Origin of the sequence: Liquorilactobacillus uvarum DSM 19971 (assembly GCF_001434935.1) — a bacterium.
GTDB classification, from domain to species: domain Bacteria; phylum Bacillota; class Bacilli; order Lactobacillales; family Lactobacillaceae; genus Liquorilactobacillus; species Liquorilactobacillus uvarum.
Genome location: NZ_AZEG01000006.1, coordinates 1 through 57,671 on the forward strand (window position 1 = coordinate 1; position 57,671 = coordinate 57,671).

Sequence of the window (57,671 nt, forward strand, 5' to 3'; positions counted from 1 at the left end):
ATTAATTATGGCACAACTGTTCAGAAATTTATGTACCAAATACTAGGATAGGAGCAACATGTCCGCTATCGGCAAAATGTGCCGAACATTCCGATCTAACTTTTTGGATTATTTCTTCAGCGTGTGGATGAAGAGGTACCAAAAGAATGTAGAAAGAAGACCAATGGCCGCAAATAATGGGAGCTGATGGATTGTTTAAAAAATGGACAGTTTTAGTGAATTTATTTTTTTGTGCGGGTGTAAGGTCATCAGTAATTAGAACGCGGTAAGTAAGATTGGATTCAAGCGACAGTTTCTTGATTAACTGAGACTGATCGATCGGTCTAGTTGGCACAAGCAGTGATTGAAGCAAACCTGATTCAGTTAGGTCTGTATTTTGGCTTTGGAGTTGATAAAAGTGAGACATAATTTCGCGGTATTGGATTTCACTTTTGATGTTTATCAGAGGCAATTCCAACTTTTTGCATTTGTTTACGAGGGACGGTGGACCTTTTGCAGATAATCATTATTTTTGAGAACGATGCCAGCCAGCTTTATTTTGTCTAGCTGCTGTATGAAAGATGATAATGATTGTGATTCTTGGAGACCAAATAAACTTGTTAGAAGTAAATCACCGCCAACTGCCCACTTATCAAGATCTGGTGTTGCTATTATCATGATTTCTTTGATAGATGGATCATGGATGGGTTTATTGAGCCAGGTAATCTCATTTTCAGGTAATGTGTGGATAAGCTGGTGAACTGTGACCATTTCGAAACAGCTCCTTTCCAATTTGTGTTATGTTTTATAACATAGATTTTACCCTTTTGGGAAAAAAGTGCAATAACATTTGCCTTTTAAGTCAATGAATTTTATTTTAATACGTTTAGAATAAAGTTAATGTCATATGTTATAACATTGACTAATTATAGGAGGACCTGAAATGGAAAAGAAAATAGCCGAGGTACCCACAAAAAGCAGTTTTGCAAAAAGAATAGCGAAACCAGTCGAAGTTAGCGATCGTTATTGGTGGAAAGTTGTTATTCTAAGTTTCTTTGGTTGGATATTTATTTATGCGGATAGAACAGTTTTGAATCCGACAATGCCGAATATCGCTTCAGCATTTCATATTAATAATACAAGTTTAGGTTTGATTAATAGTGTATTTTTTATGGCTTACGCATTAGCTCAGGTACCATTAGGAATTATTGCTGAAAAAGTAGGTCGTAAATATATGATAGCATTTGGCTTTTTCTTATTTGGAGCAATGACATTTCTTTCAGGTATTGTAACAGCCTTTGGAGCATTTTTGATAATTAGGGCCATTGCAGGGTTAGGTGAAGGTGCATACTATGGTCCTCAATATGCTCTTTCGACAGAAGCAATTCCGCCAAAGCGTTTGACACTAGGTACAGCAATCATTAATAGTGGAATGGCATTCGGAACTTCAGGTGGTTATCTTTTATCAAGTATTCTGGTTTTGCAAAATGGCGGTAAATGGCAGCAGCCTTTCTTGATTATTGCAATTCCCACGATCTTAATGGGGGTATTGTTTACATGGATTTTAAAAGAAAAGATAATTAGCCCGCACCATCAAAAGCAGACTGCAAATTTTGATTCGCAACAGGTCGTAAAGTCTAAAATTGATTTTAAACAGATATTAACAAATCGAAATTTATTATTGTCGTTTTTTATATGTTTTTGTTCTATCTATGCTTTCTTCGTCATCATTACGTGGTTACCACAGTATTTGCAAGTTGAACGTGGTTTTACAGGATCCTCTGTCGGTTTTATTTCATCATTAGTACCTTGGGCATCAATTCCGGGAGCATTGATTGTTGCAAAATTAAATGATTATCTGGGAACCTATACAAAATCATTGGTAAGCGGATTGATGATACTCTCAATTATTTCTGTTTTGGGAATTGTTGTAGCGCACAGTAGGATTGGTCTGTTGTTCTTCCTTGTTATGTATGGATTGACTGGAAAATTAGCGTTGGATCCGATTCTTGTGGCTTTTGTAGCCAAAAATGCTAAAAATAGCCAATTAGCGACTACATTATCAATGTATAATTTTGTTGGTATGTCAGGCTCAGTTTTGGCTCCGTATGTCACAGGATATCTTGCCGACAAAACGGGAACAATGACAGTTGGTTTTTATCTGGCAGCAATATTATTAGTCCTTGGAGGCGTTGCTTTCTTGTTTACCTCAAAAGGCAAGGCAGTTACTAGAAAACTGTAGGACTTAATTTAGCGATATTAAAAAAATGCTTTTGTTGCAAACAAAATTTTTCGGAACAAGTATGTTAAAGAATAGAAACCTATTATTAATTAAAAGAGGAAAGCAGGCAGGGCTATGATTAAAAATCAACAAGCAAAAACAACACCGTATATTGATCCAGAATATGAACAACCAGCTTTGGAAAAAGGGGAACTTTCTAACAAAACATTTGCAATCAAAGATGTTTTTAACTTGAAAGGACATACAAGCGGGTTGGGGAATCCTGATTGGAAGAAGATACATGGGCCTGCAAAAGAGAATGCAACGGTTGTTGACATGCTATTGAAACAAGGGGCATCTTTGAGAGGTGTAACTATTTCAGATGAATTCATGTATTCTATCAAGGGTGTCAATATACATTATGGCACTCCTGCTAATCCTAAATATCCATGGGCTTTTACAGGAGGATCAAGTTCCGGTTCGGCTTCAGCAGTGGCTGCCCACGATGTTGATTTTGCGCTTGGAACGGATACGGGAGGTTCTGTTCGAGTTCCTGCAAGTTACTGCGGATTGTACGGTTTCCGTCCTACTCATGATATTCATATGTTAGAAGGCGTTGCACCTTTAGCCCCCAGTTTTGATACAGTAGGTTTGTTAACCAGATCAAGCGAAATGCTGAGTCAACTTGGGGATGTCCTCTATGCACCGGTGGAAAAACAGTTTGACGATTTAGTTTTGTTAAGAGATGCCTTTGATCTTGCATCCGAAGATTATAAGGAAGAAGTACTGCCGTTTATTGATGAGCTATCCATATCTAAAAAAATAAAGAAATTACCGGCGCAATTTGAATTGATGTCTCTATTAGATACGTTTAAAGCTATCCAGGGTTACGAGGCATGGCAAAACTATGGAGATTGGGTAAGCAAAAACAAAGATAAAATTGGGAAGGACATTAAAGCCCATTTTGATTTTGCTGAGCAGATTAGCAAAGAGACAAACGTAGTGGAAAAAGCACGTGTAAACCAACAGGAGTGGAAAGACTATCTTGCAAAAGAGCTTAAGCCTGGACAGCTGTTGCTTGTACCAACAACACCAGATGCAGCGCCTGCGAAGACAATTGGAATCAAAGAAATGGAAGAAGTTAGGAAAAATACACAATTACTGACTACAATAGCAGGTCTATCGGGGTTGCCTCAAATTACAGTTCCAGTTGAAAAAAATGGATATAGTTTTGGATTATCATTTATTGCGAGTCAGGGAATGGATTTGCCGCTCATCAAGTTTGTACAGAATCTAGTTAACGAAAGCAAATAATTTGATATATTTGTGAACATAATTTCAGTGTAATTATCAATAACGATAAAAAATTTCATGTGAAATGTTGCTGAAAGTATAAAAATGAAAGTTTTTTAAGCAAACAGAATTAGCTGCTGACCGACAATGGTTTGCAGCTTTTTTGGTGATAGTAAAAAAAGGTTTCATTGGTGTGTCATGAATTAATGTTTCTTGAAATGAGATCTTCACCGCTGACAATTACAAGTGTTTGAAATAAAATAGCGGCTTGTAAAATTATGAGTAGTGACCCCAAAATACTTTTTACAGGTTAAAATTGTCAGGCAAGTTAAGATGTTCAGACAATATATATAGTTTATCAGTTTAAAAATATGAAGAAAAGATTTTGAATGAAACACAGAATATAAGTAAAAAGGTTATTCTTGTTACATACTAAAATTGTTAATAAAAGCTGCTACACCATGATGTAAAGAAATTTTGACAGACTAAAAATTAAAAATGTGCTACTAATAAAGTAGTGGAGGTGGCAATCAAATGGATCTTAGTAAACGACTTGTTGAGTTGAGGAAACAATGGAATTATTCTCAGGCAGAATTAGCCCAAAAATTATATGTTTCGCGTCAAACAATTTCTAGTTGGGAAAATGCGAAGACTTACCCAGATCTTCAAAGCTTGATTATATTAGCGAATATATATCATAAATCTGTAGATGACCTAATTAAGGGGATATTGATGAACGGAAGTATAAAGCAATGCGTCAGAACATTCGGTGGCGTTATCTTGCCACTATAATATATTTAATTCTTGTGTATTTGGCTTTCACCAGTATAAGGTGGATTCCATTAACTTTTAGTTTAGTAATAATTGTTGTGCTGACAGTTCTGGGTATCGAGAACATTTTATATTTAATCAAGTTCAGCAAAAAATATAATTTGTACAATATACGTCAAATCTTAAACTATCTTGGCAATATTCCCACACACTTCTCAAAATATAGCAGGCAAAGGCTACTATTTCAATATATTATAGGTGGGATATTAGGCATAGCTATTGGATTGATATTGACCGCTTTGATTGGAATTTATATTTTACAATGGCGCTTTTAAGGGTGCTGGTAATTCTACAAAATATCTAGATACAGCTGGAGACTTTTTTATAGAAAGAATTACGCGAGACTTCTGGGTACCTTTCATCCCAAATGTGTAAACGCTTTTTCATATTTTTCACATTTGTGATATTATCAACTTAAGAAAGAGGGGTGCTTATGACTTATTCGAATTCAAAACAAATAGAGAGATTAATTCAAGTGTCAGAATTGTACTACAAACGAAACTACTCTCAGAAACAAATTTCAGAAAAACTTCATATCCATAGAACTGAAATTAGCAGATTACTGAAAAGGGCGAGGAAAGTGGGTATTGTAAAAATTAATGTTTCTCCACCCACAAGTCGTGCAAATGAAAATTTAGAAAACTTTATGCGTCAAAATTTCAATTTGAAACAAGCAATAGTTGTCCCTACAGAAACTAATAGTGATTACCATGACGATCTTGAAAGTATCTCGGTCTATACGAACACCTTACTTAATGATTTAATGAAAAATGACTGCGTAATAGGTTTGTCATGGGGTGAAACAATAAAAAAAGTAGTTGATAATTTTTTCCTGTCCAAAAAAGTGAAAAATGTTTCAATTTTACCATTGATAGGCAGTCCAATGGGAAAACTTGATATTTCATGTCAAGCCAATCACCTGGTTCATCGAATGTGCGATAAAATTCCAAGTTCCAAGCTTTTCTACCTTGATTCTCCAGTATTTATCAATTCAGTGAGGGTAATGCGAGAGATTCTTTCAACGGAAACTAATAGAAGTACTGTTCAATCATGGGATAAAGTCAATATTGCGCTTGTTGGAATTGGGAGTGCAAAAATGGTAGACAATTATAATTGGCGAGCTTTTTATAAAAAAGAGGAAGCAAGGGAGATATACAAGAATTCTATGGTAGGAGATGTGTTATCACAATCCTTTTCATTAGATGGAGAAGAGTACCGTGAAAAGTACCCCAATCTTGTTGGTGCAAGTTTGGCTCAGTTGAGAAATATGGACACAGTCGTGGGAGTAGCTACTGGAGAACGAAAAGTTGAAGCTATTGTAGGGGGACTCAAAGCTAATCTTTTTGATATTTTAATTACTACCGATAAAGTTGTTCGGGAGATTAAGCATCTTTATTTTTAGTGATTTCATAGTCACAAATGTGAAAGAGTTTTAAATCATTAAAAACACAGAATTTATGGACAAATCAAATTTTCAGAAATAAGAGAATAGATTATGATAATGAAGCAGGTATTGAAGAACGAGGTAGGCAGAGGTAGAGCATTAACCGTGAATTAAGAAGAGAGGCTGGGTTATGATTTATGACCAATTCGTTATTAAGCGGCAGAGTCTAAATATAGAAATATGTTAATTTTCATAATACAGATTGGGTAAAAAGGCTTTGATCAAAGCCTTTTTTTATATGCAAAATGGTTTGTATTTCTGTTTTTTTACAGCAACAATGTTGATTTGATGCTGAATGGTTTAGGCAATCAGGTTTGCTGTGATTTAAAAATAAATTATCAAATGGATATATCTATATCTAAAAAAATATTTTACAACTTGCTTACCTGACCTATACTTAACGATTACAATATCGAAACAGAATAGATACAATCTACGGTTATTATTAAACAACGAGGGGGAGATTTAATTGAAGATAAGTAATTATTTTAAAAAAGCAATTGGGATAGTTTCACTGTTAATGTTGACAATCCTATTTGCAGGATGTTCAAGTACCAAGGCATCATCAAAAAAAGTTGTTCATATTTCTTACTGGCATGTCAATGCTCAAACACAGGGAGGAACTGCTGTTGATAAGCTTGTAAAAGACTTTAATAAAACACATAAATATATTAAAGTTACAGCCAAATATAATCCGAATATGTATCAAGGACTGATGCAGAATTTACAATCTGCACAAGCATCAGGCAAAGTTCCAGATATAGTTCAGGTGGGATGGGCATACACAAATTATTTTGCAAGTAATTTTAAATATTTAACACCAACAGATGCACAAAGCAAATTTGATAACAGTAAAACATTTATTAATAAAAACTTTAGTAAACAGACATTGTCATTTGCTAAAGATAGTAAGAATAATTTAGTAGGCCTCCCGTACTCGTTAAGCACACCTGTCTTATACTACAACAAAACGATGCTAGATAAGTATGGAATAAATGCTGATAATCTTTCTACTTGGGAAGGTGTGCGCACAGCTGCTAAGAAGATTAAAGAAGCCAGTGGGATTATGGCCTTTACATTCAAGAACCGGGTGACACATGGGCACAACAGGCAGTGTTATTAAGTAATGGCGCACAAATTAAAAAAGATGGCAAAGCGGCATTTGCAAGTGAAAGTGGGACTAAAGCGTATCAATTTTATCAAGACATGGTAGTTAAAGAAAAAACAGCATTACATACCCCATGGGCTCAAGGAATTGATGATTTTCTGAATGGCAAGGTTGCAATTGCATATACGACTGTGGCTCAAGCTTCACACATTAAGAAAAGTGCTAATTTTGATGCTGAAGCACTTACCTCACCTCATTTCAAAGGGCATAAAGCGACTGTACCGGTTGGCGGCTCAATGTTGGCAATAACTGCTCAAAAAAGTGAACAGCAAAAAGCAGCTTGGACCTTTGAAAAATATATGTATAAAAACAGCTCACTAGTGACTTGGAGTAAGGGAACCGGCTATTTGCCACCAACAGAAAGTGCACTCACATCACAGGATTTCAAAACCTACTTAAATGAAAATCCGATGCTGAAAGCTGCTACCAGCCAAATTAAGACGGCTGTTCCATGGACTTCATTTCCTAAAAATGGGTTGCAAGCTGAACAAACAATGATTGATGCACGTGACAAAATTTTGTCTGGTAGCAATGTACAAGAAACATTGAAGTCTGCCCAGGAGAAAATCAATGAATAGTAGTGGAAGTAAAAACAAGTTTTTGACAATTGCTTATCTTTCGCCAACAGCGGTAATCCTGTTGGTTTTTATGGTGATCCCGATACTTTACACACTTTATTTAAGTTTTTTTGATTGGAATTTGATTTCGCCAACAAAAAATTTTGTTGGGTTAGAAAACTACACAAGTATTTTCACGGACTCAGTTAATCGGAAAGTATTGCTAAACACTATTGTATATATATTACTATTATTGATCTTAAATTTTATAATTCCATATTTCATTTCATTAATAGTAAAATTTTTTATCAATAAAATGAAAAATTCATATAAAATAATATTTTTCATTCCCAGTTTATTTTCACTTGTCGTTGGAGCAATGCTATTTTCGTGGATAATGAATCCTATTTCTGGACCGGTTGCGTTCCTAATGAGACATTTTGGAGTTGCATTGCCCAACTGGACCAATTCCAGCGCCATGGCGATAGTAATGTTGTGTTTAATAACGAATTGGAAGGTTTTTGGATATAATTTTGTACTGCTACTGACTGGTTTAGGCAGTATTCCACAAAATATTATTGATGCGACAAAGATCGACAGTATTCCAAGATGGAAAATGGTCCGAGATATTGTGCTTCCATTAAATAAAAGTATTGCTTTTTATGTGCTTATTCTGACAATCGTTCAAGGTTTACAATATGTTTTCACTCCAATTAGCGTTATTACACAAGGCGGTCCTTATTATGGATCTTCTAATATTTTCTATCATACGTATTTAAACGCTTTTGTACTTTACAAGACAGGTAATGCTTCTGCACTGGCTGTGATAACCTTTCTAGTTTTTCTGATATTACTTTATTTGGAGATGAAATTTGTTGAAGGGAGGATGGGCAACTGTGAATAAGTTTAGAGAAGGTGGATGGCATATTTTGTTGCTGCTCATTTGCCTAGTTTTGTTACTGCCAGTTGTTTTTATGATTTCAAATTCTTTTAAGACATTGCAGGATTCTTATCATTCAATGCTGCAAATAATCCCATTACATCCAACATTTAGTAATTACACAACGTTGGGAAGACAAATCGATTTGTTACGCTTGATTTGGAATACATTTTTTATGGCAGCGATCGTGACATTAGGGAAGCTCATTACTGGTCTGTTTGCTGCATATGCATTCAAATACTTTTCATTTAAAGGCAAAAAATGGATATATTTAATTTTTGTTTCGACGATTTTTGTGCCATTTACTGTGATTATGATTCCAAATTATTTAGTAATCTCTAAGATTAACCTATTAAATACAGCACCTGGAGTTGCATTACCGCAAATGTGTGATGCTACAGGAATCATGCTTTTTCTAAAAGCAATGGACAAGATTCCTAAAAGCCTGATAGAGTCTTTGAAAATTGATGGCATTTCTTCACACATGATTCTGAAGGATATTATTATACCGATCTTGCGCCCCAGCATTATCAGTATTGGAGCAATTTTCTTTATTAATTCTTGGAATGAGTATGTTTGGCCAACATTAATCTTGAAAGATAAAAGCAGTTTTACTTTGCCATTAGCTTTACAAAATTATATTTCGAGTGAGGGTGGAACAAACTTTCCATTGGCGATGGCTTTGTCAACAATCATGATTATTGTGCCATTGTTCATTTATTTAATATTTCAACGATACATTTTAAATAGCATCAGCAATTCAGGATTAAAATAAGGTGGTTAATTATGGGTAGTGAGATCGCGTTAGAATTAAAAAAAGTAACAAAAAAATTTAAGGGAACAAATGTTATTTCAGAAATGGACTTAAAAATCAAAAACGGAGAGTTCCTAGTATTGTTAGGCCCCTCAGGCTGTGGAAAATCGACTACTCTGCGCATGATGGCGGGATTAGAGAAACCTAGTGATGGGCAAATAATGATAGCTGGCAAAGACTCGCAAAAAATATCAAGTGTAGAACGTAATATTGCGATGGTTTTTCAAGATTATGCGTTGTATCCGAATATGACTGTTTATCAAAATTTAGAATATGCATTGAAAATTCATAAAGTAGAGAAGGAAGAGCGTAAACGTAGGCTAGAAAAAATTCTTGAGACACTTAATTTAGCCGCATATCGTGATCGCCTGCCAGGACAATTGTCTGGCGGGCAAAAGCAGCGTGTGGCTCTGGGAAGAGGAATGGCTAAAAAAAGCAGTATTTTTCTGCTGGATGAACCTCTTTCGAATATTGATGTTCAGTTGCGTGAAAAAGCTCGAGATGAAATACAAAATCTGCACGAGAAAAATCAACAGACGATCGTATATGTAACACATGATCAACTAGAAGCAATGGCATTAGGGGACCGGATTGCAATTATCAATGAAGGAAAGATTCAAATGATTGATACACCAGACAATATCTATAATCATCCAGCTAATCTTTTCGTAGCTCAATTTGTCGGGACTCCGCAAATGAATATTTTAGAAGTTAATTATCAAAAAGAAATGCTCACCTTAAATGAACGACCGTTGTTTTTCAATACAGAACATTTGAAAAACATGGAATTATCGGAGGGAAATCTATATCTCGGAATTAGACCAGAGCATATTATTGTCAAACGTAAGCAAGAGATATCGCTGGAATTACCTGCCAGGGTTGACCAAGTAATTGATTATGGGCGTTATCAGCAGTTGACGCTGAACATTGGGAAGAGGCAGACAATTAAAGCGATTATCACTAATAACGAATTTAAAAATGATGACCTTGTTTATGTTTTGCTTTCAGAAAAAAGAGCCTTGTTTTTTGACCATGCAAGTAAAAAGAATGTTGATGCTTAAAGAAAGGATCGCATAATGAAAATGAAAGATACAACAATTATTCAGATCTCTGATATACATTTAACTCCGGCAGGGAAAAAACCATCATTTAATCAGCAGTTAGACCCATATGATAAACTTGATCTTGTGTTTGCTGATGTGAAAAAATTTAAGAAAAAGCCGGAGCTTATTGCTTTAACAGGCGACTTGATTCATGAGGGAAAGACAGATGATTATGTTTACCTGCGGAAATTCCTGCGTGAAAAAGAACAAGAATTAGGCGCACCAATTTTTGTACTGCTAGGGAATCACGATAGAACAAAAGCTTTTTATGAAGGCTTTATGGAACAGAAGCCTAAAAGTAAATACTATTACAAGGTCTCTATCAATGGAAAAGATAATTATTTTTTAGACACTACCTTTGGAGATATTGAACAAGGTTACCTCGACAAAGAGCAGTTAGACTGGCTCAGTGAAAATTTGAAGAAAGAACCTGAACGGCCAGCGCTAATCTTCATGCATCATCCTATTGCAGGTACATCTCTAAAACATATGCGTTTTAGTGTTTTACAAAATGGATCAAAGTTACTGCAAATTTGTAAAAAGGGAAATGTAAAAGGCTTTTTCTCGGGACACATACATTTTCCCACGACCTATTTAACAGAAGGTATACTAAATGGAGTTGCCGACTCAACTGCATATCATATTGATTGCCGGGAGAAACATCAACATTATGTGAGAGATGCATCCAGTTACAATGTAATTACACTTTCAGATAAAAACGAGATTGGAATTGAAAATAGGTATCTGTATTGGGGACAAAAAATTATAAAGAAAATTGATATTGAGCAAACGGATTTTATTGATCTCAAACCTTTACTGTGATATTCGTATAAAAGTTGTAGTTTTTTGTTTTTTTTAACTGTTGTGTTTACTTATAAGATAAGGAAAACTTCACAGGAAATAAAAGTCTAGTAAATACGAGACAAAATAGTGCCCTGAGGATTTTAGCACATTGCTGGCATTTGGACGGAGTCTATGTAAAACTATGGTTCTGTATTTGAGCACGTGCAATTTGTAAATTATTTTTCCATATATTTATTGAGAATTAGCTTGTAATTAGATAACGAAAAAACCAGTCATGAAGAAAACTTCTGGCTGGTTTTTTAACCTTATATTATTTAATTGTTAACGCAGGATATCAATTAAGTTCTTATTAGCCGCCTGCTTGGCAGGCAATAAGCCAAACACGATACCTACTAACGATGAAACTCCAAAAGCCAACAAGAAGGAACCAAACGTTACAATTGCTTTAAATGGCAATGCTAGTGAGATCAAAGCGGCTGTTCCCCAACCGATTAGAAAGCCAAGTAGTCCTCCAAAAACCGTTAACATAATTGCCTCAAGTAGAAACTGCAACATAATTGAACGTCCAGAGGCACCAACTGCTAGGCGAATTCCAATCTCCTGTGTTCTTTCGGAAACTGAAATATACATCATATTCATAACTCCAATTCCAGCAATGAAAAGAGAAATACCAGCAATTGCGCTAATGAAATATGTCAATGAACTAATGACTTTGGAAATACCGCTAAGTAAAGAACCCATATCGGTATATTCATAACTGCCTGCTTTTCTGCTGGAGCCATTTTTCTTGAGAAAAGAAACAATTTTCTTAGATGCATTCGATACTTTAACCCCTTTGTTGAAAGTTAATTTAATCGTACTTCCGTTTTGCGCGGCTGTGGAGTATAAGTATGTTTTTTGCGGTAATAAAAAGTCTACATTATAATCGTCAGAAGCCTTGGTAAAGATGCCCACAATTTTATACGTGTTGTCACCAACCGATAATGCTGATCCCAGTGCATTTTCTTCCGTTCCATATTCCTTAATTGCCAGTTTTTTATTTAACAAAGCAACCTGATTGTTAACTTCATTGTCACTTTTTGTTATGTTATGACCCGTACTGATATCATAATGTTGATTTGCTCCCTTTACCAGCGAAAGCGTCGCTGTACGGTTATCATTTCCCATGGTCACTGTGTTGCTGATATTTTTAGTATCACGTTTGAATTTAACAGCTGAGAGCGTTGCACTGAAGTTGCTCCTGATTTGTTCTAGGTCATTTTCACTGAATCCTTGGGTTGCTGCTGTACTATCATTAGGGTAGTAGTTAATCTCAGTTGTTTGTTTACCTGTATTAGTTGCTTGTAGTTCTTTTAAAATCTTTGCTTTGACTCCATTTCCTAAGGCTATAATAGTAATTACTGCTGCAATTCCAATGACGATCCCAATCATTGTTAAAAAACTTCTCTTAGGGTTTACTCTCAATGATTGCCACGAAGTTTTTAATAGTTCGATAAAAAGCATTAAGCATTCACCTTCTTATCTGATAAAATCCGGCCATCTAAAATCTGAATGATTCTTTCACTTTGGAGGGCAACTTTCTCATCATGCGTTACCATAATAATCGTAGTCTTATTTTTTTGATTCAATTCTTTGAACAGCGTCATTATTTCTCGTGATGTTTTACTGTCAAGTGCGCCGGTTGGCTCATCCGCAATTAAAAATTGAGGATTGGTGACAATTGCACGAGCAATAGAAACCCTTTGTTGCTGGCCGCCGGATAGGTTTGTTGGTTTTTTTTCACTGGCATCTGGCAATCCAACAGCTTCAAGGACATCTTTTACTTGTTCTTTTATGGCTTTTCTCTTTTCGCCAGCATACAAAAGTGGCAATCCGACATTGTCTGCAACAGTGAGTGTATTGATCAGTTTAAAATTTTGAAAAACAAAACCAACATTTTGATTACGCAATTTGGAAAATTGTGTACGTGTGTATTCATGGATAGGGTGATTATAGTAAAAATATTCGCCTTTAAATTCATCATCTAAAAAGCCGATGATATTGATCAGGGTTGATTTTCCAGAACCGGACTGCCCCATAATTGAAACAAATTCTCCCTCTGAAATTGAGAGATTGATATCGTGAAGGACATGAAAAGAAGAGTCACCTTGCCCATAGAATTTATTAACATTTTTGATATCAATCATCTGTATCTATCCTTTCGCCCTGTTTCAATGCACTATTTGGATTAGCGACAATTTTTTGACCTGCTTCTACACCCGAATCTACTAAGAAATATCCATTTTGTACATGCCCGTTGACCTTCTGTTTAGTCACATGGTTTTTCTTCACTAAATAGACTTGTCCATTCTTGACACTTCCTTCAGGAAGACGCAACTGTGAAGTCGGAACTGCAATTTTGACTGTCTGTCCATCCAGAAAATCTGCATCTAAAGATGCTTCGAATTGATATTTAGCATTGTTGGCTTTGCTATCAGTTGCGGGAACTTTTGAAAGGTATGAGATTGTTACATTGGCTTTTTGACCGGTTGCTGCTGCAGTCACATTGATACTCTGACCGACCTTTATTTTATTATAGTCGTATTCGGATACTTCGCCGCTAATATTTAAATCATTGCTGACTAAAGTAATCTCTGCCTCGCCGGTTTTACTGTAATCCAATTGTACTATTCCGGAATATGGTGCTGTTAAAGTGTTGTCAACTTTAGTATTGGCCTGTTGCAATTTATTTTGTGCCTCTGTTTGATCTGCCTGTGCATCAGTTAAGTCGTTCTGTGCCTCTGTTTGCTGTTTTTGCAGATCGGAATATCCTTCGTCGTCAGAAGTTAACTTCTGTAACTGAATTTTACTGGAATTAACTTCTTGTTGTGCTTCCGAAACTGTTCTTTTGGCTTTGTCAACCTGTGATTGCAGTGAAGTCACCGTTTCTTGTTCATCGGTATCATGTGTTGTCAATAATTGCTGTCCCTCTGTTACCGAGTCACCATTTTTGACGAAAACAGTTTGAACTTTTCCTTGAGGATTTGTTAGCAACTGTGATTTTTGCGCCTGAACGCTTCCGCTCAATGTTAAATCAGATGCCTTTGTCACACGGTAGATTGAATATTTTTGTGTTTCTGAATTGGTGGCGCTCTGTTGATGCTTTTTTGCTATGTAAACTGCTCCCAACAGTATTAACAAACAAAGAATTACACTTGAACCAATAAGTATATTTTTCTTTTTCATGAAATCGCAATCTCCCTTTTTTCAGCCTAGTTAAAATAGTTTTATTACCCAATGAATCCAAAAGCATACTTAATTAATAGCCAGATAACAATAAATACTGGAAAAAGTTTCTTTTTGGCCGTAAAACGGGTTACCAAATAACTAATGAAGAAAACTTCAGAAATAGTAAAGGGATCAAGAATATAAAAAAAAGCCGCTAATGGCTTAGATTCTGCTCCCGCGAAAGCTTGAATACTGGTATAGCCTTTTTCATTAAAACCAAAGAGTAGTGTACAAATTGTTGTAAATATAGTGGATAAAACATTAGGAACATTTCCGATTAAACCTATTTTGTAAAGCTCACTCTTGCTAAGTTCTAAATTAAAAATAAGTTTAAGAATGAAAAACAAGACAAAAAAACCTAACAGCGAAAATAAAAAACCTACAACTGTGCCTGCCGAGACAAGTGCTCCCATAATTAAATGGTTGATTTGAAGCCCATGCATATTAGTTTTTAAACCTAATAAGAACCCTGAAACTGCAAACAAAATGGCCAGTTCAAAAAATGCTGGCCACTGTTTTTTATCAGAACGTAAAAAAGTAAATAAGTCATCAATTTTTCCAAAAACAACATCAGCAATTAACAAAACTTTTCCCCCTAAATAATAAAGCCGCAATCAAAATCATATAATTAACATTCAAATTAAGCCTTCACTCAATATGGACTGCTAACATGTCTATGTTCGCAATGTAACATAAAAAGTGGATGTATGTCTATAATTGTTTGTAATAATCTAAATGTTTAAATTTGATATTTGTTCCTTTATAATTGAAATATAGTTTATTTTACTGAATTTTAAGTGTCGAAAATGACGAATTAATCAAAGCTTTTGCTTATAGTTTCAAATACTTTTATCACAAAAAGATATTCTGTGATAATGTTTCTTTCTTTTTGTCAATGCCTTAAAGAAGGTCTGACTTATTGTATGTAATTGACAATTGATTCGAAAACACATCGAAATGTATATTATTTTTAGGAGAGGGCGTATTAAGTTGGAGATAGCCTAAAATATAAAGCCGAGCTACATAGAAAAAACCAGGTACAACAAAAACTTGTAAAAGGCGATGCTGCTTGATGGGAATATGGTATAAGTCGGTAAAATTCGAATACTAATCCCAAAATATGAACATAGTGACTACGTTGCTGTGAGTCGTTCGAAAGTAGGCAGAAAACTTTGACTCGTGGAGTGCGTTTGCACAAAATAGATAAGTAGATTAGATCAAGAAAACATTAAGTTATGTGAGGTAAGAAAATTGGAAAATGAATTTTGGCGGAATTTGTATGACGAAGCAGTTGCTAACTGCAATGAGAGAAAGATTTCAGATTCTATTTTTGTTGGAAGTGTGTCTGCGGTGATTTTTACTGAAAAAGGAAATATTTACGGGGGTGTTTCTATTGATACAGCTTGTTCTATGGGATATTGTGCAGAACGGAATGCGATTGGAAGCATGTTGACGGCGGGGGAATCTGCTATTAACAAACTAGTTGCGGTACGAAATAAAGAAATTCTAATGCCTTGCGGTGTTTGTAGAGAGTTTCTTATGCAGTTAGGGAAGAAAAACAGAGAAACAGAAATTCTTGTAAGTTTGAGTCCTTTAAGAGTGGTGAAGTTGGGAGAGTTGTTGCCTTATTATTGGAATAAATAGAGAATTTTGATTATTTTTCACGAGCTTCATTTCTAGTTGATAGTTATTATTAAATATTTGAATAGATAGCTTTTCACGATGCTTTTTTAGTTGTATTGAAGTTAGTAAATAAAAGAGGCTTACAGCACAGATAATTAATTGTGCTGTAAGTCTCTTTTATTTTAACTATGGTTAAATATCAATAAATTAATATTTTATTAGGACTTTTAGTTGTGTAAAATCATTTTAAAGAACGTTTAATAAAGTTTTTAGCTCGTTGAGTTGTCGGATTAGTGAAAAAAGTTTCCGGATCATTATCCTCAATGATTTCGCCATCCAGCATAAACAAAATTCTATCTGAAACTTCTCGAGCAAAACCCATTTCATGTGTAACGATAACCATTGTTTTTCCTTCTTCGGCTAGTTCCTGCATAACCTCTAGGACGTCACCTACCAATTCGGGATCCAACGCAGATGTTGGTTCATCGAATAACATAATTTTAGGATTCAAGGCCAAACTACGGGCTATAGCAACTCTTTGCTTTTGCCCACCGGACAAATTGTCTGGGTAAGCATTAGCTTTAGCACTCAACCCAACTTTTTCCAGCATAGCCATTGCAACCTCTCTAGCCTCTGATAAGGACATCTTTTTAACTAAACGTAGGGGTAAAACGATGTTATTTAAGACATTTTTTAATGGGAAGAGATTAAAAGATTGAAAAACCATTCCGATTTCTTCGCGCAAATTACGTAAATTATAGTTTGGTGCTAGTGTGTTTTCGCCTTTATAGATTATTTCACCGCTGGATGGCACCTCTAGTTGATTGATACATCTCAAAAGTGTACTTTTTCCCGCACCAGATGGTCCTAGGATGCAAGTTACCGTTTCAGCTTCAATTGCAACGGAAATATTTTTTAAAATAGGCTGTTCAGGTACATAGGATTTATCGCAATGTTTTATTTCGAGTAGAGCCATAGCAGAGTTCCCCCTATTTTTTTAAGTTAAATTTATTTTCAATGTATTTTTGCAAAAGCATCAGAATACTTAGTAAAGCCAAGTAGAATAGTGCCAGAACACTGTAAGTATTGACATAGTCAAAATTTATTGAAGCATAATTCATAGCTTGCTGAGTCATTTCTTTGACAACAATTACAGTAAGCAAGGAAGTATCTTTGACAGACATAATAAATTGATTACCTAGTGCAGGCAGAGCACTCCGAAAAGCAGGGGGAATTACTAAATGGACTAGTATATGGACATTTGACATTCCTAAAGAAAGTCCGGCTTCTCGTTGCCCAGGATCAACTCCCATCAGTGCTCCTCGAACAATTTCTGAAATGAATGCTCCAGAATTAATGGCGATGACAATGATGCCAGCTATATTACTGGGTAAATCAAAGTTGAATATTTTTGGAAGAACAAAGTAAACGTATAACGCTTGTACGATTACGGGAGTACCACGAATGACCCAAACGTAAACTCCACTGATGGTTTTGGCAAATTTATTATTTGATTGCAAGGCAAATCCAGACAAACATCCAATAATAAAACCGATAGCAATACCGGTTATTGCTACGAGTAAAGTGATTTTTAGGCCCTCAAAAAGTAGAGGTACCAGTGTGTGCATGACTTGAGATGAAAACATTATAATAACAGCTCCTTCATTGGGTATCAGAATATAAAGACTTGGTATTTTCACTCCTGGTCAATAAGTTCTACTCCGTCCATTTCTTATCCAATTTGTTAAGAGTTCCATTGTTTTTCAAAATTTTTAAGGCTGCATTGAAGTTCTTTTTATACTTGCTGTTTTTTGTCAACCCTATGGCATAAGGGGATTGGCTCTTATCAAACTCTTTCCCGACAGCTTTTAAATTACTCTTTTTGTGGACTCTGAAATAGTAGGAACAATTGGGTCCATCTTGGATAACGGCATCAACTTTACCTTGTTTGAGAGCTTCAAGAGCTCCGCTTATTTTGTCATATGGTTGAATAGTTGAACTAGTTAGATGTTTAGATGCATATGTGTGTGAGGCAGTTCCCTTTTCAACTGCAACTACCTTGCCTTTCAACGTATGGACGCTAGTAATACCTGTTTTCTTGGTTTTGTTTATCATTACCATTAAGCCAGATTTAAAATAGGTGGTACTGAATGACATGACCTTCTTACGTTCACTAGTAGCACACAATGCTGCAGCGACAACATCAAGCTTTTTTTCAGAAATTGAAGTAATTAATGGTGCGTAATCTTCAACTTGGATGTTGTTTTTGATTTTATAGCCTAAAATATTTTGCAGTTTGTTCAATAAGTCAATATCATAACCGATTAATTTTTTCCCGCTAGCATCATAATAAGAAAATGGTGCAAATACTCCAGAAGTTCCAACCCTCAGAGTCACATCCTTCATCGAGCCTCTCACATTTTTAGTCGTAATTTCTTTTTTTGCTGAACTTGCTTTGGCTGAATTGCTATTAATATCTAATGCAAAAACCCCTGTTGAAATAAGAGTAATAATCAAAATGAACTTTAAAAACGAACTAGTTTTTCCTTTATGCATATTATTCCATCTCCTGTTCTTTCCTTATACTTTTGTGACGTGCGACTAACGATGTCACATATTGTAACATTAAAAATAGATGAGATAAAATGGAATAATTTTATATTTTAAGGTTTAAAAAAAGATGAACAACTTTGATATATGCACTATTATGCTTTTAAATGCCGGTTTAACAGCTTTTTATGCAAATAACCAATTTTAAAGTGCAAATTGACTAGTATAAATAGATAGTTTTTTAGTGGATTATATTAAGATACTATGAAATTCAATAGCAAAAAAAGTAAATTCTTGTGTGAAACTTTGATATGCAGGGAAAAATGAATGATATTCTCTCGTGAAAAACAGTTGTTTTTAACTGATAACAGTTTATAAAAAAGTTGCTTATTATAATAAATAAGCACCAAAAACAGCACTATAGCAGCATCGATGTAGTTGTTTTCAATAAAAGGGTCCCCTATAATTACCACATGTTAAAAAATATGACATAGACAAAAGGGGATGAGTCAATGAGCGGTAAACTATTTGTTTTCTCGCTAAAGCAGCATGTTGGAACAAGTGCGCTGCCGCAGGTTTCGACCGGTGATGAAGTCCAAAGGGGGCAATTGCTTGCTGCCACGCCAAAAGAACATTTGGGTAGTTCTATCTACAGCAGTATAGCGGGGACCGTGACATCAGTTACAGATAAGCAAGTCGTGATTCGAGCAGAAGGGCCCCAGAAACAGGAATATCAGAAAATTCCGGAAAATGATCCTTTACAAATGATTAAAACAGCTGGAATTGTTGGGTTAGGTGGCGCAGGTTTTCCCACATACATGAAACTTAAAGGTTTGCAGCCAGAAGGAACATTACTGATTAATGCCGCAGAATGTGAACCGATACTTTTTCATAATATGGAGAGAATTAAAAACAACGCGGCAGAAATTATAAAGGGTATTGAACATGTGATGGACATAATAAAAGCCGAGAACGCGATAATTGCTATTAAGGCTAAACATAAGGAGGAGATAGAATCTCTTAAACAAGCTGGTCTTGGGAAAAAAATTAGAATTCAGACATTGCGCGATTTGTATCCAATGGGAGAAGAACGAGCAATTATCCGAGACTCTCTTGGAGTCCTGCTAGATGTTCATGATTTACCTAGTAAGATTAATGCCCTGGTTTTAAATGTTGAAACTGTTTTCCGCATATATGAAGCGATTGAATTACGCAGGCCCATGATTTCTAAAGATCTTACCTTAGCTGGACGTTTAAGCAGGAATGATAATGTAAAAGTATTATTAGACATTCCTTTAGGTGAAGTGATTTCAGATATTCTTGAAACATATGCTCCTGACTATCTGCCATATGGCGAGTTAATTGAAGGGGGGCCGTTTACAGGAAAGTCTGTAAAAAGAAATGCCCCAATCATAAAAACGACCAATGGTATTCTGGCAACCATTCCTTTTCCTCAGGAGAAACGAAAACTTGGGTTATTGGTTTGCGCATGCGGTGCTGATGAAGAACGAATGAAAGAAATAACTAAAAAGATGGGAACGACATTTACTGGTGTAGAGTACTGCAAAAATGCAATTAAACTAGAAAACGGACGATATAAATGCGTTAATCCGGGTGAATGCCCAGGACAGGTTGAAAAAGTTTTGAAGTTAAAAAAATCAGGTGCAGATGCGTTGCTAATTGGTAATTGTTCAGATTGTAGTAATACTGTTATGACGATTGCTCCAAAGTTAAAAATTCCGGTTTATCACACCACAGATTTTGCGTTACGCAGTGCTGATTTTCCTGTTGTTCGAAAACTAAAAAAAGATCAAGGAGTGTATTAAATATGTCAATCACGCAAGAAACATTAAAAAAACATATGAAAGATCCTGCTATATTATGCTGCTTAACCCAAAAAGGAACCGTTATAGGGGCTGAAGAATTAGAGGATCCTACTATTTTTCCTGATATGATAGAATCCGGCTTAATGGAAGTGACAGAAGATGGATTACTGATTGAAGATGTAGTTGGTAAAACATTAGCAGATGATGCTGACGCATTAAAGAGTATAACTGCAGATATGTTAGTAGAACCTGTGCTACCTGAAATTGAAAATAAACCAGTTAAGCCGGTAACGCAAAAAAATAAAACGGCAATTACAGATTCAACAATAAAAGACAATATTCACTTAGAAATTAATGAGTTGAAAGGACTTTCGCTCGATCTACCTGCAGGTTTTTCATTAGGGCAGATTGTAGATTCGGGCTCGTCAAATGAAACCGATGAAACGATTGAAGATATCGATAAGGGAGAACTGACACATTTTGAATATAAGGTAAACGAGGTAAAAATAGGCCATGAATCTTCTTTTGAAAATGGAGTTCTAACAGTTAATGAAAATAAAATCGCTGACAGTCTTAAAATTCCTCTAGTTAAAAAGGTTTCAATTGATGTAATTAAACCTGAGGAACGCCATGTATATACTGAAACAATTATGGATGTTGTACCAATTGCCACAAAAGTAGAAGGTGTATTGGGAGAAGGAACTTCCAATATTTTAAAGGGTGCAGTTTTTATGCTGACTGGAATTGATGAAGCAGGGATCCAAATTCACGAATTCGGTTCTTCGGAAGGATTTTTAGATGAAAAAATGGCTTTTGACCGCCCTGGAGCTGCGGATGAAAAAGATATCATTATTCGGGTACATGTTGTCATTGAAGAAAACACTGGAATGGAGCGCCGCGGACCATTTGCGGCTCACTCAGCTTTAGATGTAATAATGCAAGATGTGCGTGATAGTTTGAAAAAAGTACGCGAAACACCGAACGCAACCTATCATTATCAAGACATTTATCGCAAAGGTCGCCCTAAGGTGGTATTAGTCAAAGAAATCATGGGACAAGGGGCCATGCATGACAATGTTTTAATGCCAACTGAACCAGCTGGTGTCTTAGGAGGTCAAAAAAATGTTGATCTAGGAAATGTCCCGGTAGTTTTAACACCTAATGAAGTTCGAGATGGAGGGATTCATGCACTGACTTGTATTGGACCAGCTACCAAGGAGATGACGCGGCATTATTTCAGGGAACCACTTGTACACGCGCTAGCTGACGATGAAGAGCTCAATTTAATGGGTGTTGTATTCATCGGTAGCCCTCAAGTGAACGATGAAAAAATGTATGTATCACGGCGCTTGGGTCGTACTATCGGAGCAATGGATGTTGCTGGTGCAATTGTTACAACTGAAGGTTTTGGGAATAACCATATTGATTTTGCTGCCAATATTGAAGCGATCGGAAAACAAGGAGTTCCGGTGGTTGGGGTTTCATTTTGTGCCTATCAAGGGCAACTGGTAGTTGGAAACCAGTATATGGACGCTATGGTTGAAATTAACAAAGATGCAGAAGGTTTTGAAAATGAAATTGCTGCCTACAGTTCGATTGCTGAAGAGGATGCAAATCGGGCAATTTTAATGTTGAAAACAAAAATGGCAGGTATCCCAATTGAAGCTCCTGAACGTAAATGGGATGCATCGATTATCAATGCAAATCAAACCATTACGAATGAAAGTGTAGAGTGATTTGAATGGAATTAGAAGAGCTAGTAATTAAACCAGTAGTTACAAATGGGAAAATAGTTGCTGTATCAGAAATAGGAGTCAAAGTTGATATCAAGGGGCGGATGGGTTCAATTACAATTCCGCTGCGTTCAGTGATCACTAATAAAAAGTTAGAAGTTGGCCAACTAGTTAAATTTTATTTTAGCTATATGCAAGTTCAATAGGAGGCAGAATTATGATGAAATTAACAACAGCTGTAGGATTAAAATCAGAAATTTTTGTACCCAACACACCACCTGCTGTATGGAGCCCTTTAACCAAACCTTTAGCAGAATGCCGCGTTGCCTTTGCAACTGCTGGCGGAATTCACAAAAAAACACAAAAACCTTTTAATTTATCCGGAGACTCCACATATAGAATCATAGAATCCGATACTCCATCAGACGAGTTAATGGTAAGTCATGGTGGTTTTGATAACTCAGATATTAATAAAGATGTTAATGCTATGTTCCCAATTGACCGCCTGCATGAGCTTGAAGCAGATGGCTTTATAGGTAGTGTTGCTCCGCAATTATTTGGTTTTATGGGTGGTGGTGGCAACGTTAAAAACTTTAAAGAAAAAGTTGGGCCAGAAATTGCTGATTTGCTAAAAAAGGAACACGTCGACGTTTGCATAATTACTGGTGGGTGCGGAACTTGTCATCGTTCAGCTACAATTGTTGAACGAGCTATTGAAGCGAAAGGAATTTCCACTTGTATCATTGCAGCTTTACCACCGATTGCCCGTCAGCAAGGGGCGCCCAGAATTACTGCTCCGCATGTGCCAATCGGATCTAATGCTGGCGAACCTAATAATATTAAAATGCAAACCTCGATCTTAAAAGATACACTGCATTTTGTTGAAGATGCTGAATCTTTTGGTTCATTGAAAGTATTACCATATGAATATCGTCACAATGTTTAATTGTGTTCCAATTTATGTGCATATTTTCGATACTTCGAAGGCGACGTTTGATAGACTTCTTTAAAACTTCGGTAGAAATAAGTTTTATCAGAATAACCTAATTCATGACTAATATCTTCAATCTTTAGATTAGTATTTAACAGGAAATCAATAGCGCGTGTCATTCGGATATTGGTAATGTGTTCGGAAAAAGTCATTCCAGTTTCTTTTCTGATTAAAGCTGATAAATAGTTAGGGTGAATATAATAAATTTTCGAAAGCTTTTCCAATGATATATTTTGAAAATTAGCACGAGTATAACGAATGATATCACCAACTAAGATGTGATTTTCCATCGATGTATTTCTGATGTTTAAAAACTCGTCAATGACACCATGCAGGCGGGCTATCAGTAAGATAAAACTTGACTCGCATAATGCTTGATTATAGTCATCGTTCGTTACTGCCATTAAAATTTGTAAAACCAGAAATAAACGATATTCGCAAATTGGTGTTTCGAAAAATAAGTAATTGCTTTTGTCAAATTTAGAATGCAGTGCAGCCTGGAAAAAGTTATAAAACAGAGGATAGTTTCTCATGCTATCAATAACGTTTTTAGAAAAAAAGGAGTTTTTAAAACATAAGGTCAGAACCTCAGTGTTTTCGGTTTGTTCCTGATAAAGAATATAAGTATAGGGGTTTGCAATGATGAAACTTCCTTCATTACAAGGGATGCGCTTGCGATCTAGTGTAAGTTTTATGGCTCCTTTCATAACATAAAGAATTCTAAAAAAAGGTACTTTATAACTTAACTTTTTTGGGATTTTTGTACCTACAAAAGCAAAATTATAAGAGAAAGAATTAGTTTGAAAATCTATCAATTTTTTTTCGATAGTGTTTTCATCATAAAAGTAAGAAAAATTAACCCAATCAGCTGCATTAGTTTCGATTTTTTGGAAGAAAAATTTCTTCATATAAAATCACCCACCGTAATTTTAGGATGATTATAGGCTTATTACTTCAAAAATGCAATTTGGGGAAAGAGGGGGATATATTGTACTTTGAACGTACAATTTCGGCCATTGATTCACACACGGCTGGAGAGTCAGCCCGCTTGGTTATTAGTGGAATGCCACCCATGAAAGGGTCGACGATTGCTGAAAAAAGAGAGTACATGCAAAAAAAATATGATACTTTGCGATGTGCGATTATGCATGAACCGCGCGGGCACAAAAACATGTTTGGGGCCATTTTGTTAGAATCAACAGAAGATGCAGCTGACTTTGGCATCATCTTCATGGATAGTCAAGGTTATCTAAACATGTGCGGGCACAACACGATTGCTGCGGTGACGATTATTATTGAGACGGGAATGGTCGATCTCTTACCCCAAAAAAATTATCAAATGAAGAGGATTACTTTGAGTACCCCTGCCGGTCTAGTCAAGGCCGATGCCGAAATTGTTTCAAATAGGGTAAAATCCGTTACTTTTAAGAATGTAATATCTTTTTTATATAAACGAGATCAAGTTCTGATATTACCTGGAATAGGTGAAATTTACTATGATATTTCGTTTGGAGGGAGTTTCTTCATTTTGGTTGATGTAGCACAGATGCCGTTTGAAATACAGGCAGCAGAAGCAGCAACGATTATTAAGTGGGGATTGAAAATTCGAAATTTAGTTAACAATAGTGTTAGTATTCAACATCCTGTTTTAAAGCATATTAAAACCGCCGATCTTGTAGAATTTTATCAAGAAAATTTATCAGGTGAAGTAATCAAAGTTAAAAATGTGGTTGTTTTTGGGAATGGACAAATTGATCGTTCACCTTGTGGTACAGGCACTAGTGCTAAAATTGCAATTCTAGCAGCACAAAATAAATTGAAATTGGGACAGACACTGATTAATGAAAGTATTTTGGGAACGAAGTTTCAAGGCAAGTTTGTGCAGCGAGCTGAAATAGCTCCTGGTGTAGCAGGGGTTATTCCAGAAATCAAGGGGAGCTCGTTTATTACAGGGTTTAATCGGTTTGTTATTGATCCAGAAGACCCCTTAAAAAATGGATTTGAACTTTAAATAGACTGAATGCATGTTAACACCGCTGTAAATCGCTGTAATTACGATACACCAATTTAATATAGTAAGTTTAGGAGCTGAGAGAATGAGGTTAACAGAAACAGGGTATAGTGCAGCAGAAATTAAAAAACTTGTATCAACTTACATGATGGAAACCTATGAACGTTTTGATTTTGTTGCGGAAACTGCTAAGGGAATGTATCTTTATGATGAAAACGGGGATAAATACTTGGATTTTTATGGAGGAGTGGCTGTTAACAGTGTTGGGAATTCGAATGAAAAGGTTGTAGCGGCTGTTCAAAATCAAGTGAAAGATATTTCGCATACATTTAATTACCCATATACAATTCCACAAGCAATTTTGGCCCAAAAGATATGTACTACAATCGGCATGGATAAGATTTTTTATCAAAACTCTGGAACAGAAGCGAATGAAGCAATGATTAAGCTTGCGCGTAAATATGGTACTGATAATTTTGGTCCGAATAAATTCCATATAATTTCCGCGAAACAGAGTTTTCATGGACGAACATTCGGTTCACTTTCCGCTACTGGCCAGCCGGGGACCGCTAATCAAATTGGTTATGGTCCCATTGTACCCGGTTTTTCATATGTGGATTTCAATAATTTAGATGCCCTTATAAATGCTTATAATGAAGATACTATTGGGATTATGCTGGAACCGATTCAGGGAGAAGGTGGGATTTATCCTGCAACACAAGCTTATCTCAGGGGTGTCCGTGAATTTTGCGATGAAAAGCATATTTTATTGATGTTAGATGAAGTGCAGACTGGTTGGGGACGTACCGGCGAAATTATGGCTTATATGAATTACGATATTAAACCGGACATTGTGTCGATGGCTAAAGCTATGGGGGGCGGAACGCCTATTGGTGCAATATGTGCGAGTGAAAAAGTGGCAAAAGCCTTTACTATGGGGTCCCATGGGTCAACATATGGTGGCAGTCCGTTGTGCTGTGCTGCTAGTTTGGCGGCTGTTAGTGAAATAGTCGATCGTGATTTATCATCTAATGCTAAAAATGTTGGAAAGTATTTCATGAAAAAACTAGCGGGGTTGCAAGGTGTTAAAGAGGTTCGCGGAATGGGATTGATGATTGGTGTAGAATTTGAAAAGCCTATTGCAAATGATATTAAACATTATGGAGTCAAACATCATTTACTAGTTACTGCGATTGGTAAGAAAGTGATACGAATGGTACCACCTTTGATTGCGAGTGAGAAAGACTGTGATATTGCTTTCGAAGTGTTGCAAGAAGCTGTTAAACAGATTGCATAACAGCTAATCTAAGATATTGTCAGATAATGTGGAATGTGTCCTGAATTAAGAGTGGGAAAATTTGTGATAGCAAATTTTCCCACTCTTTTTGTGTAAAAACAGAAATGCCTTTGCTTAAATAATATTAATTTCCAGCTTGGTCCTACTTTTTTGAAAAAGATTTTGTGGAAACGAATAAAAATATTTGCGCTATGTTGAAATGCGATAGATATTATTTCCGACTTAAAACAGCAGATTATATAGTTTTAGTGATATTTATGTTTTATATGTTATGTTTTGTCACATTTAGCCAAAAAATAAAGGATATTTATCCTTTTAAGTTATTTGTTTTTTTTTGATTATGATTAATATATGTAATATAACATAACATGGTGTTGTGTTTGCTGTAGAGATGATCTGAATTGAGGAGGTTGGTTATATGAAAAGTGTAATAGATCCTAATGCTAATCAGGTATCAGAAAATTACAGTGTAAATAATTCGGCTGTATCAGAACGTTACTGGTGGAAAGTGGTGGCTCTCTGTTTCACTGGATGGATTTTGATTTATGCTGATCGTACCATCTTGAATCCGGTAATGCCGGAAATTGCTAAAACATTTCACATTAATAATGCTCAGTTAGGTTTGATAAGCAGTGTCTTTTTCCTAGCATATACATTGTTACAAATGCCCTTTGGAATTTTGGCTGATAAGATCGGTAAAAGGATAATGATTACCTTTGGTTTTATTTTATTTGGGGTAATGACATTTTTATCAGGGATTGTCAGTGCATTTGGTATTTTTCTTATTGTTCGTGCAATCGCTGGTTTGGGCGAGGCAAGTTACTATGGGCCTCAGTATGCACTGTCTGGTGAAGTGATTCCAATTTCTAAACTGACCTTGGGTACTGCAATTATAAATAGTGGCATGGCCTTTGGCTCTTCAGGTGGGTATCTTCTCTCGAGTTATTTGGTCCTTCAACATCATCATCATTGGAGTTTGCCATTTTTTATAATTGCAATACCGACCATCATTGTAGGACTGCTTTTTATGACATTAAAAGAAAAAAATAATAGCTCAAATAAAAACTTTAAAAATACGGCTTCAGTTACTGAAAAAGTACCTCAAAATCAAATTAGAGATATATTTTTGAATCGAAATTTGATACTAGCGTTTTTCTTATGTTTTTGCTCGATATATGCTTATTTTGTAGTTCTAACTTGGTTACCGCAATTTCTTGAAGTTGAACGTGGATTTAAGGGAACATCTGTTGGATTTATTTCATCACTGGTTCCATGGGCATCCATTCCTGGAGCATTAATTTTTGCTAAGTTATATGACAAATATCAACATACAAAAATTTTGATTTGGATCTTAATTCCCTTGGCAGTAGTTTCGCTGTTACTGATCGGCTTTACCCATTCACATATAGTGTTAATAGTTTCATTAATTATTTATGGTCTATCGGGTAAGCTTGCAATTGATCCAATTTTGATTTCTTTTGTGACTAAACAAGCTGGCAAAGTTCGTTTATCAACTACTCTATCAGCTTATAATTTCATAGGTATGTCTGGTTCGGTGTTGGCTCCTTATTTTACAGGCTGGTTATCAGATAAATTTGGCAGTATGACAGTTGGTTTCTACCTAGGTTCAGTATTGTTGTTGATCGGTGGGTTGGCATTTTTAGCTACAAATGATGTTAATCGGAAAGCTGTTGTTCATTAACGCTAAAAAACAAATTATTTTTTATGAAAGAGGTTGATGTTATTTTGAAAGAAATTGCTAATATTGCTGTTATTACTTTTCATGCTTTTTGGGGTAAGAAGCAAAAAAATTTAAATCGTATTCTTGACTTGATTGAAAGCAGTGCAAGACGCGGAGCTGATTTTATTCTTCTTCCAGAGATGGCTTTAACAGGGTATGATGACCAGCCGGATAAAGCGTTAGAGGAAAAGATGCAATTTAAGTTATCAGAGACGATCCCTGGCCCAGCAACAGATAAAATCAGTGAAATAACCAAAAAATATCATGTTTATGCTTTTGTCGGTATGCCAGAAAAAGATGATAAAACAGGGTTGATCTATAATTCAATGGCTATTTTTGGGCCAAAGGGGTTAATTGGCAGTTATCGAAAAATGCATTTGCCGGGTTTGGAGCCTAATTGGGCGGCACGAGGCGATTCTCCTTATATAATCCAAACAGAATGGGGTCCAGTGGGCTGTGCAATTTGTTATGATACATGGGCATTTCCTGAACTGATGCGTTTTTACGCAGCTGAGGGTTGCCGTTTATATATCAATATTACAGCTACTTCGAAAATCAGGGGTAAATACTTAGCTAATACTAATATTGAAGCTGGTGTGATTCGCGACTGCATTTATGTGGCTTCTGCAAATTTAGGGGGGAAGGATCTCTATAATGACTTTTGGGGTGGCAGCAGTATAGTAGGGCCAGGCCAAGATACTTTAGAAGCTTATTATTACATCGGGGGCAAATATACCGATCTACAGGCAAATGAAACAAAAGTAAATCTAGCGACTATAGATTTATCACTAGCTTCCCGTTACATCTATAATCCTAATCCGTTGCTTGAAAACAAAACTGATTTTCGGCCGGATATATATGCAAAAATGTATCAAAAGCTAGAAAAAAGTTATTCTAAAAAGAATTATCTCTGAAAAAATTACTATTTCAGTACGGATGATCAATGGTTTTCGGCTGATGCAGAATAAATCAATTGCTATGGAAAAAAATGGGCAAATACTGTATTCTAAGGAAGGTCTTTTGCCATTAGAAATGTTTTAATGGTATTAATTTAGATGAAATTTACAAAAGTTGGTTAGGTTGTGTGTTGTGTGAATAAATTAAATAATAAAAAAAATTGTATTTTGATTTTTTCAACTGTGATTCTGGGTGTAATAGCTGGGTTCAGTTCGTTATTTCTGAGTTTATTATTGGATGGAGTAGAACGAGTCTTTCTCGGCTTCCAAGAAAGTGCTGCAAATCCGGCGTCGCTGGAAGTTATGCCAGTTCATCGCTTATTATCAGTTTTCCTTGGAGGAATAATTGCAGCGGTTATCTGGTGGGCGTTGCGAACAAGGTTTAAAGCAACTGTTCCGATTAATAAAGCACTCTCTGGTGCCAAAATGCCACCTGTTCAAACAGCAATCCATGTTATGACGCAGATCTTTTATGTAGGTACCGGAGGATCGGTCGGCCGAGAACTTGCACCACGTGAGGCTGGCGCGATGCTTGCACAAAGTTGGAATGGTTTATTGAAAAAAATACATTTAGAATTGTCAGCGGATGATCAAAAACTATTGATTGCTGCTGCTGCTGGGGCTGGTTTTGCAGGAATTTATAGTGCCCCTTTAACAGGTATGTTCTTTTGTGTAGAAATCTTATTGAAAAAAATAACCAAAAAAACTGTTGCTGTTAGTCTTATTATGTCGACGATTTCAATGCTGATCGGAACTCTTGTTAAGGGTTTTGGTCCATATTATTTAGTTGGACAGCAAAAATTCCCATTGGATTTTCTGGTTTTTGTAGTGATTGTTTCGCCATTATGCGGAATAATCGGTTCAATCTTTCGTAAAGCCTTTAAATGGGCTGGAAAGCATCAAACAAAGAACAAAAATATTTTGTGGCAGTTGCCAGCAATAGCGTTGATTACTGGTATAATTTCAATTCCATTCCCACAAATTATGGGAAATGGGCGGGCATTAGCACAATTGTCAATTGATAATCTAAACCAAAAACTTATTTTGGTGTTCTTGATTGAAGCATTGTTAAAGGCTATAGTAACAGTTTTTACTATCAAAGCCGGTGCCGCCGGTGGTACTTTAACACCATCGATCGCGATCGGCGCAGCAGTTGGAACAGTACTTGGACTTGTGTTTCAGTCATTTATGCCCGGTATTATTATTTGGCAATGTGCTTTATTAGGAGCTTGCAGTCTCCTTGCAGCTTCACAGCAAGCACCGCTGATGGCTCTGCTAATGATTATTGAAATCAGTCACTTAGGTTCCTCTTCGTTTTTGGCACTTGGATTAGGTGTGGCTTTATCTGTAGGAATTTCTAAGTTTGTTCTGGTAGAAAAAGCAAAATGATGTCTTCTCTTAGAGATATGAGATATAAGTTTTATTTTTGGAGTAATTTGATTTAAATGTTCTAAACAGAAATTTCCAGTATAAGTTGATATTCAACTTTACTGGTTTTTTTGTGCAAGTATTACTGTTTAAGATGATTATGAAAATTTGTTTGAATTAAGAAACTATGGACATTGCAATAACAGAAGAATGTATAAACGATAATACGAGGTTATGCTAAAAGTAATGATTTGTTGCAGCTGCTGATAATAAAAAGTAAAGTGCTAATACATCTGATTGTAAATTGTTCATGTTATAATGAAAACGTACACAGTTTGAACAGGAAGGAGATTATGCTTATGTATACAATAAAACTAAAAGTATCTTCTTTTGACGCAACTTTTTGGGACGATAAGGGTAAATATTATTTGTCAGGTACAACGAGCAATTCAGAAAAATACAAAGGGGGTATCAGATTTAATATTCGCAAGACAAACATTAGCGATTTAGTAAGGACATCTAGTATAGACTTTACGAATGATCCTAACGATAATGCTGTCGTTAATGGCAACGATGAAGACAAGATAAAGCTTTTTTTTGCTTAGGATATGAAGAATTAAAAATAAACAACTGTAAAAAATGTGGAGCTGTGAACCTCAGCTCCACATTTTTTACAATTGCTTCTGGTATAAGAATAAAAAACTTCATGGCTGTCTTACGATACTATGTCCTTTATCTGTTATCACAATAGCTTCACTATTGTTGATAGGAACCAGGTTTAGTTTGTTCTTGTAAGTCTTAAAGGTTTCTTGAACGGTTTTTGTAAAGGGGGCTTCTATATAATGTGGCAAAGTGTAGAAGTCAACTACATCTAAAGATGTATAGTCCGTAAGAGTGGGAGCAACACTGGGACTGTCCATGATTTTATTGTATTCAATACTGGGTGCTAAAATAATTGCTCCTGCAGATTCACCAATGTAAGGCAAACCATTATTAATTCTTTCACGAATAGGCTGAAGCAGATGTTTGTTTTTAAGCTCTTGCAGCAGGTAAAAAGTATTACCTCCTGCTATAAATAAAATTTTTGCAGATGCTATTTTAGCAAAAGCTTCATTTTCGTCATTTTGGGCAATATCAAATTCATCAATGGTAAAACCTAATATTTCTAGAGCTTTTTTGCCTTCATCGATGTAGCCGGTGTATTCTTCTACTGCGCTTGCAGTTGGGATATAAAGAACCTTTCTATCATCTATTTTAATAGTGCTAATAAATTGTTGAAAAATTGCAGAGGTTCCTGCAAAGTAAGATGTCAAAAAAATTTTTTTCATGAATTGCCAACCTTTCTTTTTACACATCATAACGGCTAAAAAGATTCTTTGCAATTTGTAGAGATTATGAAGGATTGCGTTGGTCTTGTGAACTTCTCGAAGTTTATTAGTGGCGATACCTCTAAGACCAACAGAGCAGATGTATTTTTAATGAGCAGCAACAGTTTTTTGCTGGTAAAATTAATTATGCAGGCGGTTTTTTGAGGAAATATCAGCGAATATTACTTCTTTGCTGAAAATAATTTCAGACTAGACAGTATTTTTAATGTTGCGGAGAATTTACGGATAGTTAAACAATGATGGAGGAATTATGAAAAAGATAGATGAGAATGGAACTGTGAAAAAATATAGAATATCACAGCGGCATCACATGACGATTCATTGGAAGGACTTTATTATTAACGACAATGTTCTCGTCAAAGATGCTAGTTTGAAAGAACGGTCTTCAATTGTGGGTCGTGTAGGGACACTGATGCTTTCTTGCGGAACAGGCGCTTGGCGGGTTCGTGAAGCAATGAATAAGGTATCAAGGGCATTAAAATTAACTTGTTCTGCAGACATTGGGCTGATTTCTCTCGAATTTACTTGTTTTGATGATGAGAGAAGTTATACGCAAGTATTATCGCTCCCTAATACGGGTGTAAATACTGATAAATTGAATGATATGGAACATTTTGTAAATGATTTTGAAACTACCTCTTTTTCGTTAACAGTAAAGCAAGTACATCTTGCACTTGATAATATTCAAAGAAAAACTGGTAATTATTCACCGATAATTGCCGGTATGGCAGCAGCCTTGGCATGCAGTTCTTTTATTTTTTTATTAGGCGGCGGCGTTCCTGAGATGATTTGTTCGTTCGTAGGCGCTGGTATAGGCAATTGGGCTCGCAGTAAAATGAATGCCAAACATGTAACAACCCTTATCAGTATTGCAGTGAGTGTTGCAATTGCCTGTTTAGCGTATCTATGTGTTTTTACATTTTTCAAAGTTTTTTTTCAGATATTGATACAGCATGAGGCTGGGTATATTGGTGCGATGTTATTCGTAATTCCTGGTTTTCCATTTATTACCAGCATACTTGATATTTCAAAATTAGATATGCGGTCTGGTCTTGAACGATTGGCATATGCGATTATGATTACACTTGTGGCTGCATTGATAGGCTGGCTAGTAGCTTTGATGGTTCATTTCAGACCGAGCGATTTTTTGACTCTCGGCTTATCGCCAATGATACTTTTTCTTCTCAGAATACCGGCGAGTTTTTGCGGAGTTTTCGGTTTTTCAATCATGTTTAATAGTTCGCTTAAAATGGCAACTGTTGCTGGCTGTATTGGCGCAGTAGCTAATACGTTGCGATTGGAACTTGTCGATCTGACAACAATACCACCGAGTGCTGCGGCCTTTTTGGGTGCTTTGGTTGCTGGACTGATTGCTTCAGCCATCAATCACTATAATGGTTATCCGCGGATATCGTTGACGGTTCCTTCAATTGTGATAATGGTACCTGGCCTGTACATATATCGAGCGGTTTACAATATTGGCTCTAACGCAATTGGTGTCGGAGCTCTCTGGCTGACTAAGGCTGTTATGATCATTGTTTTTTTGCCCTTAGGACTTTTTGTGGCACGTGTCTTACTGGATAAAGACTGGCGTCATTTTAATTAGAGACTCTAGGCATATTTTTATGAAATATACGGTAAAAATTTTTATGAATCTTCAATGGAACTTTAATTGACAATTTATCAAAAAAAAGACATAATAACGAGTATAAAATTGAATATATTCTTCGGGGCAGGGTGTAATTCCCGACCGACGGTAACAAGCTAAGCGCTTGAAGTCCGTGACCCGCTTTTTGCGGTGGATCTAGTGAAAGTCTAGAACCGACAGTTAGAGTCTGGATGGGAGAAGAAAAAGCAATGATAGTTTATTTGAGTTGCTTTAAATGAACACTGCTTTGTATTGTGAAAATAACAAGAAAGCAGTGTATCTTAAACAATAGATAATTCTTAATGCCCCGCATTTGCGGGGCATTTTTTTGTTGTCTAAAGGAGTGTGAACAGTTATCGAATCACCTGAATTTTTTATGAAAACAGCTTTAGCAGAAGCTGCAAGAGGTCGCTATCTGACTTACACCAATCCGATGGTTGGCGCAGTCATAGTAAAGGAGAATCGAATCATCGGCTTGGGACATCATCTGGGATTCGGTTACGAGCATGCTGAAATCAATGCCTTTAATAATATGGCTAAACAAGAGATTGTTCGAGGCGCGACAATGTTTGTTACCTTGGAGCCTTGTTCTCATTTTGGTAAGACACCTCCGTGCTGTCGTGAGATCGTTCGAAAAGGTGTGAAAGAAATCTATATTGCCCAGACAGATCCTAATCCTTTAGTTGCAGGACGTGGAATTAATTATTTAAAAAAACATGGTATTGCAGTTCATATAGGGGTAGCAGAAACAGCAGCCCGAAAATTGAATGAATTTTACAATTTTTTCTATAAAAATAGTCGTCCTTTTGTCACTTTGAAAAGCGCACAAACTTTAGATGGACGCATCAGTTTGGCATCTTTTCAAAGGACTTATCTAACCGATGATACAGTTTTTGAAGATGTTCAAAAACTGAGAGCTGATTATCAAGCAATCTTAGTTGGAAGCGGAACAGTCCTTGCTGATGATCCGTTACTCACAGTTAGAACAAGGAAGTTGAAATATCCTCCGGTTCGTATTGTGTTAGACCGGCGTGGAAGACTTACGAACGAGTATAAAATTACAAATGAGGAGGCACCAACCTGGATTTTCACAGAAAATGAAAAAATTGCAGAGCGTTTTGCTAACAGATCAGTCAAGGTGTTTTTCAAAACTGAATGGACACTTAGAGATATTATGCAGTATTTAACGCGAAGCGGCATACAGTCTTTGTTGATCGAGGGAGGTGCAAAAATTCAAGATGCGTTTTTAGAAGCTTCTCTAATCCAGCAATTTGTTGTGTATCAAACTGATCAATTGGCTGGTGGGAATAGTTTGGCAGCATTCAAATCTGAACGCGATGCCCAAAAGCTGATTAATTTAAAGATGATAGCAAGAAAACAGGTCGGAAATGCGTTGAAAATTTCGCTCAGGAGGTGAAGAAATGTTCACTGGAATCATTGAAGACGTTGGTAATGTCCAAAAAATCGAGCAAAAAAAAGAAACAATCTGTTTGAACATTGCCACGAAGAAAATAGATTTAGAGAATAGCCGGATCGGTGCTAGTGTTTCAGTCGACGGTGTTTGTCTGACAATTACTGCTAAAGGGAAAGATAATTTTGCGGCCGATGTTATGCCAGAAACTTTTAGAATCACCAGCTTGGCTAAGCTGAGGCCTGGTGATGCTGTGAATTTGGAGAGAGCAGTTTCTGTAGGTGGACGTTTTGATGGTCATTTTGTATTAGGCCATGTGGATCAAACAACAAATGTTTTACGGCGATATCAAGATCAAACGGCTTTAATAATGGTATTTAAAATGCCTTCCAGACTGCAAAAACAAATAGTTACTAAGGGTTCAATTGCAATTGACGGAATCAGTTTAACGATCATTTATGCAGATAAACGTGAGTTTAAAGTGGGGTTGATCCCCCATTCTCAGCAAGAAGCAACATTGGCAGGTAAAAGGATCGGTGATGTCGTCAATCTTGAGACTGATGTTATGGCAAAGTATATTGAAAAGCAAATGCAAACAAGCAAATTTTAAGCGGGGTGTTGATTATGAATAATAGTCTAGTAAAAAAAGCAATTAATGACTTAAAAAAGGGAAAACTAATTTTAGTAGTTGATGACCAAGATCGAGAAGCGGAGGGAGATTTTCTCGGTTTGGCGGAACTTGCAACCGGTGAAACATTGAATATGATGGTCACTTATGGTCGTGGGCTGGTTTGTGCACCTATGGCACAGAGCGTGGCGGAACATTTAAATTTAGACTTGATGACTACACATAATACAGAAAGTTTTAAAACAGCTTTTACTATCAGTGTAGATCATAGAGCAACCACTACTGGAATCTCGGCATTTGACAGAGCCAAGACGATCACGTCTTTATGTAATCCTGAGTCTAAGCCAGATGATTTTGAGCATCCAGGTCATATTTTCCCGTTGATTGCCGAAAAAGGCGGTGTATTGAAACGCCAAGGCCATACTGAAGCAGCAGTTGATTTGGCGTTTATGGCAGGCAGCGAGCCAGTTGCCTACATTTGTGAAACGCTGAATCCTGATGGGACAATGGCACGGCTGCCGCAGCTAAAAAAAATGGCGCAACAACTGGATTTGACGTTGGTCACTATTCAAGAAATAATTGCTTACCGCTACAGTCTTAACCAGAATGCAGTTACTGCAATTGCTCCTGTAAAAATGCCAACGAGAGAAGGTGATTTTTCTTTGACCGGATACGTTTCGACTACTGATGATCAAACACAGTTATTGCTCAGTAAAGGCAAATTATCATCTGAACAGCCGCTGCTTTTACGGTTGCATTCTGAATGCTTTACAGGTGATATTTTGGGTTCGAAGCGTTGTGACTGTGGTGAACAGCTACACAAATCGATGCAAAAAATTCAAGAAGAGGGTAGAGGAGCTGTTTTATATTTACGTCAAGAAGGACGTGGTATCGGGCTTTTGAATAAGCTTAGAGCTTATAAACTGCAAGAAACAGGATATGATACCTACGATGCTAATATCAAGCTGGGATTTGCACCCGATGAACGGAATTATGGCATTGCAGCAGCTATTCTTCATGACCAGAAAATTAAGAAGGTCCGCTTGATGACTAACAATCCGGCAAAAGTTAAGGCGTTGACCGAATATGGTATTGAAGTTGTGGAACAGGTGCCGCTTGAAACTGAACCGCAAGCTGAAAATATAAAGTATTTGAGAACCAAGAAAGACAAGTTTCATCATGCACTGCATTTAAATTAGAAGGGAAGTTAAGATTATGACAACATATGTTGGAAATTTAACAGTTAAGAAGGCAAAGGTCGCAATTGTCGTAGCACGTTTTAATGAATTAGTGACAAATAAATTATTAGGCGGGGCATTAGATGCTTTAATCCGGCACGGAGTTTCTAAGGATGACATTGATATAGTTTGGGTTCCAGGAGCTTTTGAAATACCTGCTATTGTTAAGTTACTTGATGAATCTGGTAAGTATGAAGGAATCGTAACTTTGGGAGCAGTTGTTCGCGGTGAGACCAGCCACTATGATTATGTCTGTAACGAAGTATCAAAGGGTATTGGGACATTGGCATTGACAGGTAAAACACCACTCGTTTTTGGTGTTTTGACGACTGAAACGATTGAACAGGCTCTGCAGCGTGCGGGTGGAAAAGCCGGAAATAAGGGTAGCGAAGTAGCCAATGATATTCTAGAATTGATAAATCTCAGAAAACAATTACGTTAATTTTAGAGTTGCAGCGCAGAAAAAAATATTCTCGATAATAAATTTTATAAAATTTTTGCAAAAAAACCTGCGGATGAGAATAATTCGATATACTGACCGTTGTCGACATGTTTTCTTCAGAGGATCGGTTCTTCCAAACCGGTTTTCTTATGATCGGCTGCTGAGGCCGTCGTGATGTCTTTTAGAAAATAGTAAACTTTTGGACATGTGGACCATAATAGTCGCATGTATTTTTTAGTAATGCTATGGTATGCAGGATGACAACAGCATTAGAAGTATGTTACTTTTAAAAGACACTCAATAGGGGAGAAGGTTAATAATGGCATTTTTGGAATTAAAGAACATTCACAAGTCGTATTATCTAGGTAAGGAAGAATTTCCAGTTTTAAAGGGGATCGATCTTGGCTTTGACAAAGGTGAGTTCGTCTCTATTTTAGGTGAATCAGGTGGCGGTAAGTCAACACTAATGAACATTATTGGTGGATTGGATCGCGATTTTGAGGGGTCAGTTGCAGTTAATGGTGAGGTCCTTGATCATAAACAAGAAAAAAGACTTGACCTTTATCGGCGAAAGACAATCGGTTATATTTTTCAGAGCTTTAATCTGATTAATTATCAAACTAACCTAGAAAATGTTATGACGAGCTTGAATATGACGGCTTTGTCAGGTGCAGAACGAAAAAAACGTGCAGTTGAATTGTTGGATCAAGTTGGTTTAATGGAACATATAAACAAATATCCTAACCAATTATCTGGTGGTCAAAAGCAGCGAGTTGCAATTGCCCGTGCGCTGGCATCATCGCCGGATGTTATTATTGCAGATGAACCCACTGGGGCACTTGATGCTGTTAATACTAGAGATGTTTTAGAGATTTTAGAAAGTATTGCTAAAGATGGAAAACTCGTCATCGTTGTGACCCATTCACAAGAAGTAGCCGATTATGGAACGCGTATTCTTCATATGTCGGATGGCAAAATCGACGAGGAGAAGACATTAAAAGATAAGTTTTCAAATGAGAAACAGACGGAAGAAGTCGTTTCGAAACCGTTAGCTGCTCGTACTATTTGGAAGATGGCTTATGATCATGTGCGCTTTAACAAACTGCGTAATTTTCTAATTACATTAGGTTCTGCAATTGGTGTTTTTTCTGTTATTCTTTTCCTGGGTTTGGGTAATGGGATAAAAGGATATATCAACGATCAGGTCAATCAATTGGCTAATCCAAAATATCCGACAGTAATGAAGAATGTAACGACCGATAATAAGGCTTCAAATAATGAGCGTTTACAGGAAACGATGCAGAAGATGACGACTGATTATAAGTCAACGACCATATCTGACAAGTCCTTGGAAAAAATTGATAAGATTGCTCATGTAAATGATGTTATCAAAGGGTACCAGTTCAATAATGTTTCATTTAATTCTGGCAAAACAAGCGTTCAGGGTTCACAATTGCAGACTTGGACCCCTGCAATTTCTGAAAAAGCAATTAAAGCAGGACATAAGCCAGGAAAAAATGAAATAGTCATTGATAAGACATTTGCTCAAAAAATTGATAGTGATTGGAAATCAGTTATTGGCAAAAAGGTAACGCTCAAATATACGGCATTCGATAGCGATAATATGCCTGTTCAGGTCACAGATACCTTAAAGGTAGTGGGAATTGCGGAAGGTGGTCAGGCGGGAGCGATCTTTAGTACTGACTATCAGACAGCTAAAGCTGCTCTGAACAAAGCAGGGGCCATTACAGAAGCTAATATGGCTTCAATTGCAGTTGACAAAGCAGAAAATGTTAAAGCGGCTGTCAAGAAAGTAAATTCAATAAAAGTTGATGGGAAGCGTGCCTTTGTTGGTATTTCAATCGGGGATGTGTTAGATACAATCAATACAATTACAAGTCTAGCTTCATATGTACTGGCGGCAATTGCAGGTATTTCATTGATTGTATCGGCTATTATGATCATCGTGACAACTTACATGTCTGTTTCAGAACGGACTAAGGAAATAGGTGTACTACGGGCACTGGGTGCACGTTCCAAGGATATTCGCAAGTTATTTACAAGTGAAAGCTTAATGGTTGGAATGATCTCAGCTTTGGTCGGCTTAGCAGCCGCTTATATTGGACAACTGCTGATGAATATGGCGCTTCATGGACTGATTAAGTACGATATTGTGCAGATCTCGTTTGGAAATGTCCTTTTTGCGATCATTATCAGCTTGATTATTGCATTAGTAGCAAGTTTTGTACCATCTAGAAAAGCTGCAAAATTAAATACAATTGATGCATTGGCAGCTGACTAGGAATCAAAGCAGAGGTTTAATTCAATTGATCGAATAAGAACACTTTAGTAATGTTCTTAACATATATTTTCCCGTGAGTGAAGTTCATTTTCTTCATTCACGGGATTTTTTGGGTGTACCAATTATTGACATCTAGTGTTAACTTTGTTGATCGATAAACCGATTAAGAATGTAGGCAGGATAACTTAGCTACTTGGCATGTAGTAAAACTAAAATATTTAAGACAGTATCTTTTCAAATGTTTAAAAATAGAACTAAAAATGAAGGCAATTAAGTGTTTGAATGCGATTACAAACTATTATGCGTAGTATTAACAAAATAAATTAATAAGGGCTATTTTTTAGCATAGAATTCGTGTAGAGTTATAATGAGTTCAAATGAGTTAGCGCTTTATTTTTATTGATGGTATCACGGAATAGTTGAATATCCGATAATTTGGTGAAGAGAGATAGCTGAACGAACTTTTTCTTTGTAGGACAACTCAAGAAGAAAAAAGCTTTTTGACCTTGAATTTGTCAAAAATAGAATTAACTTAGAAAAAATTTGAGGGATGAGGAGAGGACAAAATTATGATTGAAGATATCGCCAGAAATAAGCATGAACTAATCGAAGGATTTTATTTAGTTTTTCAGCCAATATTCAAAGTATGTCCGTCAGGAACCCCCCAAATTGTCGATTATGAAATTCTATTGCGTGCTGCTGATCATTGCTTCCCCAAGGATAGGTTTCAAAACATAATAGAAGATGAGGATCGGAATGGTATCTTTTTGTCATGGTTTGCCGGAAAATTAGTTGAGTTAATAACTCATTTTCCACAAAAAAAATTCGATATAAATATCGAGCCACAACAACTACAATACCAAAGTACATGGGACTTTCTTTCAAGAATGAGTTCATACAGCGATCAACTTATAATTGAAATTACAGAGAGAGCACCTTTGTATTTTGAATACTCTTCTAAAAATGCTATAATTTTGGAGGGTTCTTTGAGCAAAATAAAGAGTTTGGGTTACGAAGTCGCACTTGATGATGTAGGGAACGGACAAAATAGCCTAGGTGAGGTTGTCAAAAATTACCCTAATATAGATCGTCTTAAATTCTCGATGGTTTGCTTTAGGAACATTAAAGATCAGATCGAGCTTAATTTTTTGAAATCTTGGATCAAGCTATCTGAGGAATATCAACTGGAAATTGTCGTTGAAGGTATCGAAACTAAAGAAATGTCAGCTAAACTTGTCGAAGATAATTGTTATTGTCTGCAACAGGGATTCTACTGGCAATTTCCCAAGGGAGTAGATAGTCTGAATTAGAAGAAGTTGTGGGTGTAGTGGATAAGTTTATATTTTTAGTTTTATTAATGCCGATAATGATAGTTAGCCTCTTATTCGCCAAATATGTTTTTTATGCTAAAATCTTTCAAAAACTTAAACGACCTGTTTTTTTCTTGATGGTCGTTTTGTTGTTTATTACACATCAGTACTTTATTGTTTCGTTTGCGATGAATAATGTTGGTTTTGTTTGCTACCAGTACGTTCTAGCCATGGCATCATATTTTATCAATAAAAAATACGGGATAGTGCTGCTGTTTCTTTCTGCTTTTACAGTTAATGTTTATCTAGCGATTAATAACAGTACTAATTTTTTTCGTCTTCTGCTGGCAGCAGTTATTTTTTTGGGTGTACTGATGGTTGTCAGTTGTATTGAAAAGGTATCAAGAAAACATATACTGATTGGTTATGCTGTTGCTAATATTTTGATTAATACTTCTGTTCCTTGGCTTTTTGCAACATTGTATCCAGAAAGATCTTACTCAATTGGTTCTATGTTTTTAGTGGCAGTGGGAAGCTTGTTGATTAATATTTTGATAGGTTTATATACGTATAGTGTTGAAGCAGAGAGTAGGAAAATTGCGCAGATTGAAAGAAGAGAATCACACGATAAGTTGACGGATTTGTACAATTACAATGCTTACAGCAGATTTATTGAAAAAATAAAATTTGAACCGCAAGGTGACTGGCTGACGGTAATGATCGATCTGGATCATTTCAAGCAGGTTAATGACACATATGGTCACCTTGATGGTAATGAGGCTTTAAAATTTTTTTCGCGTAGTTTGAGTGACTTTATAAGGCAGAATATCATAGCTGAAAGCCGATTGTTCCGTTTTGGTGGAGAAGAGTTTTGTTTGCTTATTAAGGATTATCCTGCTGAGAGATGTTTTGAAAAGATGGATAAATTTCAGGAATTACTGCATGAGAAGCCGTTTTTTACTCAAGATGGGCACAAATTAAGCCTTTCATTTTCTGCTGGATTGGCTTCTACCAAGGATAGTGAGCAGGACGTTCTGTTGATGATTAGAAATGCTGACGCAGCACTTTATATAGCTAAAAGAAGCGGCAAAGGACGGGTCGTATGTCCCGATTGTCATTTCTGAGTTTCAGAATTTTATGTTTTCGGATATTAATCTCGGATTTTATGGGATATCTGCATAAAGAAGCTGTAACAACAGATGTCAGGTTTTGAACATCAACTGTGGATTGTGGAACATGGATCAATGTCTGTGGTTAAGCGGCAGAACGTGACTATTGAAGTATGTTAATTCATATAATACAAGGTAAGAAACAGCCCCAAAGTTAAAGTGAAAAGACTTTAATTTTGGGGCTGTTTCTATGGTTAAAGTTTTAAAGAAGGCAAAGTTTAAAGTGTTCATGGAATGTTTTGAGACAGCGAAACAAAAAGTTTCACATGAAACTAATCGTAATGGAGATATAACGCCTAGAATTTTTGGTTATTAAGCTAACTTTTTAAATTCAACTTCAACTTTCTAAACTGTTTTTCGGAATTTGATCTCCGGTAGGTGTTGCTTCTTGTACTTTTTTTATATTAAAATTAGAGTGGCTTTTCTAAAAATATAGACAGAGTTATACTTTATTAAGATACTTGCGACTTAAACTAATAGAAAAAATTAGTAATGTTTCATTATTTCAGTGACTGGCTTGAGAGATGAATTAATCGAAGTGCAAGCATAAGAATAAGAGAAAATGGGGTGGCACTTTGAAAATTAGAATGACAAAAAAAATGATTTTGAGCATTGCGATAATTTTGTTTGTTGTATGTATTGGGGGTTACATAGGTTTTAGATACTTGAATGTTAAAAACAATAATAGATCAAAAGTTGTCCCGACACTTTATTTACATGGCTGGGGAGCATCTGGAAATTCTACTAATAACATGATTGCATACGCTGAAAAGCATGATCGTGCCAAGAAGGTTTTGAAGGCGATTGTTTCAAAGAAAGGCAGTGTAAGGTTTATTGGAAGGTGGGCTAAAAAAGACAAACATCCGATAGTTCAAGTTATTTTCAAGGATAATAAAGAAAATAACTATCTGACAACAAGTAAGTGGTTTAAAAACGTGGTATACCTTTTAAAAGAGCGTTATCGCATAAGAAGTTTTAATGCTGTAGCCCATTCAATGGGGAACCTGACACTTATGTACTATGAGTTAGATTACGGAAGAAATAAAAATTTACCTCAGCTTAGAAAAGAAGTAAATATTGCAGGACATTTCAATGGAATTGTCGGAATTGATGATAAAATTAACCAAAATAAACTTCTGAAAAACGGGAAACCGGAATTTTTAGATAAATATTATCGTTATCAACTAGCCCATCGGCAAAACTTTCCTAAAGGTCAAGTTGATATTCTGAATATCTTCGGAAATTTAGAGGATGGAAGCAATTCTGATGGGAAGGTTACGCGAGTATCTGCGCGATCACTTAAATATTTGTTACACGATAGGTATAGAAGTTATCAGGAGATTGAAATCAGAGGACCTCATGCGCAACATAGCAAGTTGCATGAAAATAATCAGGTAAACAAAATAGTTGGAGACTTTCTTTGGAATCAAGGGTAATCTTGCTTTTAAGCAAATAAATAAAGAGACAGTAAAAACACGCTAAAACATTAGTTTTGGGGTGTTTTTACTGTCTCTGGAGCAAGCACTGATTAAATGGCCGCTAAGGAGTTAAACAATTTTTATTTAATCTTTTTTTAATGTAGTGGTATTTATTAAATCACGATTGTAATAATAATTCTAAAAGAACGGTTTGGACGCTGTTGCCAAAATGTATTTCAGCTGATTTACAGCACTAAAACAACTTATTTATTAGTTTTATAGCAATTATATGTCATAGAGTTTAGTGCTGCAGCACTAAACATTGGATTGAGGTTTAGGCTTTAAACCATATTAATGATTAAAAAAGTATGATATTTTTATTTCAACAGAATTAAATAATGATTAAAAAGAGGGCGATTGGAATTATAAAGCATCACGAATGTAAAAAGCAAGCATGAGACGGAATCGTTCTTCGTTTGAATCAAGTTTAGATTTGAGGATCTCCTTGATTTTTCTAATGCGGTAGTTAATTGTATTTCTATGAGTATAAGTTAATTCGGAAACAGCTTTGATACTGCAGTTTTGCTGTAGATAAAGCTTAAGTAACGCAACGTAGTCTGTTTCATGTTCTTCATCATATTGAAGTAGGGGTTCTAATGTTTGCTGAGAGTTTTCCTTCAGTATTTCGAGATTATTGACGGAAAGGACTAACTCATTAATTCCATTTCTTTTGAAAAAACAAATTGAGGAAGAATTTTTTTTCTGAATATGGTCCATGATGTATTTGACTTGTTTGTAGGCTTTATGGAGATCCTTAACAGAATTTACTGTTTCACTGACACTTGTTTCAAAATCAAATTTACCAAAACGTTTTTTCAACATAGTGTCAATTGTATGAGCAAATTTGTCGAGTTGGGCAGCATAGGCACGATTGATTACGATAAAAAGAGCCTCATCATAATCAAAAATGCAGTTATCCAGTCCGTAGTTATTGAGAATAATTTGAATGTTCAAGTGTAATTGACCATAAAACTTAGTATCCATTTTTTGAATATTAAAGTTTTTACCGTTAATTGCAACAATAGCATATGTTGCATCTAAGCTGAAATTATTTCTTTCAAGCTGAATTTCATAAAGTTCAGGATTATTTGGCCGAAAGATAGCATTTTTAATACTACCCATCAAGCTGTAGGATAATTGCTCAGTTAAAAAAATGCGGTTGCAATAATCACGGATAATATCAATCAAGTGAACTTTCCAAGGAACGCTGATCAACGGAAAATTCAGTTTGCTGCATTTATCAATGATATCTTGCGGAATTTCAGTGATGAATTTACCGGTATTTACTATTAAGGCGGTGGCTCCTGAATGAGTAACCTTATCGACATATTCGGAAAACCAAGAAGGAGAGTCCATACCGATACCTGTTGTGATGACTACTTCATTTCCATGGAGATATTCCATCGTATCGATGTTTTCTAAAATATGGATCCAGCTGAATAATTGATCAAGGCCTTCACTTCCAGCTAATAGATTCATGTGATATTTTTCCTTGGTTGCATAATAAACTGTGCGTAATTTGATGGCCATCATTTCACCCCTTGAAAAGCTTAACTTTTAATTATTAATCATTATAAATTATATTTTTGTATAGTCAATGAAAGAAGGAATTCAGATGTTAAGTAAAGAATTGCCGAAAATTATTACACCAGCACTGCCTGGGACAAAAGCAAAAGTAATTTTGCAGAAAAGGAAGGATTACGTACCAGCTGGAGTTACTTCTGCTTATCCAGTTGTGATTGAGAATGCGAAGGGAGCGATGATTCAAGATCCCGATGGCAATTTATTTTTGGATTGGGTCGGAGGTGTGGGAGTTTTAAACGTTGGACACGCACATCCGCGTGTCGTTGAAGCGATAAAAAAACAAAGCGAAAAATATTTGCATGGAATGTTTAACATTGTCACGCACAAGGGGTATGTTGAATTAGCTGAAAAATTGAGTGCTATTGCACCAGTAAAAAAAGCAGAAAAAGCGAAAGTCTTTTTTGCTAATAGTGGAGCAGAAGTTAATGAAAATGCCGTTAAAATTGCGAAAACCTACACAGGACGTTCGAACATTATCGTCTTTTCTGGAGCATTTCATGGCAGAACATTACTAACAATGTCAATGACTTCAAAAAAAGCTTATACAAAAGGTACAGGACCGTTGGCAAATGGTATTTTTAGAGCAGATTTTCCATATAGTTATCGAACACCTAAGGGGATTAATAAAGAGGATGAGTTAAGTTATTATCTTGAAAGAATCACAAAAGTTTTTGAAGAATGTGCCCCTGCAGAAGATGTTGCAGCTCTAGTTGTTGAGCCCCTTCAAGGTGAAGGAGGCTTCATACCGGCTCCCTTATCTTGGGTCCAAGCAGTTCGAAAAATTTGTGATGAAAAAGGAATCTTGCTCATCGCAGACGAGGTGCAAACTGGTTTTGGGCGAACTGGAAAAATGTTTGCTACTGAATATTGGAAGGAAGTTGATGCTGCTCCTGACATCATTACCATGGCTAAATCTATTGCGGATGGGCTGCCTTTAGGTGCTGTGGTGGCTGATCAAAAAATAATGGATAGTGCTGCGGCCGGGGTCATCGGCGGTACATTTGGTGGAAATGCAGTTGCATGTGCGGCTGGATTAGAGGTCTTGAAGATTATCAAAGACGAAAAACTGGTTGAGCGTTCACAAGAGATAGGTGAGCGTTGTATGAAAGAATTCAAATCCTGGCAGAAAAAGTATAAAGTTATCGGCGATGTTCGCGGGTTAGGGTCAATGATCGGAATTGAATTTGTTGAGGATCGTGAGACCAAGAAACCAGCAACTATTTTTGTGAAGGATCTTATTCAGACCTGTGTAAAAAAAGGCTTGATTATTGAGAGTGCAGGAGTCTATGGTAACGTAATTCGTTTCTTAGCACCGCTTGTGATAACTGATGAGCAATTAACTGTCGGTTTGTCTATTTTAGAAGAGGCAATTCAAGAATTAAGTTAAACTTGTTCAGCATAAGGTTAGCGAAAGCAAAGTGACAAGTGACCGTAAGCATTTTTAGATAAAGGTCTCAAATGAAGAATGAGTAAAAGCAATGAAAGTTCTCATTAAGATATACATTCGTGGTTACTTTGCAAAGAGGAGGGAAATGAATGTCAGAAACTGATCAGAGTATGTTAAAGATTACTGAACTTTCCAAATATTACGGTGAAAATCATGTCTTGAAAAAAGTGAATTTAAATGTAAAAAAGGGAGAAGTTGTCTGTATTATTGGTCCATCAGGCTCAGGCAAAAGCACTTTTTTAAGATGTATCAACTTATTGGAAAGACCATCCTCAGGGAGCATTTTCTACCAGGGAAATGATGTGTTAGATGGAAAATGGAAAACTAATGAGTATCGGCAGCATGTGGGAATGGTTTTCCAAGGATATTATCTATTTCCCTTTAAAAAAGTTCTTGACAATATTACGATGGCGCCGCGAACTTTGAAAAATAAAGATAAGGCTGAAGCAGAAAAGGAGGCGTTTGAACTTCTGGAAAAGGTTGGGTTAGCTGACAAAGATAATGTGTACCCTGCATCTCTTTCAGGAGGGCAAAAGCAGAGAGTGGCAATTGCACGGGCATTAGCGATGAATCCTGAATTGTTACTGTTTGATGAACCAACATCGGCACTTGATCCAGAACTTGTTGGAGAAGTTTTAAGAGTTATGAAAGAGCTTGCCGAAGAAGGAATGACCATGGTCGTAGTGACCCATGAAATGGGTTTTGCCCGAGAAGTTGCTAATCGAGTTATTTTTATGGAGGGCGGCTACATTGTTGAAGAAGGAACTCCTGAAGAGATTTTCGGAAATCCCAAGAATGAAAGAACCCGTGAGTTTCTTGCACGCGTTCTTTAAAGAAAGGAGTTTTTAGATGGATTTAAAATGGTCAGAAGCTATCGAAGGGTTAGGGCCCTCACTATTACAAGGGGTCGTTGTTGTTTTACAGGCTACAATTATTAGTTTTATATTGGCTACCATTTTGGGATTGCTGATTGCAATGTGCAGGCTTAGCAAATGGAAAGTTATTCGTGGAATTTTTGTTGTTTTTGTCGAGATTGTTCGTGGTACACCACTGCTGGTTCAGTTATTTTACATTTATTATGTTGTCCCGCTTCTTTTAAATCATCTTTTGTCCTCTGGAGGAACACAGCCTAACATTCAATTTACAGCTTTGTCAGCGGGAATTGCAGGGATGACGATCAATTATGGAGCATACATTTCTGAAGTTTTTCGTTCCGCAATTTTGGCGATTGACACGGGTCAAAAGGAATCTGGACTGGCACTTGGTTTTACACAACTGCAGGTTTTACGAAAGATTGTTATTCCGCAAGCGTTGCGCAATAGTATTCCGGTTTTAGGAAACTATTTGGTAATGATGATTAAAGATACATCATTGCTTGCTGTTATTTCAGTAAGCGAATTGCTTCTTAGAACGCAAACATACGCATCACAGACATTTCAAACGATAGAGTCGTATACTATTTTGGCTGTTGTATACCTTGTTTTGAGTCTCCCATTGGCACATGTTATGAAAATGATTGAGAAAAAATTCCATGTAGAAAACTGATTTCGGTTTGTAAAGTTATATCCTGAGGAGGAAGCTTATTATGAAAAAAGCAAAATTAATCTTTAAAGTTGGTCTGCTTGCTTTTATTACAATTTTTTTCTTAACTGCCTGTCAATCGGGTAAGAGTTCCAGTACTGGAAGCAGTAGTTCAAACGAAACAACTTTGCAGAAAATTAAGAAGTCGGGTGTTCTGACTGTTGGTTCATCCAATGATGCTCCATTCGCATATATTGACAACAAAACAAAGAAATTTTCCGGGGTTGACGCGGATATAATTAAAGAGATTGCTAAACGCATGGGCGTCAAGAAAGTTGAGATGAAGCAAGTACCGTTTGAAAATCTGATTGTTGAACTGAACAAAGGTTCGATCGATATGGTTACCGATGCAATGTATATTCGTAAAGATCGTTTGCAAAAAGCTGCTTTTACTGATGTTTGGTATAAAGAAGGGGAAGCCGTTGTTATTCCTAAGAGCAGTTCAGTCAAATCAGTGGCTGATCTTTCGAACAAAGTGATTGGGGCACAAAAAGGAACAGCTTTTCTGGACATTGCTGAAAAATGGAAAAAAGAAGGTAAAGTTAAGGATGTTCAGATTTTTGGAAAACAGACAGATTTAATGCTGGCTGTTAATACAGGAAAAGTAGCAGCCTGTGTAACCGACGGTATTGTTGCAAACTATACCCTGTCCAAAGATCCTTCACTTGATTTGAAAATTTTAACGCCATATAAAGCTGAAGAAACTGGAAAAATTGGGGCTGCAGTCAGATCTAGTGATAAGAGTCTTTTGAAGGAAGTTAATAAACAATTAAATGCTATGAAGAAGGATGGGACACTTAAAAAGATTTTAACCAAATATAATTTGGATGATAGTTATTTTGTGGACGTTAAAGATGGTATTACGGAAAATATTAAATGAGAATTTTAAAGTGTAGAGAGCGAGCGATATGCCAAGTGTGTTACTTTAAATATTGTCTCAAAAGTAGAGTAGAATAAAAGCAAGGGATGGATAACGTTTTTAAACGTAAATTTTTTGACCAATAGTAACTCAGAACCGGGCTAGCAAATTACTTTTGTATATATATTATGAGATTAAAAATTAAAAATTAAATTTAAGGTGTGCCTTATGATAAAACATTAGTTAAATCATAAGGCACACCTGTTTAGTTTTTAGGCAGTTATTTTTTCTCGAAAATTGAAGATCCACAACCATAACTCATAGAAAGGACAATTAATTACAGCGCTTGTTCCTAAGCTAAAAAGCTTTTTTGCATTTATCGTATACGTTAAGTTATTACGTATAGGAACCTTTTAGTTAAAAAAGAAAACGCTTGCATTTTATTTGGAAAAGATTTATACTCGCTTTGTTGAAAACTTGGAACGTTCCAACTATTTGTAAGTGGAGGGATTTTAATGGCAGAGAGTAAATGGTGGCAGAGGGCAGTTGTTTATCAAGTTTATCCAAAAAGCTTCCAAGACAGCGACAATGATGGTATTGGTGATTTAAGGGGAATAACACGTAGACTAGGCTATATCAAAAAATTAGGTGTCGATGTTATATGGCTTAATCCAATTTACAAGACTTCAAATGTTGATGGTGGTTATGACATATCAGATTACAAGGCAATTAATCCAACATTTGGGAAAATGGCAGATTTTGAAGAACTTTTAACCAAGGCGCATAAATTCGGATTAAAAGTTATGATGGATCTGGTAGTTAATCACAGTTCGTTTGAACATGAATGGTTTAAAAAAAGCTTAGTGAAAGGAAAAAACAATCCGTATCGTGATTATTATATTTGGCGTGATCCAGTCGATGACCATGAACCAAACAACTGGGGTTCGTTTTTTTCAGGTCCGGCTTGGACATATGATAAAGAATCTAACCAATATTATTTACACTTGTTCGCTAAGGAACAACCTGATTTAAACTGGGACAATCCTGATTTGCGCCATTCAATTTTTGAGATGATGAATTGGTGGGCAAGTAAAGGAATTGATGGATTTAGAATGGATGTTATCTCACTAATATCTAAACCAGATGGTTTGCCAGATGCGCCTAAAGGCAAAACAGCTCTTTATGGAAACGCCGGAGATCTTGTTGCTAACGGGCCACATGTCCATGAGTATCTGCATGAAATGAGTCAGCAAGTTCTAAGTAAGTACGATTGGATTACTGTTGGTGAAACAGCGGGCGTAACAGTCGAAGAGGCATTGAAATATGCAAATTTGGATGGGTCCGAACTAAACATGGTATTTCAGTTTGAACATATGGGGCTTGATGGAAATCGAGATTCTGCACTTGGCAAATGGGATGATCGCCATGTTTCACTGCCTAAATTGCGTGAAAGTTTAGTAAAGTGGCAGAGGGCTTTGAATAAGAAGGCATGGAATAGTTTGTACTGGAATAATCATGATCAGCCACGCGTTGTTTCTCGGTTTGGCAACGATGATCCTAAATATCGCGTGCTTTCGGCTAAAATGTTAGCCGCTGTTCTACATTTTATGCAAGGGACGCCTTATATTTATCAAGGTGAAGAGTTAGGTATGACCAATGCTGGTTTCGAAAACTTAAAAGACTATCGTGATGTTGAATCACTTAATGCTTATCATGAACTAGTAAATAGAATGAAAATATTAGATGACAAGACGATGCTCAGATATCTTCGTGCTCGTTCACGGGACAATGCACGCACACCAATGCAATGGAATGCTAGTTTGAATGCGGGTTTCAGTGAACATACACCTTGGATAAGGGTTAATTCAAATTATAAAGAGATCAATGTTGAAGCTGCTCTAGATGATCCAAGTTCAGTATTTTATTTTTATCAGCACTTGATAGAGTTACGTCATAAATTACCAATTATCACTCAAGGCGAATTTGAACTTGTTTCAGGAAATGAAAAAGATAAATCTGTCTTTTCCTACACACGTAAATTGGAAAAACAGACAATATTAGTTATAGCCAATTTCACGGCAAATAAAGTTGAACGTAATTACGATATACCATATTCGGGTAAGGTACTGATAAAGAATTACGATGATGATTGCGGGGAAAAACTGCGACCTTACGAAGTGAAAGTGTATGTGTACTAGTAGCGGTATATGATAATAAAATTTTGTGAAAAATGTTTTTTGAGGAGGGTTAAAAATGGCAAGAAATGCAAAGGTTGAGCAGGGAAAAAATGAAGGAATTTTACCTTGGAATGAGCGTCTTAGTTATGGGGCAAGCGACTTTGCGTGTAGTTTTACCTTTAGTTTGATTGGAACTTATTTAATGTATTTTTATACGGATGTGTTTGGAATTACCGCTGCTGCAGTTGGGACCTTAATGTTGGTTGCACGAGTCATTGATGCTTTTGATGGGCCGTTTTGGGGAATAATGATTGATCATGCGCATACAAAATGGGGCAAAAGCCGCCCATTCTTATTGTGGTTCAACGCCCCGTTTGCAATTTTTACGGTACTTTGTTTTACAACACCCAATTTACCAATGTTCTGGAAAATTGTATGGGCTTACGTAACATATATTGGAATTGATGTCTTATATTCGGCTGTTAATATTCCACTAACGTCAATTTTGCCTAGTATGACTGAAAACTCAGATGAACGAGTACTGTTATCAACGATTAGATCCTTATTCTCAAATTTGGGTGGGACGCTGATATCAGTGATTGCTTTGCCATTGGTTGCACTTTTTGGTAGTGGTAATAATAAACGTGGTTTTTTCTTGCTAGCAGTGATGGCTGCCACAGTTTTTTTTGTCATTTATCTAGTGGTTTTCGCGAATTTAAAAGAAAGAGTGCAGACTAAACAGTCACAGAAAGCTTTGCCAATTAAGGAATCATTGAAGGCATTAAAAAGTAATTGGCCTTGGGTGATTGTTATCGTTTTAAACTTTGTTTATTGGCTGGGGATGCAGGCTAAAGGACAAGTTACAATTTACTTTTTCAAGTATAATCTTGGACGTCCCGGCCTAGTTTCCTTTGCATTATTATTTAATGCAATTGGATTGATTTCAGTCTTTTTAACACCTCGTGTTGTTGTAAAAGTTGGTAAAAAGAACACACTTTTGGCAGGGCTTACAATAAGTGTTATTGGTCAACTGTTTATGGGATTAGGAGCAAGTTGGTTGAATGTTCCAATTATAATTATCGGAACAATTGTAGGTAATTTTGGAAATGGGTTTGTGGGCGCATTAATTGCAGTTCTTTTAGCCGATGCAGTTGACTATGGTGAATGGAAAAATGGTGTACGTGCTGAAGGGATAGTGACATCAGCATCAAGTTTCACCGCTAAGTTTGGAATGGGAATCGGAGGTGCCATCAGTGGTCTACTACTGTCTTGGGGGCACTATGTTCCCAACAAAGCTCAATCTGCTTCTGCACTTTTTGCAATTGAAGCAAATTATATATGGGTCCCAATGCTTGCATTGATTATTTCGTTTGTCTTGATTCTGTTCTACAAGCTGACCCCAGATAAAGAAAGAGAGATGTCCGCATATTTGACGAAAAAACATTTTCGTGAAAGAAATGAAGAATAGCAGTTACTAGGAGAAAGGTGTGTGGTCAAAATGCTAAAAAACAAGCTAGAGATTGATCCAAATGAATTTGCAATGAATCTTATTAAAAGTACTGTTAAAGAGCCTGGAGATACAAATCAACGTTTTATAAAGGAACAGCTAACGTTGTATTTAGAGTCATATTATTTAATTAAGGATTTTAACAAATTAGAAACTAGCCAATTTGAGACGATGAAACATCAGCAAATTTCTGAATTATTTGATAAAATGTTGGTAAGGAGATTCAATCCTTAATATACAAGGAATTATAGCATTAGTAGAAATTGCAGTGACAGCAGGCGTTTTTAAGAAACCAAGCTTTCTATCCTAATTAGGATGACTCTCTTTAAAAAAATATTTTAATGTCTGTTTTTCTCTTAGCCGCTAGAATACTGGTGCTGTTATCTTTCCTGATAGAGGTTGACAAATGTCAAATATGAATGATGTTTCGCACTTGGCTGGCGTTTCACGAGGCACAGTGTCAAATTATATAAACGGTCTTAGGGTACGGCCTGCAGCCCAAAAGCAAATCGAAAAAGCTATTAAAGAATTGAACTATGTTCCAAACGCTGCTGCGCGTACGTTAAAAACAAATCGGTCAAATTATGTTGTGCTTATTATACCAATGGTCAACACACCTTTTTTCTCTGAACTGAGTTATTGTATGCAATTGATCTTAAAAAAAAGTGGGTATAAAATGATCCTCTGCAATTCTAATAATTGTCCGCAAGAGGAAATTGAGTATATCCAAATGGCAAAAAAACAAAAAGTGGCAGGAATTATTACAATGTCATATGCAGATATTAGGGAAATAGTTCCTCCAGATATACCATTAGTGGCGCTCGAAAATAAAGTTGCAGATTTTTTCCCATTAATTGTTTCGGACAACTATCAGGGAGGCGAGTTGGCAGCTGCGAAACTACATGTTCTGGGAGCGGGAAGATTACTTTTTATTTCTAAAGCACCTGTAAAAAATGTTTCTCTGGATAGGGAAAAGGGATTTAAGGACTATTGTAATAGAAATGGTGTTGAATATACACGATTTGTTGCAAAAGACAAAGGCAACTTTACAGATGATTTTCAAGATTTTATAAAAAAAAATCTGGTAAACAAAAAATTTAAATACGATGGAGTTTTCTCCGATTCCGATGAATACGCTAGCGATTTCTGGTATTTGTTGCTGAAGCAAAAAATTGCAGTGCCTGAAGAAGTTCAAATTATCGGATTTGATGCTGCTAAAATTTATCCCAGACAAAAAATCGCACTTTCGTCGATTAGACAACCAATCACTGAAATTGCCAAGCAGGCAGTGCTGGGGCTAGAAAAACAACTGAACAATAATTCGCAAAAGAAGCTTTGTCAGCCCTTAGTGCTGCCTGTTTCGTTTATGCAGGGACAAACAACCAAATAATTAGAGGGCGTTTAAACTATTTGCTTTTAATTATGTCAATTTGAATTAATGAAAGAAAAAAATAATAAGATCTTATTCTTAAAAGGAATAAGGTCTTTTTATTTGTACAAATTTGCTGTGGGGGTATCCTTAATTTTTTCAAATATCAAATTATATAAGTGTACAACACACAACAAAGACGAAATTCTTGCCAAATACTTAAATGTTGAATTTAAATAAAATAATATACTGTATGTTCAATTTTATAACATGTAAGTGCCCCTATAATTTCTTTTAAAACATTTATTTATAAAAAGATATTGATTAAAACTCGCTTGTGTAATAAAATGTTACACAAGTTGCAAATAAGACGAACGTTCGTATTTTAAGGGGGATGCTTTTGTGTTACAAAAAAATAGTCGACTCGATAATTTTTTTCATTTAACTGCTAGAAAGACTGATATAAAGCAGGAGGTTCTGGCTGGGGTGACCACATTTCTCTCGATGGCCTATATATTGGCTGTTAATCCTGAGATCTTAGGAAGTGCAGGAATGGACAAAACAGCTGTTTTCACAGCAACTGTTTTGGCTTCAATAGTGGGAACATTAGTTATGGGGCTTTTTGCTAACCTTCCAATTGCTCTTGCACCTGGTATGGGATTAAATGCTTTTTTTACGTACACCGTTGTTTTAGCATGGCATATCCCATGGCAAACAGCTTTGTCTGGTGTTTTCGTTGCAGGTTTGTTGTTTATGCTGCTGAGCTTCACAAAAATGCGCGAACAATTGATAGATATTATACCTAGTACTCTGAAATATGCTGTTTCGGCTGGGATCGGGCTTTTTATTTCTTTTTCTGGGTTGATAAATGCCAAAATTATTGTTCCAGATAAAACTAGTGGTGTGGCACTTGGAAATCTGCATGATCCAGTCGTATTATTAGCAGTTATTGGAATCTTGATCACATTGGTTCTAGTTATACGTGGCGTTTTGGGAGGAATCTTCATTGGAACGGTAATAACAACTATCATTGGAATTCTTTTTGGAGTGATAGCTGTACCTCGTAGTATTATTGGAGGGCTTCCTAGTTTACATCCGCTTTTTGCCCAAAGCCTTTTTAGCTTATCAAATGTTTTTTCGTTGCAAATGGTTGTAGTAATTTTAACGTTTTTTTTAGTAGGTATTTTTGATACTGCTGGGACAGTTATGGGGGTTGTTACTCAAGGAGGGCTGATTGATGAGAAGCAGCATGTTTTAGGCGGTGGCAGGGCACTTGTTACTGGGGCTGTGGCGACAACGATCGGCGCTGTTTTGGGAACATCCACAACTACAGCATACGCTGAGTCAACTTCAGGCGTTGCAGCTGGGGGACGAACAGGGTTGACCGCAATCGTGACGGCGTTTCTTTTCGCATTATCTTCGATATTTGCACCGCTGCTAGCGGTTGTTACTTCCGCAGTTACTGTTCCGGCACTTATTATTGTAGGCATTTTAATGATGAAAAACGTTCAGTATATCGATTGGAATAAAATGGAACTAGCTGTTCCAGCTTTCTTTACGATCATTATGATGGTTTTGACTTTCAGTATTTCTGAAGGTTTGGCTTTTGGGTTTATACTTTATCCACTTACGATGCTACTAAAAAGGCGCGCTAAAGAAGTCCATCCTATGATGTATGCTTTGATGGTTTTGTTTATCGCATATTTTATCTTTATAATATAATTATTTAATAAGTTAGGGAGGATCTTGTCCAATATGAAGAAAGTAGAAAAATGCATAAAAAATGGGCGAGTACTAAATGTCTTCAGTCGTCAATTTGAAAACAAATCATTGTGGATCGATCACGGTATGATAGTTGCTTCAGGCACTGCTGATGATCTGCAGGCAGATGAATATATTGATGCACACAATGCTTATATTGTACCAGGCATGATTGATGCACATGTACATATTGAAAGCTCGATGGTTGCTCCAAGCGAGTTGGGTAAGGTGCTCCTGAAAAAAGGAGTCACCGCAATAGTAACTGATCCGCATGAAATTGCCAATGTTTGCGGTATTGATGGAATAAAATATATGATAGAGGATGCATCCCAGACTCCATTAGATATCTTTTTTATGCTCCCATCCTCAGTTCCATGCACACCATTTGAGCATAATGGAGCAACCTTGAATGCGAAAGACTTATACCCACTTTATCAATATAAGGAAGTTAATGGGCTAGCTGAAGTAATGGATTATCCCGCAGTGGCCAGAAGAGATTCTGGAATAATGCAAAAAATTCGTGATGCACAAAGCCTTGGGCATCATGTTGATGGACACGGATCGGGGTTGAATTATTCACAACTGGATGTTTATCGTCAAGTCGGCATTGACACAGATCATGAATGTACAAGTTCCGAAGAGGCACAAGAACGACTTTCAGCTGGATTTTGGGTCTTTCTGAGAGAAGGTTCTGTTGAACGAGATCTCCAACATACGATCGATGTTGTAAATGAAGGAAATGCACAGCGCTTTGCTTTTTGTACGGATGATAAACTAATAGACGATATTATAACTGAAGGGTCAATCGATCGTTGTGTTCGTCTAGCCATCAAAAAGGGGATAAGGCCTGAAACTGCTTATACAATGGCGAGTTACAATGCAGCTTGTGCGCATAAGTTGAGTACATCAGGAGTTTTGAACACAGGCTATAAAGCAGACCTTCTCATTTTAGCAGATCTTCAGAATGCGACAGTTGAAAAAACGATGAAAAATGGGCAGTGGATCACGGAGAACACAAGCACAGTTTTGCCATTCAATCAAAACACAGTTCAGCAGCATTTAAAATTGTCAGATCTTAAATTGCCTTTATCAAGTTCTTACTGCAATGTCATTGGGATAAAGCCTAATCATATTGTAACTGATCATTTGAAATGCAAAGTTGCCTGCACTGAAGGCTTTTTCATCAATGATGAGCGACAAGACATTTCGAAGATGGTAGTGGTTGAACGGCATCACAATTTAGGAACATTTGGAATAGGGTTAGTTCATGGTTTTTCACTTAAAAACGGAGCTATTGCCACTACAGTAGCACATGATTCTCACAATATCGTTGCTGTTGGCAGTGATGATGGGTCGATCTATTCGGCAATTCAAAAGATCACTTCTTGCGGTGGGGGAATCGCAGTTGCTTCTGAAGGACAAATTATTGCATGTATGCCCTTAGCACTTGCGGGTTTAATGTCCAAAAAACCATATGATCAAGCTGCAAAAGATCTCCAAGATATCATGGATGCTTATAAAAAAATCAGCTATCCGCAAACTGTCAGTTTTAATCCTTTCATTACATTGTCATTCCTAACTTTACCAGTCATACCTTCTTTGAAGTTGACAGATCAAGGCTTATACGATTTTGATCAAGGTACTTTTATCGATGTTGAAGTTACAGATCACTAGAATATACACGTATCTTTGGTATTTAAAAAAAGCTATATTCAATTAAGCAACTGAATAGGAGTATTAAAATAGCTTGGGTAAGCAGAATGGCTTGCCCAAGCTATTTGTACAAATAAATTGCTGTCTTTTAGGATAAATTTACTATATGCAAAAGGATTAGTTTTTTTGGTTCTAGTATGTT

53 protein-coding genes and 1 riboswitch are annotated in these 57,671 nt (G+C 36.3%); of the genes, 41 read left to right on the forward strand and 12 right to left on the reverse strand.

What is annotated here, in order from left to right; translation table 11 throughout:
- Positions 1-28: 28 nt before the first annotated feature.
- The gene (locus FD20_RS04165; RefSeq protein ID WP_162255619.1) at positions 29-406 is read right to left on the reverse strand and encodes a hypothetical protein; all 378 of its coding nucleotides are present in this window, start codon (positions 404-406) and stop codon (positions 29-31) included.
- Between the two features lie 65 nt (positions 407-471).
- Positions 472-750: a PucR family transcriptional regulator ligand-binding domain-containing protein gene (locus tag FD20_RS04170; protein WP_057736339.1), complete on the reverse strand. Its 279-nt coding sequence runs from the start codon at positions 748-750 to the stop codon at positions 472-474.
- A 172-nt stretch (positions 751-922) separates the two neighbouring features.
- Here FD20_RS04170 and FD20_RS04175 point away from each other — a divergent pair, with 172 nt between their 5' ends.
- The 10 genes from FD20_RS04175 (at position 923) to FD20_RS04215 (ending at position 11,172) form a co-directional block, all read left to right on the forward strand.
- Positions 923-2,221, forward strand: a complete 1,299-nt coding sequence (locus FD20_RS04175) for an MFS transporter (RefSeq protein WP_083489039.1) — start codon at positions 923-925, stop codon at positions 2,219-2,221.
- Positions 2,222-2,335: 114 nt separating this feature from the next.
- On the forward strand, positions 2,336-3,514 hold the full coding sequence (locus FD20_RS04180) for an amidase (RefSeq protein WP_057736340.1): 1,179 nt from the start codon (positions 2,336-2,338) through the stop codon (positions 3,512-3,514).
- A 513-nt stretch (positions 3,515-4,027) separates the two neighbouring features.
- Positions 4,028-4,285, forward strand: a complete 258-nt coding sequence (locus FD20_RS04185) for a helix-turn-helix transcriptional regulator (protein ID WP_057736341.1) — start codon at positions 4,028-4,030, stop codon at positions 4,283-4,285.
- 472 nt (positions 4,286-4,757) lie between these two features.
- Complete coding sequence (locus FD20_RS04190; protein ID WP_057736342.1) at positions 4,758-5,726, forward strand: sugar-binding transcriptional regulator; 969 nt, start codon at positions 4,758-4,760, stop codon at positions 5,724-5,726.
- 511 nt (positions 5,727-6,237) lie between these two features.
- Positions 6,238-6,891, forward strand: a complete 654-nt coding sequence (locus FD20_RS13980) for an ABC transporter substrate-binding protein (RefSeq protein ID WP_268871936.1) — start codon at positions 6,238-6,240, stop codon at positions 6,889-6,891.
- Complete coding sequence (locus FD20_RS13985) at positions 6,882-7,514, forward strand: extracellular solute-binding protein (protein WP_268871937.1); 633 nt, start codon at positions 6,882-6,884, stop codon at positions 7,512-7,514. Before FD20_RS13980 ends, FD20_RS13985 begins: the two co-directional genes overlap by 10 nt.
- Positions 7,507-8,397, forward strand: coding sequence for a carbohydrate ABC transporter permease (locus FD20_RS04200; RefSeq protein ID WP_057736343.1), 891 nt, complete (start codon positions 7,507-7,509; stop codon positions 8,395-8,397). Before FD20_RS13985 ends, FD20_RS04200 begins: the two co-directional genes overlap by 8 nt.
- A complete protein-coding gene (locus FD20_RS04205) occupies positions 8,390-9,208 on the forward strand; it encodes a carbohydrate ABC transporter permease (protein WP_057736344.1) in 819 nt (272 codons plus the stop codon). The genes FD20_RS04200 and FD20_RS04205 overlap by 8 nt, the downstream gene beginning before the upstream one ends.
- Before the next feature lie 11 nt (positions 9,209-9,219).
- Positions 9,220-10,308, forward strand: a complete 1,089-nt coding sequence (locus FD20_RS04210) for an ABC transporter ATP-binding protein (protein ID WP_057736345.1) — start codon at positions 9,220-9,222, stop codon at positions 10,306-10,308.
- A 15-nt stretch (positions 10,309-10,323) separates the two neighbouring features.
- On the forward strand, positions 10,324-11,172 hold the full coding sequence (locus tag FD20_RS04215) for a metallophosphoesterase family protein (protein WP_235807708.1): 849 nt from the start codon (positions 10,324-10,326) through the stop codon (positions 11,170-11,172).
- 303 nt (positions 11,173-11,475) lie between these two features.
- Here FD20_RS04215 and FD20_RS04220 read toward each other — a convergent pair whose 3' ends face one another.
- The 4 genes from FD20_RS04220 to FD20_RS04235 are packed head-to-tail and all read right to left on the reverse strand — an operon-like array spanning position 11,476 to position 15,005.
- Entirely contained in the window at positions 11,476-12,657 is a 1,182-nt protein-coding gene (locus FD20_RS04220) for an ABC transporter permease (protein WP_057736346.1), read from the reverse strand.
- A complete protein-coding gene (locus tag FD20_RS04225) occupies positions 12,657-13,340 on the reverse strand; it encodes an ABC transporter ATP-binding protein (protein ID WP_057736347.1) in 684 nt (227 codons plus the stop codon). Before FD20_RS04225 ends, FD20_RS04220 begins: the two co-directional genes overlap by 1 nt.
- The gene (locus tag FD20_RS04230) at positions 13,333-14,379 is read right to left on the reverse strand and encodes an efflux RND transporter periplasmic adaptor subunit (protein ID WP_057736348.1); all 1,047 of its coding nucleotides are present in this window, start codon (positions 14,377-14,379) and stop codon (positions 13,333-13,335) included. The genes FD20_RS04225 and FD20_RS04230 overlap by 8 nt, the downstream gene beginning before the upstream one ends.
- Before the next feature lie 44 nt (positions 14,380-14,423).
- A complete protein-coding gene (locus tag FD20_RS04235; protein WP_057736349.1) occupies positions 14,424-15,005 on the reverse strand; it encodes a hypothetical protein in 582 nt (193 codons plus the stop codon).
- A 667-nt stretch (positions 15,006-15,672) separates the two neighbouring features.
- On the opposite strand from FD20_RS04235, the gene FD20_RS04240 reads away from it, so the two are divergent.
- Entirely contained in the window at positions 15,673-16,065 is a 393-nt protein-coding gene (locus tag FD20_RS04240) for a cytidine deaminase family protein (RefSeq protein WP_057736350.1), read from the forward strand.
- A 220-nt stretch (positions 16,066-16,285) separates the two neighbouring features.
- Here FD20_RS04240 and FD20_RS04245 read toward each other — a convergent pair whose 3' ends face one another.
- From FD20_RS04245 to FD20_RS04255, 3 genes are all read right to left on the reverse strand, one after another.
- Positions 16,286-17,020 carry an amino acid ABC transporter ATP-binding protein gene (locus FD20_RS04245; protein WP_057736351.1) on the reverse strand — a complete coding sequence of 245 codons (735 nt, stop codon included), beginning with the start codon at positions 17,018-17,020 and terminating at the stop codon, positions 16,286-16,288.
- 13 nt (positions 17,021-17,033) lie between these two features.
- Positions 17,034-17,690: an amino acid ABC transporter permease gene (locus tag FD20_RS04250; RefSeq protein WP_057736352.1), complete on the reverse strand. Its 657-nt coding sequence runs from the start codon at positions 17,688-17,690 to the stop codon at positions 17,034-17,036.
- A 70-nt stretch (positions 17,691-17,760) separates the two neighbouring features.
- Positions 17,761-18,600: a substrate-binding periplasmic protein gene (locus FD20_RS04255; RefSeq protein ID WP_057736353.1), complete on the reverse strand. Its 840-nt coding sequence runs from the start codon at positions 18,598-18,600 to the stop codon at positions 17,761-17,763.
- Between the two features lie 506 nt (positions 18,601-19,106).
- Here FD20_RS04255 and prdC point away from each other — a divergent pair.
- From prdC to prdB, 4 genes are read left to right on the forward strand one after another with little or no spacing between them, the layout of a single operon-like run.
- Positions 19,107-20,420: a proline reductase-associated electron transfer protein PrdC gene (gene prdC, locus FD20_RS04260; RefSeq protein ID WP_057736354.1), complete on the forward strand. Its 1,314-nt coding sequence runs from the start codon at positions 19,107-19,109 to the stop codon at positions 20,418-20,420.
- A 2-nt stretch (positions 20,421-20,422) separates the two neighbouring features.
- Complete coding sequence (gene prdA / locus FD20_RS04265; protein WP_057736355.1) at positions 20,423-22,156, forward strand: D-proline reductase (dithiol) proprotein PrdA; 1,734 nt, start codon at positions 20,423-20,425, stop codon at positions 22,154-22,156.
- A gap of 5 nt (positions 22,157-22,161) precedes the next feature.
- Positions 22,162-22,359, forward strand: coding sequence for a CBO2463/CBO2479 domain-containing protein (locus FD20_RS04270; RefSeq protein WP_057736356.1), 198 nt, complete (start codon positions 22,162-22,164; stop codon positions 22,357-22,359).
- Positions 22,360-22,370: 11 nt separating this feature from the next.
- A complete protein-coding gene (gene prdB / locus FD20_RS04275) occupies positions 22,371-23,099 on the forward strand; it encodes a D-proline reductase (dithiol) protein PrdB (RefSeq protein ID WP_235807709.1) in 729 nt (242 codons plus the stop codon).
- Here prdB and FD20_RS04280 read toward each other — a convergent pair.
- Positions 23,096-24,052 (reverse strand): AraC family transcriptional regulator, encoded by a 957-nt coding sequence (locus FD20_RS04280; protein WP_057736357.1) that lies wholly within the window; start codon positions 24,050-24,052, stop codon positions 23,096-23,098. The genes prdB and FD20_RS04280 overlap by 4 nt on opposite strands.
- Positions 24,053-24,132: 80 nt before the next feature.
- On the opposite strand from FD20_RS04280, the gene FD20_RS04285 reads away from it, so the two are divergent.
- The 6 genes from FD20_RS04285 to FD20_RS04310 all read left to right on the forward strand — a co-directional run bounded on the left by FD20_RS04285 (position 24,133) and on the right by FD20_RS04310 (position 31,122).
- Entirely contained in the window at positions 24,133-25,155 is a 1,023-nt protein-coding gene (locus FD20_RS04285; protein WP_057736358.1) for a proline racemase family protein, read from the forward strand.
- Between the two features lie 85 nt (positions 25,156-25,240).
- Positions 25,241-26,452 carry an aspartate aminotransferase family protein gene (locus tag FD20_RS04290; protein WP_057736359.1) on the forward strand — a complete coding sequence of 404 codons (1,212 nt, stop codon included), beginning with the start codon at positions 25,241-25,243 and terminating at the stop codon, positions 26,450-26,452.
- A gap of 418 nt (positions 26,453-26,870) precedes the next feature.
- On the forward strand, positions 26,871-28,154 hold the full coding sequence (locus FD20_RS04295; RefSeq protein WP_083489041.1) for an MFS transporter: 1,284 nt from the start codon (positions 26,871-26,873) through the stop codon (positions 28,152-28,154).
- A 23-nt stretch (positions 28,155-28,177) separates the two neighbouring features.
- On the forward strand, positions 28,178-29,107 hold the full coding sequence (locus tag FD20_RS04300; protein WP_201782784.1) for a carbon-nitrogen hydrolase family protein: 930 nt from the start codon (positions 28,178-28,180) through the stop codon (positions 29,105-29,107).
- A gap of 177 nt (positions 29,108-29,284) precedes the next feature.
- The gene (locus tag FD20_RS04305; RefSeq protein WP_057736360.1) at positions 29,285-30,538 is read left to right on the forward strand and encodes a chloride channel protein; all 1,254 of its coding nucleotides are present in this window, start codon (positions 29,285-29,287) and stop codon (positions 30,536-30,538) included.
- Between the two features lie 338 nt (positions 30,539-30,876).
- Positions 30,877-31,122: a hypothetical protein gene (locus FD20_RS04310; protein WP_157060850.1), complete on the forward strand. Its 246-nt coding sequence runs from the start codon at positions 30,877-30,879 to the stop codon at positions 31,120-31,122.
- A gap of 99 nt (positions 31,123-31,221) precedes the next feature.
- Here FD20_RS04310 and FD20_RS04315 read toward each other — a convergent pair whose 3' ends face one another.
- Positions 31,222-31,845: a Type 1 glutamine amidotransferase-like domain-containing protein gene (locus FD20_RS04315; protein ID WP_057736362.1), complete on the reverse strand. Its 624-nt coding sequence runs from the start codon at positions 31,843-31,845 to the stop codon at positions 31,222-31,224.
- Positions 31,846-32,155: 310 nt separating this feature from the next.
- On the opposite strand from FD20_RS04315, the gene FD20_RS04320 reads away from it, so the two are divergent.
- The 10 genes from FD20_RS04320 to FD20_RS04360 all read left to right on the forward strand — a co-directional run bounded on the left by FD20_RS04320 (position 32,156) and on the right by FD20_RS04360 (position 43,489).
- On the forward strand, positions 32,156-33,511 hold the full coding sequence (locus FD20_RS04320; protein WP_057736363.1) for a threonine/serine exporter family protein: 1,356 nt from the start codon (positions 32,156-32,158) through the stop codon (positions 33,509-33,511).
- A gap of 113 nt (positions 33,512-33,624) precedes the next feature.
- Positions 33,625-33,760, forward strand: a riboswitch (FMN riboswitch).
- Between the two features lie 148 nt (positions 33,761-33,908).
- Positions 33,909-34,970 (forward strand): bifunctional diaminohydroxyphosphoribosylaminopyrimidine deaminase/5-amino-6-(5-phosphoribosylamino)uracil reductase RibD, encoded by a 1,062-nt coding sequence (ribD, locus tag FD20_RS04325; protein ID WP_338040510.1) that lies wholly within the window; start codon positions 33,909-33,911, stop codon positions 34,968-34,970.
- A 4-nt stretch (positions 34,971-34,974) separates the two neighbouring features.
- Entirely contained in the window at positions 34,975-35,574 is a 600-nt protein-coding gene (locus FD20_RS04330; RefSeq protein WP_057736365.1) for a riboflavin synthase, read from the forward strand.
- A 14-nt stretch (positions 35,575-35,588) separates the two neighbouring features.
- Positions 35,589-36,791, forward strand: a complete 1,203-nt coding sequence (locus FD20_RS04335) for a bifunctional 3,4-dihydroxy-2-butanone-4-phosphate synthase/GTP cyclohydrolase II (protein WP_057736366.1) — start codon at positions 35,589-35,591, stop codon at positions 36,789-36,791.
- A 16-nt stretch (positions 36,792-36,807) separates the two neighbouring features.
- On the forward strand, positions 36,808-37,272 hold the full coding sequence (ribH, locus tag FD20_RS04340; protein WP_057736367.1) for a 6,7-dimethyl-8-ribityllumazine synthase: 465 nt from the start codon (positions 36,808-36,810) through the stop codon (positions 37,270-37,272).
- 319 nt (positions 37,273-37,591) lie between these two features.
- Positions 37,592-39,574, forward strand: a complete 1,983-nt coding sequence (locus tag FD20_RS04345; RefSeq protein WP_057736368.1) for an ABC transporter ATP-binding protein/permease — start codon at positions 37,592-37,594, stop codon at positions 39,572-39,574.
- Positions 39,575-40,143: 569 nt separating this feature from the next.
- Positions 40,144-40,884: an EAL domain-containing protein gene (locus FD20_RS04350; protein ID WP_057736369.1), complete on the forward strand. Its 741-nt coding sequence runs from the start codon at positions 40,144-40,146 to the stop codon at positions 40,882-40,884.
- Positions 40,885-40,901: 17 nt separating this feature from the next.
- Positions 40,902-42,008, forward strand: a complete 1,107-nt coding sequence (locus tag FD20_RS04355) for a GGDEF domain-containing protein (RefSeq protein ID WP_057736370.1) — start codon at positions 40,902-40,904, stop codon at positions 42,006-42,008.
- A gap of 235 nt (positions 42,009-42,243) precedes the next feature.
- Entirely contained in the window at positions 42,244-42,369 is a 126-nt protein-coding gene (locus FD20_RS13990; RefSeq protein WP_268871938.1) for a hypothetical protein, read from the forward strand.
- A gap of 259 nt (positions 42,370-42,628) precedes the next feature.
- Entirely contained in the window at positions 42,629-43,489 is an 861-nt protein-coding gene (locus FD20_RS04360; RefSeq protein WP_235807710.1) for an alpha/beta hydrolase, read from the forward strand.
- A gap of 405 nt (positions 43,490-43,894) precedes the next feature.
- Here FD20_RS04360 and FD20_RS04365 read toward each other — a convergent pair whose 3' ends face one another.
- Entirely contained in the window at positions 43,895-45,061 is a 1,167-nt protein-coding gene (locus tag FD20_RS04365) for a PucR family transcriptional regulator (protein WP_057736371.1), read from the reverse strand.
- Between the two features lie 85 nt (positions 45,062-45,146).
- Here FD20_RS04365 and FD20_RS04370 point away from each other — a divergent pair, with 85 nt between their 5' ends.
- The 10 genes from FD20_RS04370 to ade all read left to right on the forward strand — a co-directional run bounded on the left by FD20_RS04370 (position 45,147) and on the right by ade (position 57,490).
- Entirely contained in the window at positions 45,147-46,502 is a 1,356-nt protein-coding gene (locus tag FD20_RS04370) for an aspartate aminotransferase family protein (RefSeq protein WP_057736372.1), read from the forward strand.
- 149 nt (positions 46,503-46,651) lie between these two features.
- On the forward strand, positions 46,652-47,395 hold the full coding sequence (locus tag FD20_RS04375) for an amino acid ABC transporter ATP-binding protein (RefSeq protein ID WP_275453076.1): 744 nt from the start codon (positions 46,652-46,654) through the stop codon (positions 47,393-47,395).
- 16 nt (positions 47,396-47,411) lie between these two features.
- On the forward strand, positions 47,412-48,107 hold the full coding sequence (locus FD20_RS04380) for an amino acid ABC transporter permease (RefSeq protein ID WP_057736373.1): 696 nt from the start codon (positions 47,412-47,414) through the stop codon (positions 48,105-48,107).
- A 40-nt stretch (positions 48,108-48,147) separates the two neighbouring features.
- Entirely contained in the window at positions 48,148-49,023 is an 876-nt protein-coding gene (locus tag FD20_RS04385; protein WP_057736374.1) for a substrate-binding periplasmic protein, read from the forward strand.
- A gap of 494 nt (positions 49,024-49,517) precedes the next feature.
- The gene (locus FD20_RS04390) at positions 49,518-51,200 is read left to right on the forward strand and encodes a glycoside hydrolase family 13 protein (protein ID WP_057736375.1); all 1,683 of its coding nucleotides are present in this window, start codon (positions 49,518-49,520) and stop codon (positions 51,198-51,200) included.
- A gap of 55 nt (positions 51,201-51,255) precedes the next feature.
- A complete protein-coding gene (locus FD20_RS04395) occupies positions 51,256-52,647 on the forward strand; it encodes a glycoside-pentoside-hexuronide (GPH):cation symporter (RefSeq protein ID WP_057736376.1) in 1,392 nt (463 codons plus the stop codon).
- Positions 52,648-52,677: 30 nt separating this feature from the next.
- Positions 52,678-52,920: a hypothetical protein gene (locus FD20_RS04400; protein WP_057736445.1), complete on the forward strand. Its 243-nt coding sequence runs from the start codon at positions 52,678-52,680 to the stop codon at positions 52,918-52,920.
- Between the two features lie 181 nt (positions 52,921-53,101).
- Positions 53,102-54,076 (forward strand): LacI family DNA-binding transcriptional regulator, encoded by a 975-nt coding sequence (locus FD20_RS04405; RefSeq protein WP_057736446.1) that lies wholly within the window; start codon positions 53,102-53,104, stop codon positions 54,074-54,076.
- A 381-nt stretch (positions 54,077-54,457) separates the two neighbouring features.
- On the forward strand, positions 54,458-55,777 hold the full coding sequence (locus FD20_RS04410) for an NCS2 family permease (RefSeq protein WP_057736377.1): 1,320 nt from the start codon (positions 54,458-54,460) through the stop codon (positions 55,775-55,777).
- Positions 55,778-55,810: 33 nt separating this feature from the next.
- Complete coding sequence (gene ade, locus FD20_RS04415) at positions 55,811-57,490, forward strand: adenine deaminase (protein ID WP_057736378.1); 1,680 nt, start codon at positions 55,811-55,813, stop codon at positions 57,488-57,490.
- Positions 57,491-57,671: the final 181 nt, after the last annotated feature.

Bases quoted from the DNA above. Each gene is read 5' to 3' on its own strand.
- FD20_RS04170 (WP_057736339.1), bottom strand. From the start codon at position 750: ATGGTCACAGTTCACCAGCTTATCCACACATTACCTGAAAATGAGATT.
- FD20_RS04180 (WP_057736340.1), top strand. From the start codon at position 2,336: ATGATTAAAAATCAACAAGCAAAAACAACACCGTATATTGATCCAGAA.
- FD20_RS04330 (WP_057736365.1), top strand. From the start codon at position 34,975: ATGTTCACTGGAATCATTGAAGACGTTGGTAATGTCCAAAAAATCGAG.
- FD20_RS04310 (WP_157060850.1), top strand. From the start codon at position 30,877: ATGTATACAATAAAACTAAAAGTATCTTCTTTTGACGCAACTTTTTGG.
- FD20_RS04230 (WP_057736348.1), bottom strand. From the start codon at position 14,379: ATGAAAAAGAAAAATATACTTATTGGTTCAAGTGTAATTCTTTGTTTG.
- FD20_RS04280 (WP_057736357.1), bottom strand. From the start codon at position 24,052: ATGAAGAAATTTTTCTTCCAAAAAATCGAAACTAATGCAGCTGATTGG.
- FD20_RS04390 (WP_057736375.1), top strand. From the start codon at position 49,518: ATGGCAGAGAGTAAATGGTGGCAGAGGGCAGTTGTTTATCAAGTTTAT.
- FD20_RS04335 (WP_057736366.1), top strand. From the start codon at position 35,589: ATGAATAATAGTCTAGTAAAAAAAGCAATTAATGACTTAAAAAAGGGA.
- FD20_RS04400 (WP_057736445.1), top strand. From the start codon at position 52,678: ATGCTAAAAAACAAGCTAGAGATTGATCCAAATGAATTTGCAATGAAT.
- FD20_RS04190 (WP_057736342.1), top strand. From the start codon at position 4,758: ATGACTTATTCGAATTCAAAACAAATAGAGAGATTAATTCAAGTGTCA.
- FD20_RS04405 (WP_057736446.1), top strand. From the start codon at position 53,102: ATGAATGATGTTTCGCACTTGGCTGGCGTTTCACGAGGCACAGTGTCA.
- FD20_RS04210 (WP_057736345.1), top strand. From the start codon at position 9,220: ATGGGTAGTGAGATCGCGTTAGAATTAAAAAAAGTAACAAAAAAATTT.
- FD20_RS04165 (WP_162255619.1), bottom strand. From the start codon at position 406: ATGTCTCACTTTTATCAACTCCAAAGCCAAAATACAGACCTAACTGAA.
- FD20_RS04395 (WP_057736376.1), top strand. From the start codon at position 51,256: ATGGCAAGAAATGCAAAGGTTGAGCAGGGAAAAAATGAAGGAATTTTA.
- prdB (WP_235807709.1), top strand. From the start codon at position 22,371: ATGATGAAATTAACAACAGCTGTAGGATTAAAATCAGAAATTTTTGTA.
- FD20_RS04200 (WP_057736343.1), top strand. From the start codon at position 7,507: ATGAATAGTAGTGGAAGTAAAAACAAGTTTTTGACAATTGCTTATCTT.
- FD20_RS04385 (WP_057736374.1), top strand. From the start codon at position 48,148: ATGAAAAAAGCAAAATTAATCTTTAAAGTTGGTCTGCTTGCTTTTATT.
- FD20_RS04185 (WP_057736341.1), top strand. From the start codon at position 4,028: ATGGATCTTAGTAAACGACTTGTTGAGTTGAGGAAACAATGGAATTAT.
- FD20_RS04250 (WP_057736352.1), bottom strand. From the start codon at position 17,690: ATGTTTTCATCTCAAGTCATGCACACACTGGTACCTCTACTTTTTGAG.
- FD20_RS04365 (WP_057736371.1), bottom strand. From the start codon at position 45,061: ATGGCCATCAAATTACGCACAGTTTATTATGCAACCAAGGAAAAATAT.
- ade (WP_057736378.1), top strand. From the start codon at position 55,811: ATGAAGAAAGTAGAAAAATGCATAAAAAATGGGCGAGTACTAAATGTC.
- FD20_RS04215 (WP_235807708.1), top strand. From the start codon at position 10,324: ATGAAAATGAAAGATACAACAATTATTCAGATCTCTGATATACATTTA.
- FD20_RS04225 (WP_057736347.1), bottom strand. From the start codon at position 13,340: ATGATTGATATCAAAAATGTTAATAAATTCTATGGGCAAGGTGACTCT.
- prdA (WP_057736355.1), top strand. From the start codon at position 20,423: ATGTCAATCACGCAAGAAACATTAAAAAAACATATGAAAGATCCTGCT.
- FD20_RS04380 (WP_057736373.1), top strand. From the start codon at position 47,412: ATGGATTTAAAATGGTCAGAAGCTATCGAAGGGTTAGGGCCCTCACTA.
- FD20_RS04245 (WP_057736351.1), bottom strand. From the start codon at position 17,020: ATGGCTCTACTCGAAATAAAACATTGCGATAAATCCTATGTACCTGAA.
- FD20_RS04345 (WP_057736368.1), top strand. From the start codon at position 37,592: ATGGCATTTTTGGAATTAAAGAACATTCACAAGTCGTATTATCTAGGT.
- FD20_RS04375 (WP_275453076.1), top strand. From the start codon at position 46,652: ATGTCAGAAACTGATCAGAGTATGTTAAAGATTACTGAACTTTCCAAA.
- FD20_RS04255 (WP_057736353.1), bottom strand. From the start codon at position 18,600: ATGCATAAAGGAAAAACTAGTTCGTTTTTAAAGTTCATTTTGATTATT.
- FD20_RS04220 (WP_057736346.1), bottom strand. From the start codon at position 12,657: ATGCTTTTTATCGAACTATTAAAAACTTCGTGGCAATCATTGAGAGTA.
- FD20_RS04320 (WP_057736363.1), top strand. From the start codon at position 32,156: ATGAAAAAGATAGATGAGAATGGAACTGTGAAAAAATATAGAATATCA.
- FD20_RS04290 (WP_057736359.1), top strand. From the start codon at position 25,241: ATGAGGTTAACAGAAACAGGGTATAGTGCAGCAGAAATTAAAAAACTT.
- FD20_RS04370 (WP_057736372.1), top strand. From the start codon at position 45,147: ATGTTAAGTAAAGAATTGCCGAAAATTATTACACCAGCACTGCCTGGG.
- FD20_RS04270 (WP_057736356.1), top strand. From the start codon at position 22,162: ATGGAATTAGAAGAGCTAGTAATTAAACCAGTAGTTACAAATGGGAAA.
- FD20_RS04295 (WP_083489041.1), top strand. From the start codon at position 26,871: ATGAAAAGTGTAATAGATCCTAATGCTAATCAGGTATCAGAAAATTAC.
- prdC (WP_057736354.1), top strand. From the start codon at position 19,107: ATGAGCGGTAAACTATTTGTTTTCTCGCTAAAGCAGCATGTTGGAACA.
- FD20_RS04175 (WP_083489039.1), top strand. From the start codon at position 923: ATGGAAAAGAAAATAGCCGAGGTACCCACAAAAAGCAGTTTTGCAAAA.
- FD20_RS04350 (WP_057736369.1), top strand. From the start codon at position 40,144: ATGATTGAAGATATCGCCAGAAATAAGCATGAACTAATCGAAGGATTT.
- FD20_RS13990 (WP_268871938.1), top strand. From the start codon at position 42,244: ATGGTTAAAGTTTTAAAGAAGGCAAAGTTTAAAGTGTTCATGGAATGT.
- ribH (WP_057736367.1), top strand. From the start codon at position 36,808: ATGACAACATATGTTGGAAATTTAACAGTTAAGAAGGCAAAGGTCGCA.
- FD20_RS04315 (WP_057736362.1), bottom strand. From the start codon at position 31,845: ATGAAAAAAATTTTTTTGACATCTTACTTTGCAGGAACCTCTGCAATT.
- FD20_RS04300 (WP_201782784.1), top strand. From the start codon at position 28,178: ATGAAAGAGGTTGATGTTATTTTGAAAGAAATTGCTAATATTGCTGTT.